Source organism: Methylophilus sp. DMC16 (assembly GCF_056314045.1).
Map to the genome: position 1 here is coordinate 1380300 of NZ_JBQUZC010000001.1, position 57671 is coordinate 1437970.

The 57671-nt window shown below is 52.3% G+C and carries 53 protein-coding genes (1 of these 53 only partly in view); 20 read left to right on the top strand and 33 right to left on the bottom strand.

The features are described 5' to 3' along the window. Positions 1-148: 148 nt before the first annotated feature. From glmM to rlmE, 4 genes are all read right to left on the bottom strand, one after another. Complete coding sequence (glmM, locus tag ACT53D_RS06505) at positions 149-1501, bottom strand: phosphoglucosamine mutase (RefSeq protein ID WP_476155172.1); 1353 nt, start codon at positions 1499-1501, stop codon at positions 149-151. A gap of 48 nt (positions 1502-1549) precedes the next feature. Further along, complete coding sequence (folP, locus tag ACT53D_RS06510; RefSeq protein WP_476155174.1) at positions 1550-2374, bottom strand: dihydropteroate synthase; 825 nt, start codon at positions 2372-2374, stop codon at positions 1550-1552. Between the two features lie 114 nt (positions 2375-2488). Further along, positions 2489-4393 (bottom strand): ATP-dependent zinc metalloprotease FtsH, encoded by a 1905-nt coding sequence (ftsH, locus tag ACT53D_RS06515; RefSeq protein ID WP_194747119.1) that lies wholly within the window; start codon positions 4391-4393, stop codon positions 2489-2491. Positions 4394-4540: 147 nt separating this feature from the next. Beyond that, positions 4541-5161 (bottom strand): 23S rRNA (uridine(2552)-2'-O)-methyltransferase RlmE, encoded by a 621-nt coding sequence (gene rlmE, locus ACT53D_RS06520; RefSeq protein WP_476155176.1) that lies wholly within the window; start codon positions 5159-5161, stop codon positions 4541-4543. 55 nt (positions 5162-5216) lie between these two features. Here rlmE and yhbY point away from each other — a divergent pair, with 55 nt between their 5' ends. Further along, entirely contained in the window at positions 5217-5525 is a 309-nt protein-coding gene (gene yhbY, locus ACT53D_RS06525) for a ribosome assembly RNA-binding protein YhbY (RefSeq protein WP_194747121.1), read from the top strand. Between the two features lie 63 nt (positions 5526-5588). On the opposite strand, the gene ACT53D_RS06530 is transcribed toward yhbY, so the two are convergent. The 6 genes from ACT53D_RS06530 to ACT53D_RS06555 all read right to left on the bottom strand — a co-directional run bounded on the left by ACT53D_RS06530 (position 5589) and on the right by ACT53D_RS06555 (position 14449). After that, positions 5589-6044, bottom strand: a complete 456-nt coding sequence (locus tag ACT53D_RS06530; protein WP_194747122.1) for a DUF4149 domain-containing protein — start codon at positions 6042-6044, stop codon at positions 5589-5591. 58 nt (positions 6045-6102) lie between these two features. Continuing rightward, the gene (gene greA, locus ACT53D_RS06535; protein WP_194747123.1) at positions 6103-6585 is read right to left on the bottom strand and encodes a transcription elongation factor GreA; all 483 of its coding nucleotides are present in this window, start codon (positions 6583-6585) and stop codon (positions 6103-6105) included. 92 nt (positions 6586-6677) lie between these two features. Beyond that, positions 6678-9893 (bottom strand): carbamoyl-phosphate synthase large subunit, encoded by a 3216-nt coding sequence (carB, locus tag ACT53D_RS06540; protein ID WP_194747124.1) that lies wholly within the window; start codon positions 9891-9893, stop codon positions 6678-6680. Continuing rightward, positions 9893-11032, bottom strand: coding sequence for a glutamine-hydrolyzing carbamoyl-phosphate synthase small subunit (gene carA, locus ACT53D_RS06545; RefSeq protein ID WP_338657139.1), 1140 nt, complete (start codon positions 11030-11032; stop codon positions 9893-9895). Before carA ends, carB begins: the two co-directional genes overlap by 1 nt. Positions 11033-11260: 228 nt before the next feature. Then, positions 11261-12067: a 4-hydroxy-tetrahydrodipicolinate reductase gene (gene dapB / locus ACT53D_RS06550; protein ID WP_476155179.1), complete on the bottom strand. Its 807-nt coding sequence runs from the start codon at positions 12065-12067 to the stop codon at positions 11261-11263. 45 nt (positions 12068-12112) lie between these two features. Further along, on the bottom strand, positions 12113-14449 hold the full coding sequence (locus ACT53D_RS06555; RefSeq protein ID WP_379077570.1) for a L,D-transpeptidase Cds6 family protein: 2337 nt from the start codon (positions 14447-14449) through the stop codon (positions 12113-12115). Positions 14450-14621: 172 nt separating this feature from the next. On the opposite strand from ACT53D_RS06555, the gene fur reads away from it, so the two are divergent. Both fur and ACT53D_RS06565 read left to right on the top strand, forming a co-directional pair. Further along, positions 14622-15044, top strand: a complete 423-nt coding sequence (fur, locus tag ACT53D_RS06560) for a ferric iron uptake transcriptional regulator (protein ID WP_194747128.1) — start codon at positions 14622-14624, stop codon at positions 15042-15044. 92 nt (positions 15045-15136) lie between these two features. Beyond that, positions 15137-15673: a DNA-deoxyinosine glycosylase gene (locus ACT53D_RS06565; protein ID WP_476155181.1), complete on the top strand. Its 537-nt coding sequence runs from the start codon at positions 15137-15139 to the stop codon at positions 15671-15673. Here the strand turns inward: ACT53D_RS06565 and recN are convergent. Beyond that, positions 15621-17279 (bottom strand): DNA repair protein RecN, encoded by a 1659-nt coding sequence (gene recN, locus ACT53D_RS06570; protein WP_476155183.1) that lies wholly within the window; start codon positions 17277-17279, stop codon positions 15621-15623. The genes ACT53D_RS06565 and recN overlap by 53 nt on opposite strands. A gap of 19 nt (positions 17280-17298) precedes the next feature. Continuing rightward, entirely contained in the window at positions 17299-18168 is an 870-nt protein-coding gene (locus ACT53D_RS06575; RefSeq protein WP_476155185.1) for an NAD(+) kinase, read from the bottom strand. An 87-nt stretch (positions 18169-18255) separates the two neighbouring features. On the opposite strand from ACT53D_RS06575, the gene hrcA reads away from it, so the two are divergent. The 12 genes from hrcA to ACT53D_RS06635 all read left to right on the top strand — a co-directional run bounded on the left by hrcA (position 18256) and on the right by ACT53D_RS06635 (position 30391). After that, positions 18256-19284 carry a heat-inducible transcriptional repressor HrcA gene (gene hrcA, locus ACT53D_RS06580; protein ID WP_194747132.1) on the top strand — a complete coding sequence of 343 codons (1029 nt, stop codon included), beginning with the start codon at positions 18256-18258 and terminating at the stop codon, positions 19282-19284. Positions 19285-19444: 160 nt separating this feature from the next. Further along, the gene (locus tag ACT53D_RS06585; RefSeq protein ID WP_275356931.1) at positions 19445-19927 is read left to right on the top strand and encodes an FxDxF family PEP-CTERM protein; all 483 of its coding nucleotides are present in this window, start codon (positions 19445-19447) and stop codon (positions 19925-19927) included. 199 nt (positions 19928-20126) lie between these two features. After that, positions 20127-20360 carry a glycine zipper 2TM domain-containing protein gene (locus tag ACT53D_RS06590; protein WP_275356932.1) on the top strand — a complete coding sequence of 78 codons (234 nt, stop codon included), beginning with the start codon at positions 20127-20129 and terminating at the stop codon, positions 20358-20360. Positions 20361-20494: 134 nt separating this feature from the next. Continuing rightward, positions 20495-21601: a ferrochelatase gene (hemH, locus tag ACT53D_RS06595; RefSeq protein ID WP_476155188.1), complete on the top strand. Its 1107-nt coding sequence runs from the start codon at positions 20495-20497 to the stop codon at positions 21599-21601. Between the two features lie 366 nt (positions 21602-21967). Next, positions 21968-22957 carry an ADP-glyceromanno-heptose 6-epimerase gene (rfaD, locus tag ACT53D_RS06600; protein WP_476155190.1) on the top strand — a complete coding sequence of 330 codons (990 nt, stop codon included), beginning with the start codon at positions 21968-21970 and terminating at the stop codon, positions 22955-22957. 35 nt (positions 22958-22992) lie between these two features. Then, positions 22993-23553 carry an SIS domain-containing protein gene (locus tag ACT53D_RS06605; protein ID WP_476155192.1) on the top strand — a complete coding sequence of 187 codons (561 nt, stop codon included), beginning with the start codon at positions 22993-22995 and terminating at the stop codon, positions 23551-23553. A 5-nt stretch (positions 23554-23558) separates the two neighbouring features. Continuing rightward, on the top strand, positions 23559-25016 hold the full coding sequence (gene hldE, locus ACT53D_RS06610; RefSeq protein ID WP_476155194.1) for a bifunctional D-glycero-beta-D-manno-heptose-7-phosphate kinase/D-glycero-beta-D-manno-heptose 1-phosphate adenylyltransferase HldE: 1458 nt from the start codon (positions 23559-23561) through the stop codon (positions 25014-25016). Next, positions 25013-26044 (top strand): lipopolysaccharide heptosyltransferase II, encoded by a 1032-nt coding sequence (waaF, locus tag ACT53D_RS06615; protein ID WP_476155196.1) that lies wholly within the window; start codon positions 25013-25015, stop codon positions 26042-26044. The genes hldE and waaF overlap by 4 nt, the downstream gene beginning before the upstream one ends. Continuing rightward, positions 26041-27576, top strand: coding sequence for a hypothetical protein (locus ACT53D_RS06620; RefSeq protein ID WP_476155198.1), 1536 nt, complete (start codon positions 26041-26043; stop codon positions 27574-27576). The genes waaF and ACT53D_RS06620 overlap by 4 nt, the downstream gene beginning before the upstream one ends. Before the next feature lie 52 nt (positions 27577-27628). After that, complete coding sequence (locus ACT53D_RS06625) at positions 27629-28759, top strand: hypothetical protein (RefSeq protein WP_275356938.1); 1131 nt, start codon at positions 27629-27631, stop codon at positions 28757-28759. Between the two features lie 10 nt (positions 28760-28769). Beyond that, positions 28770-29720, top strand: coding sequence for a hypothetical protein (locus ACT53D_RS06630; protein WP_476155200.1), 951 nt, complete (start codon positions 28770-28772; stop codon positions 29718-29720). A gap of 8 nt (positions 29721-29728) precedes the next feature. Then, positions 29729-30391: a cytidylyltransferase domain-containing protein gene (locus ACT53D_RS06635; protein ID WP_476155202.1), complete on the top strand. Its 663-nt coding sequence runs from the start codon at positions 29729-29731 to the stop codon at positions 30389-30391. A gap of 27 nt (positions 30392-30418) precedes the next feature. Here ACT53D_RS06635 and rfaP read toward each other — a convergent pair whose 3' ends face one another. The 9 genes from rfaP to ACT53D_RS06680 form a co-directional block, all read right to left on the bottom strand. Continuing rightward, positions 30419-31243: a lipopolysaccharide core heptose(I) kinase RfaP gene (gene rfaP, locus ACT53D_RS06640; protein ID WP_476155204.1), complete on the bottom strand. Its 825-nt coding sequence runs from the start codon at positions 31241-31243 to the stop codon at positions 30419-30421. Further along, positions 31240-33117 (bottom strand): sulfatase-like hydrolase/transferase, encoded by a 1878-nt coding sequence (locus ACT53D_RS06645; RefSeq protein ID WP_476155206.1) that lies wholly within the window; start codon positions 33115-33117, stop codon positions 31240-31242. The genes rfaP and ACT53D_RS06645 overlap by 4 nt, the downstream gene beginning before the upstream one ends. A gap of 33 nt (positions 33118-33150) precedes the next feature. Continuing rightward, positions 33151-33837: an HAD family hydrolase gene (locus ACT53D_RS06650; protein ID WP_275356942.1), complete on the bottom strand. Its 687-nt coding sequence runs from the start codon at positions 33835-33837 to the stop codon at positions 33151-33153. A 78-nt stretch (positions 33838-33915) separates the two neighbouring features. Next, complete coding sequence (gene eda / locus ACT53D_RS06655) at positions 33916-34545, bottom strand: bifunctional 4-hydroxy-2-oxoglutarate aldolase/2-dehydro-3-deoxy-phosphogluconate aldolase (protein WP_194747147.1); 630 nt, start codon at positions 34543-34545, stop codon at positions 33916-33918. A gap of 155 nt (positions 34546-34700) precedes the next feature. Beyond that, positions 34701-36515, bottom strand: a complete 1815-nt coding sequence (edd, locus tag ACT53D_RS06660) for a phosphogluconate dehydratase (protein ID WP_194747148.1) — start codon at positions 36513-36515, stop codon at positions 34701-34703. Between the two features lie 255 nt (positions 36516-36770). Next, positions 36771-38492, bottom strand: a complete 1722-nt coding sequence (locus ACT53D_RS06665) for a carbamoyltransferase family protein (RefSeq protein WP_476155209.1) — start codon at positions 38490-38492, stop codon at positions 36771-36773. A gap of 37 nt (positions 38493-38529) precedes the next feature. Next, a complete protein-coding gene (locus tag ACT53D_RS06670) occupies positions 38530-39978 on the bottom strand; it encodes a lipopolysaccharide kinase InaA family protein (RefSeq protein ID WP_476155211.1) in 1449 nt (482 codons plus the stop codon). Further along, positions 39975-40940, bottom strand: coding sequence for a glycosyltransferase family 9 protein (locus ACT53D_RS06675; RefSeq protein ID WP_476146282.1), 966 nt, complete (start codon positions 40938-40940; stop codon positions 39975-39977). Before ACT53D_RS06675 ends, ACT53D_RS06670 begins: the two co-directional genes overlap by 4 nt. A 6-nt stretch (positions 40941-40946) precedes the next feature. Next, positions 40947-41732, bottom strand: coding sequence for a lipopolysaccharide kinase InaA family protein (locus ACT53D_RS06680; RefSeq protein ID WP_476146284.1), 786 nt, complete (start codon positions 41730-41732; stop codon positions 40947-40949). Positions 41733-41848: 116 nt separating this feature from the next. Between ACT53D_RS06680 and ACT53D_RS06685 the strand changes: the two genes are divergently transcribed. Next, positions 41849-42724, top strand: coding sequence for a lysophospholipid acyltransferase family protein (locus ACT53D_RS06685; protein WP_476155213.1), 876 nt, complete (start codon positions 41849-41851; stop codon positions 42722-42724). Between the two features lie 21 nt (positions 42725-42745). On the opposite strand, the gene ACT53D_RS06690 is transcribed toward ACT53D_RS06685, so the two are convergent. Beyond that, a complete protein-coding gene (locus ACT53D_RS06690) occupies positions 42746-43450 on the bottom strand; it encodes a type 1 glutamine amidotransferase (protein WP_338657091.1) in 705 nt (234 codons plus the stop codon). Further along, positions 43447-43998 carry a pseudouridine synthase gene (locus tag ACT53D_RS06695; RefSeq protein ID WP_194747155.1) on the bottom strand — a complete coding sequence of 184 codons (552 nt, stop codon included), beginning with the start codon at positions 43996-43998 and terminating at the stop codon, positions 43447-43449. Before ACT53D_RS06695 ends, ACT53D_RS06690 begins: the two co-directional genes overlap by 4 nt. Positions 43999-44008: 10 nt before the next feature. Between ACT53D_RS06695 and icd the strand changes: the two genes are divergently transcribed. Continuing rightward, the gene (gene icd, locus ACT53D_RS06700; protein WP_476155215.1) at positions 44009-45247 is read left to right on the top strand and encodes an NADP-dependent isocitrate dehydrogenase; all 1239 of its coding nucleotides are present in this window, start codon (positions 44009-44011) and stop codon (positions 45245-45247) included. A 78-nt stretch (positions 45248-45325) separates the two neighbouring features. On the opposite strand, the gene ACT53D_RS06705 is transcribed toward icd, so the two are convergent. Continuing rightward, positions 45326-45529, bottom strand: a complete 204-nt coding sequence (locus tag ACT53D_RS06705; RefSeq protein WP_013441419.1) for a cold-shock protein — start codon at positions 45527-45529, stop codon at positions 45326-45328. Between the two features lie 347 nt (positions 45530-45876). Between ACT53D_RS06705 and pilB the strand changes: the two genes are divergently transcribed. Both pilB and ACT53D_RS06715 read left to right on the top strand, forming a co-directional pair. Continuing rightward, positions 45877-47598: a type IV-A pilus assembly ATPase PilB gene (gene pilB / locus ACT53D_RS06710; RefSeq protein ID WP_194747157.1), complete on the top strand. Its 1722-nt coding sequence runs from the start codon at positions 45877-45879 to the stop codon at positions 47596-47598. Between the two features lie 33 nt (positions 47599-47631). Continuing rightward, positions 47632-48855 (top strand): type II secretion system F family protein, encoded by a 1224-nt coding sequence (locus tag ACT53D_RS06715; RefSeq protein WP_275356951.1) that lies wholly within the window; start codon positions 47632-47634, stop codon positions 48853-48855. A 96-nt stretch (positions 48856-48951) separates the two neighbouring features. On the opposite strand, the gene ACT53D_RS06720 is transcribed toward ACT53D_RS06715, so the two are convergent. The 6 genes from ACT53D_RS06720 to ACT53D_RS06745 form a co-directional block, all read right to left on the bottom strand. Continuing rightward, a complete protein-coding gene (locus tag ACT53D_RS06720) occupies positions 48952-49632 on the bottom strand; it encodes a DsbC family protein (protein WP_379077697.1) in 681 nt (226 codons plus the stop codon). Positions 49633-49725: 93 nt separating this feature from the next. Beyond that, on the bottom strand, positions 49726-50934 hold the full coding sequence (locus tag ACT53D_RS06725; protein WP_476155218.1) for an FAD-dependent monooxygenase: 1209 nt from the start codon (positions 50932-50934) through the stop codon (positions 49726-49728). Then, positions 50924-52093 (bottom strand): FAD-dependent monooxygenase, encoded by a 1170-nt coding sequence (locus tag ACT53D_RS06730; RefSeq protein ID WP_476155220.1) that lies wholly within the window; start codon positions 52091-52093, stop codon positions 50924-50926. Before ACT53D_RS06730 ends, ACT53D_RS06725 begins: the two co-directional genes overlap by 11 nt. Positions 52094-52182: 89 nt before the next feature. Continuing rightward, a complete protein-coding gene (gene pepP / locus ACT53D_RS06735) occupies positions 52183-53481 on the bottom strand; it encodes a Xaa-Pro aminopeptidase (protein ID WP_476155222.1) in 1299 nt (432 codons plus the stop codon). 97 nt (positions 53482-53578) lie between these two features. Further along, positions 53579-54355, bottom strand: a complete 777-nt coding sequence (locus tag ACT53D_RS06740) for a DUF2927 domain-containing protein (RefSeq protein WP_476155224.1) — start codon at positions 54353-54355, stop codon at positions 53579-53581. Next, positions 54342-54572 (bottom strand): DUF3820 family protein, encoded by a 231-nt coding sequence (locus ACT53D_RS06745; RefSeq protein ID WP_476146300.1) that lies wholly within the window; start codon positions 54570-54572, stop codon positions 54342-54344. The genes ACT53D_RS06740 and ACT53D_RS06745 overlap by 14 nt, the downstream gene beginning before the upstream one ends. A gap of 179 nt (positions 54573-54751) precedes the next feature. Here ACT53D_RS06745 and ACT53D_RS06750 point away from each other — a divergent pair, with 179 nt between their 5' ends. Next, positions 54752-55780 (top strand): diguanylate cyclase domain-containing protein, encoded by a 1029-nt coding sequence (locus ACT53D_RS06750; RefSeq protein ID WP_476155226.1) that lies wholly within the window; start codon positions 54752-54754, stop codon positions 55778-55780. A 29-nt stretch (positions 55781-55809) separates the two neighbouring features. Here ACT53D_RS06750 and ACT53D_RS06755 read toward each other — a convergent pair whose 3' ends face one another. The 3 genes in view from ACT53D_RS06755 to ACT53D_RS06765 are tightly spaced (at most 22 nt apart) and all read right to left on the bottom strand, a layout consistent with a single transcriptional unit that may run on beyond the window. Then, positions 55810-56238, bottom strand: a complete 429-nt coding sequence (locus ACT53D_RS06755; RefSeq protein ID WP_194747166.1) for a phosphate-starvation-inducible protein PsiE — start codon at positions 56236-56238, stop codon at positions 55810-55812. A gap of 22 nt (positions 56239-56260) precedes the next feature. Next, on the bottom strand, positions 56261-56926 hold the full coding sequence (gene murU, locus ACT53D_RS06760; RefSeq protein WP_476155606.1) for an N-acetylmuramate alpha-1-phosphate uridylyltransferase MurU: 666 nt from the start codon (positions 56924-56926) through the stop codon (positions 56261-56263). 2 nt (positions 56927-56928) lie between these two features. After that, positions 56929-57671, bottom strand: the 3' portion of a protein-coding gene (locus tag ACT53D_RS06765) for an aminoglycoside phosphotransferase family protein (RefSeq protein WP_476155228.1). The gene runs 226 nt beyond the window's last position; the window shows 743 of its 969 coding nt (coding positions 227-969); its start codon lies off the right edge, out of view; it ends in the stop codon at positions 56929-56931.

The following is a 57671-nucleotide window of genomic DNA, read 5'->3' on the forward strand; positions in this document are numbered from 1 at the left end:
AGACAACCTCAAGAGAATACCTGATACACTCGACCACAAAATATGCAAGCCGAAAGGCTGAAGGTAGCTGATAAATTCAGATATCACAGACCCATCCAGCAAACTGAGGCATTTGTGAAAATAGAAAATTCGTCTATATGTTGTTTGCTCAATTAGTCAGTTGACGGATCACTTGTGCTAAATGCTCGGCCTGGGCTTGCACCAAACTCTGGTTCAACCCTTCGACCATCACGCGGATTTTGGGCTCAGTGCCAGAAGCGCGTAACAAGACCCTGCCCTCACCTTTGAGCGCAGCCTCAGCTTGTTGCACAGCAGTTTGCACGGCCGCCTGGTTCAAGTCCAGCTTTTGTTTGGTAGTTACATTAATCAACACCTGCGGATATAGCGTCAGGTCAGCACCTAGCTGTTGCAAGGACTTGCCGCTTTCACGCAAGGACTGCAACACCTGCAGGGCCGCAATAATCGCATCACCACTCGAGTGTTTATCCAGCGTGAGGATATGGCCAGAATTCTCCCCGCCCAGTTTCCAGTTTTTTTCCTGCAACAGCTCCAACACATAGCGGTCGCCGACATTGGCACGGCCAAACGGAATCTGATGCTTTTGCAAGGCGTGTTCCAGGGCCAGATTCGTCATGAGGGTACCGGCCACGCCGCCCTTGAGTTTGCCTTTGGCATACAGGCCCATGGCAATAATATAAAGTAACTGGTCACCATCCAGCAGCTTACCTGCACCATCGACCATCATGACACGGTCGCCATCACCATCAAAGGCAATGCCTAAATCTGCCTGATGTTCCACCACGGCTTTTTGCAGGGCTTGCGGGTGAGTGGAACCCACCTGCTCGTTAATATTGAGGCCATCAGGATGATTGCCTATAGCGATGACGTCTGCCCCCAACTCATGGAACACCGGCGGCGCGACATGGTAGGTGGCGCCATGCGCACAATCGAGCACAATTTTGAGGCCACGCAGATCAAGGTGATTGGGAAACGTGCTTTTACAGAATTCGACATAGCGGCCCGCTGCGTCATCGACACGCTTGGCTTTGCCCAGTTGCGCTGAATCCATGACCTGCATGGGCTGGGCCAGCGCAGCCTCAATCGCATACTCAATCTCGTCCGGCAACTTGGTGCCCTGCGCAGAGAAAAACTTGATCCCGTTATCATAGTAAGGGTTGTGTGAAGCAGAAATCACAATACCGGCCTGCGCACGCAAGGCGCGGGTGAGATAAGCCACGGCAGGCGTCGGCATGGGGCCAGTCAGCAGCACATCCACCCCAGCGGCTGACAAACCGGCCTCCAGAGACGCTTCCAGCATATAGCCAGAAATCCGCGTATCTTTGCCTATTAATACCGTGGGGCGTTTACCCGCAGGCAAGTGTTCATGGCTGGCCAGTACACGTCCGGCTGCATAGCCCAAGCGCATGACAAACTCTGGCGTAATCACCGACTCTCCGACGCGTCCGCGAATGCCATCTGTACCGAAATATTGCTTACCCATGTGTGTATCCTTTAATCGTTATGCTTGTATATGGTCATGCTGAGCTGGCTATTTAAGTGCAGCAACCACCTTGAGGGCTTCAACCGTTGCCTTGACATCGTGCACGCGTAACAGATGTGCCCCTTGCATGGCACTAATTACGGCAGCAGCTACACTGGCGTGCAATCTGGCTTCGACATCGTTGCCCGTCATTTGTCCCAATACCGATTTACGCGACAGGCCAACCAGCAATGGGCAGCCCAGTTCGCTAAATTCAGGCAAAGCCTTGGCAAGGGCAATATTGTGCGCGCGCGTTTTACCAAAGCCAAAGCCTGGATCCAGCATAATCCGGTCTTGGGCGATGCCTTCCGCCAGACACATATCACGCTGGGTCTGCAAAAACAGTTTGACCTCCGCCACCACATCCTCATAGTGAGGATCCAGCTGCATGGTTTGCGGCATCCCTTGCATATGCATGATGCAAACACCAGCATCGCTCTTTGCAACCACCTCAAGCGCGCCAGGTTCCTGCAAGCCTCTTACATCATTGACGATGCTGGCGCCAGCCTCAATCGCGGCCTGCATCACGGCAGGCTTATAAGTATCAATGGAGATCGGAACGGGAATATCGCGTGCGACCAGGGCTTCTATTACCGGCACCACGCGTTGTAATTCTTCGGTCAGGGAGACAGGTGTCGCATTAGGCCGCGTAGACTCACCACCGATATCGAGCACCGCGGCGCCTTGTTCGATCAATGTCAACGCATGATGCACCGCGGCATCCACCTGCTGGAATTGACCGCCATCGGAAAAGGAGTCCGGGGTGACATTGACGATACCCATGACTTGGGGCTGGTCAAAATTGAGACGAAAACGTCCACAATGAAAGAGCATAGGTCATTGATTTCCAAAAAAACAAAGGCTGGCAAAAGCCAGCCTTGTTATTTTAACTGAAAGCAAGGTTGTCACAAACCTGTGGCCAACCTGAACCTCAATCTTGGTTAGGCTTTAGGTCTCAGTATCATCGCCTTTTGCCGTTGGTTGCGGTGCCGGGTTTACCATGGTGCCTGAACCACTGCCACCAGAACTAATGGTAGGTCCATTTTTCTGCTTGGGTGGACGCACTGGCAAACCAGCCATAATGTCATTGACCTGATCAGCATCAATGGTTTCGAACTCCATCAAGGCTTTAGTCATCGCCTCCACTTTGTCGCGGTTATCTTCAAGCAATTTGCGCGCAATCGCATATTGCTCATCCAGGATACGGCGAATTTCAGCATCGACTTTTTGCTGCGTGGCTTCTGAGACGGTCCGTGAAGACATACTGCCCATCCAGGAATCCTGCTCGCTACCTGCATAGACCATGGTCCCCAGCGAATCGGACATCCCGAACTTGGTCACCATGTCACGCGCCATTTTTGTCGCACGCTCAAAGTCATTCGAAGCGCCGGTAGACATCTGATGCATGAAAATTTCTTCAGCAATCCGACCACCAAACAGAATCGAGATATCTTCCAGCATTTTGTCCTTGTAATTGCTGATACGGTCATGCTCAGGCAACTGCCAGGTCAAGCCCAGCGCCCAGCCACGCGGCATAATGGTGACCTTGTGCACAGGATCCGCTTTCGGTAGCAACTTGGCGACCACCGCATGCCCGGACTCATGATAGGCCGTATTCAAACGCTCCTCTTCACGCATCACCATAGACTTGCGCTCTGGCCCCATGAAGATTTTGTCTTTGGCATCCTCAAAATCTTGCATATCTACCGTGCGTTTATTACGACGTGCAGCGAACAATGCCGCTTCGTTGACCAGGTTAGCAAGATCAGCACCACTAAAGCCTGGTGTACCACGGGCAAGAATATCCGCTCTCACATCTGGATCAATCGGCACTTTACGCATATGCACATTGAGGATTTGCTCACGACCTTTGATGTCTGGCAAGCCGACCATGACCTGACGGTCAAAACGGCCAGGACGCAATAATGCTTTATCCAGGACATCGGCACGGTTAGTTGCCGCAATCACGATCACACCGGAATTGGCCTCAAAACCATCCATCTCAACCAACATCTGGTTCAACGTTTGCTCGCGCTCATCGTTACCGCCACCCGTACCGGCACCGCGGTGACGACCGACCGCATCAATCTCATCGATAAATACGATACAAGGGGAGTTCTTTTTGGCGGTTTCAAACATGTCACGCACACGCGCAGCACCCACACCAACAAACATTTCCACAAAGTCAGAGCCAGAGATACTGAAGAACGGGACTTTGGCTTCACCGGCAATCGCACGGGCCAGCAAGGTCTTACCGGTCCCAGGCGGGCCTACCATCAATACGCCACGCGGGATGCGGCCACCCAGTTTCTGAAACTTGCTTGGGTCCTTCAAGAACTCAACCAACTCAGCCACTTCTTCTTTGGCTTCATCGCAACCGGCAACATCAGCAAATGTGGTGCTGTTGTTGGATTCATCCAGTTGACGTGCCTTGCTCTTGCCGAACGAGAATGGGCCACCACCCTTGCCTCCACCTTGCATCTGGCGCATGAAGAAAATCCATACACCGATTAATAAGATCATGGGGAACCAGGAGACAAAAATGCTCATAAGCATGGACTCATGCTCTTCTGGCTTAGCTTCTACGATAACGTTATTTTTAAGCAGGTCTGATACCAACCATGGATCGGAAGGCGAGAATGTCTCATAGTTTTTGCCCTCGTTGGTAGTCACATGCAAGGAGCGACCATCAATCTGCACCTTGGCTACGCGGCCATCCTTGACCTCTTGCATGAACTGAGAGTAAACCACCTGGCCACTGCTTCTGCCCGTGCCGCTAAATTGATTAAATACCGTCATCAGCAACAAGGCAATTGCTACCCAAATCGCGATATTCTTCAGTAGATTATTCAAAGTGGTTCCTTAACTTTAAAAACGAAAGGCAGGGAGAATCCCTAAGAAAACAATGGAGGCAAAGCCCATAATTTCAAGCCTTCAATGGCATTGTATACCCATTTTTTTGCTTGTGCGATCAAACTAAACGCAAAAAAGCATTGCAATTCAAGCTTTTCGCTGCAAGCCCAGCAGATACACTTCACTGCTACGATCACGCGAGGCTTTAGGTTTACGTGTGACGACTTTGGCAAACTGGCCTCGCATTTGTTTCACAATTTCCTCAAAGCCACTGCCGATAAAGACTTTGACCAGAAAGTTGCCGCCCGGTTTCAACCAATACTGACAAAAATCCAGGGCGAGTTCCGTCAAATAAGTCGCCCCTGCCTGATCAACATCTTTGAGTCCGCTCATGTTAGGCGCCATGTCGGCAATCACCAGATCGACCAGCTTGCCATTCAGCGAGGCCTCCAATTGCTGCAGCACCGTTTCTTCGCGAAAATCACCGCAAATAAATTCCACACCGGGAATCGGATGCATCTCCAGAATATCCAGTGCAATCACGCGGCCCTGGCCTTTGATGCGCTGGACCGCGACCTGTGACCAGCTGCCAGGTGTAGACCCCAGATCCACTACGGTCATGCCAGGCTTGATCAATTTATCTTTATCGTCAATTTCGAGCAGCTTATAAGCAGCGCGGGCACGGTAGCCGTCTTTTTGCGCACGCTTGACGAATTCGTCATTGAGATGCTCTTGCATCCAGGCTTTACTGGTTTTGGAGGGTTTCATAGGGGGAATTCCTGCTTCATGCTAAAATGCGGTCTGTTTTCAAGGAATATTTTGCATGCAATTAAACAGCAAACAAATCGCTTATTTACGTGGTCTGGCACACAATTTAAATCCGGTAGTCATGATAGGCAACAATGGCCTGACAGACGCGGTACTCAAGGAAATCGAGGTTAGCCTCAATGCCCACGAGCTTATCAAAGTGCAAGTGGCGGGCGATGACCGCGATTTGCGTAAATCATTATTCGAAGAGATCGCCGATAAAGCCGGCGCCATCGCCGTGCACCATATCGGCAAACAACTGGTGTTTTATCGCGCCAGCGAGACCGTGAAAGCCTCAGCGAAGATCGTGATCCCCAAGCTGTAATCAAGCTCACAAACACGCCTGATACAAAAAACGCGCATTCCTTTGCGCGTTTTTTTATTGGCCTCAGTTCGACTTGACCACCAACCAGACGCCTAACAAACACTCAATCATGTAAGCAATACTCGCAACACCATGCCAGGTTTTAAAGCGGCTGGCGAACACACTTTGCATCACATCGTTTGGCAGAGCACTGGCTTTGAGCTGAGCCAATAATGGCTGGATGCCAAACTCGCCAATCAGGACCAGTATCCACATGATGAGGATCACCCAGAACAGGCCTTGCTTGAATGCGGAAAAACCGTCACTCGCCAGGCGCTGGATCAACAACCACAAGCCGCTGACAAGCCCAATGTAGCTGACAATGGTAAACAACTTTCCTGCGACGTTTCCGGCCAGCATATGGTCAGGAATGGTTTTGAACAGCACACTGGCGGTGATGGCGGTCATCCACAAAGCCCCCACCCACAGCGTAAGTAAGACCGGGTTTAACCATCCGGTGAGTCCTGATTGCTTGGCCATCGCTGCTACGCTCCTATTTTCTGCTATTCACGCATCCCAGATGATTCAATCGCAAGGACTAAACGTAGAGTACCTCAATGATTTCGTACTCTTTCACGCCGCCTGGAGACTGGATTTCAACGACTTCACCCTCAGACTTGCCAATCAGGCCACGTGCAATTGGCGAACTGACCGAGATTTTGCCATTTTTGATATCGGCTTCGTCCTCACCCACGATCTGGTAGGTTTTGGCATCGCCAGAATCCAGGTCTTCAAATCTCACGGTCGCGCCAAACACCACACGACCCTCTGCATTGAGCATGGTTGGATCAATAATCTGCAGGTTGGACAATTTCGCCTCAAGCTCGGCAATCCGGCCTTCGATAAAGCTCTGCCGCTCTTTGGCTGACTCATACTCTGCGTTCTCAGACAAGTCGCCTTGTGCCCGCGCTTCAGCGATCGCCTGGATAATATTGGGTCTATCCACCGCGCGCAAACGTTGTAATTCTTCTTTGAGCAATTCTGCACCTTTCACGGTGACAGGAATCTGATTGACTGCCATGATGAAAATACCTTCAAAAAATGAGTATAAAAAAAATAAACCACACCCGAATGAGCGTGGCTTATTTAAATATCAACTAAGCCTAGTGTATGTTAACCAAGGCGTTTGTGCAAGTCCTGCACCGAGTAGACATCCATATCCTTGCTTTGTGCCATGCCGATACAAGCGGCACGCGCACCCGCCAGGGTTGTGTAATAAGTCACCTTGTTCTGAAGCGCGCTGCGGCGAATCTCATACGAGTCAGTAATCGCCTTTTTGTCTTCTGTGACATTGACAATCAAACTGATCTCATCGTTCTTGATCATGTCGACAATATGCGGACGACCTTCAGCGACCTTGTTCACCGGTGTCACCTCCAGACCTTGCTCGGCCAGTGCACGCGCTGTGCCTTTGGTCGCCACTAGCGTGAAACCGAGTTTAACCAAGTCCTGTGCAATGTCGATCACTTTTTTGTGATCTTCGTTACGTACGCTGATAAAAGCTCTACCACCAGTAGGCATCTTCACAGAGGCCCCCAATTGTGACTTCACAAAAGCCTCGGCAAAGGTGTTCCCTACGCCCATCACTTCACCGGTCGATTTCATTTCTGGGCCAAGGATGGTATCCACGCCCGGAAACTTGATGAAGGGGAACACAGCTTCTTTCACCGAGTAATAAGGCGGAATCACTTCTTTGGTCACGCCTTGAGATTTCAGCGTCTGACCTGCCATGCAACGTGCCGCAATTTTGGCTAGCTGCAAGCCACAGGCTTTGGACACAAACGGCACGGTACGGGATGCGCGCGGGTTAACTTCGAGCACATATACCACATCGCCCTGCCCACTGTTCTGCACGGCAAACTGTACGTTCATCAGGCCTTTCACGCCCAGCGCTTTGGCCATTTGCACGGTTTGTCTGCGCAACTCATCTTGCAGGTCGTCGCTCAGGCTGTAAGGCGGCAGTGAGCAGGCAGAGTCACCAGAGTGCACACCGGCTTGTTCCACGTGCTGCATGATGCCGCCGATCAACACATCTTCACCGTCGCTCAAAGCATCCACGTCTACTTCAATCGCATCGTTCAGGAAGCGGTCCAGCAGAACTGGGGACTCATTAGATACCTTAACCGCTTCACGCATGTAGCGCTCCAACTGGCTTTGCTCATGCACGATTTCCATCGCGCGGCCACCCAGCACATAAGAAGGTCGCACCACTAACGGGTAGCCGATTTCAGTCGCCAGGCGAATCGCCTCTTCTGGCGCACGCGCTGTGCGGTTTGGCGGCTGCTTCAGGTTCAGGCTATGCAGCATTTGCTGGAAGCGTTCACGGTCTTCTGCACGGTCAATCGCATCTGGCGTGGTCCCAATGATAGGCACGCCAGCTTTTTCGAGGTCACGCGCCAGCTTGAGCGGGGTTTGGCCGCCATACTGCACAATCACGCCCACCGGTTTTTCGATGTTGACGATTTCGAGTACGTCTTCCAGTGTCACCGGCTCAAAGTAGAGACGGTCAGAGGTGTCGTAATCGGTAGAGACGGTTTCGGGGTTACAGTTGACCATAATGGTTTCGTAACCATCTTCACGCATGGCAAACGCCGCGTGCACACAGCAATAGTCAAACTCGATGCCCTGACCAATGCGGTTAGGACCACCGCCCAACACCATGATTTTTTTCTTGTCCGACGGATTGGACTCGCACTCTTCCTCATAGGTCGAGTACATATAAGCCGTGTTGGTGGCAAACTCAGCCGCACAGGTATCTACGCGCTTATAGACCGGACGCACATTAAGCGCCTGACGGAAAGCACGCACTGCATGCTGGTCTGTGCTCAACAGCTTGGCCAGTCTACGGTCAGAGAAGCCTTTACGCTTGAGGCGGAACAGCGTCTCTTTGGTCAAATCCCCCAGCGACTTGCCTGACAATGACAATTCGAGTTTGATGATTTCTTCAATCTGCACCAGGAACCAGCGGTCGATTTTGGTGATATCAAACACTTCATCCACACTCATGCCCAAACGGAAGGCGTCCGCCACGTACCAGATACGCTCAGGACCGGGCTCACCCATTTCCTTGACAATACGGTCTTTGTCATCGGTGACCGAATCCAGACCATCCACACCGACTTCCAGACCGCGTAACGCTTTCTGGAAAGACTCCTGGAAGCTACGACCCATGGCCATGACTTCACCCACAGATTTCATCTGTGTCGTCAAGCGGCTATCCGCCTGCGGAAATTTCTCAAATGCAAAACGTGGCACTTTAGTGACCACGTAGTCAATCGATGGCTCAAATGAAGCCGGAGTCTGACCGCCGGTAATTTCATTACGCAACTCATCCAGCGTAAAACCCACCGCCAGTTTGGCCGCGACTTTGGCAATCGGAAAGCCTGTTGCTTTGGAGGCCAGCGCAGATGAGCGTGACACCCGCGGGTTCATCTCAATCACAATCATGCGGCCATCGTTCGGGTTGATGGCAAACTGCACGTTAGAACCACCGGTATCGACCCCGATCTCACGCAATACGGCCAATGAGGCATTACGCATGATCTGGTATTCTTTGTCGGTCAGGGTTTGTGCTGGCGCAACAGTAATACTGTCACCGGTATGCACGCCCATAGGATCCAGGTTTTCAATCGAACAGATAATGATGCAGTTGTCCGCTTTGTCGCGTACCACTTCCATCTCGTATTCTTTCCAGCCCAGCAGCGACTCTTCGATCAGCAACTCGTTGGTTGGGGAGGCATCCAGGCCGCGCTCGCAAATGGCGATAAATTCTTCACGATTGTAGGCGATGCCACCACCACTGCCGCCCATGGTGAACGAAGGGCGAATAATCGCTGGATAACCAATCGTGGCCTGCACTTGCAAAGCTTCTTCGAGGCTGTGTGCAATGGCTGAACGTGCAGAACCCAGGCCAATTTTGGTCATGGCTTCTTTAAACTTCTGACGGTCTTCGGCTTTATCAATGGCCTCTTTAGTCGCGCCGATCAGTTCCACATTGTATTTCTGCAAGACGCCGTGCTTGTCCAGATCGAGGGCACAGTTCAATGCCGTTTGCCCACCCATGGTTGGCAGCAAGGCATCAGGACGTTCTTTTTCAATAATTTTTTCGACGATTTGCCAGGTAATGGGCTCGATGTAAGTCGCATCTGCCATTTCCGGGTCAGTCATGATGGTGGCTGGATTGGAGTTGACCAAAATGACCCGATAACCCTCTTCACGCAAGGCTTTACAGGCTTGTGCGCCAGAGTAATCAAACTCACAGGCTTGACCAATGACAATCGGACCTGCACCGATAATCAGAATACTTTTAATGTCGGTTCTTTTTGCCATTAGATGGACTTTCTTTCTTGCATTAACTGGATAAAGCGGTCAAACAACACGCTCATTTCTTGCGGGCCAGGGCTGGCTTCCGGGTGTCCCTGGAAGCTGAAGGCGGGCTTGTCTGTACGCGCGATCCCTTGCAGGCTGCCATCAAATAATGACACATGCGTCACCTTGACATTGGCAGGCAGCGTCGCCGGGTCAGCCGCAAAACCATGGTTCTGGCTGGTGATATACACACGCTTGCTTTCCACATCCTGTACCGGATGGTTGGCACCGTGATGACCAAATTTCATTTTCAGGGTTTTTGCACCACTGGCCAATGCCAGCAACTGGTGGCCCAGACAAATCCCAAAAGTGGGGATGCCTGAATCCACCAAGGTTTTGATCGCTTTAATTGCGTAATCACAAGGCTCAGGATCACCAGGGCCGTTAGACAGGAAAATGCCATCTGGCTGATAGGCCAAGGCTTGTTCGGCGGTTGCCTGGGCCGGCAAAACGGTGACTTTACAGCCACGTGAAACCAGCATGCGCAGAATGTTGCGTTTCACACCATAGTCAAATGCCACTACATGAAACTGTTGCTCTGCCGCTTTGCTAAAGCCCGCGCCTAGTTGCCATTCCTGCTCGGTAAACTCATAGGCTTGTGTACAGCTCACCACTTTAGCCAAGTCCATCCCGGCAAGCCCAGGGAAGCCCTGTGCATGGGCCAATGCCTGTGCCTCATCCACATGCTCACCCGCCATAATACAGCCGGCTTGCGCACCCTTCTCACGCAAAATACGGGTCAACTTGCGCGTATCGATATCAGCAATCGCCACTACATTGTTGGTCTTGAGATAATCGGAAAGATTTTGTTCACTGCGGAAATTGCTTTCCAATAAGGGCAGGTCACGAATAATCAGACCCGCAGCATAGACTTTGCCAGATTCCACATCTTCGCTATTGGTACCATAGTTACCAATATGCGGATAAGTCAATGTGACAATTTGTTCGGTATAGGAAGGATCGGTAAGAATTTCCTGATAACCGGTGATGGAAGTATTGAACACCACCTCACCGACTGTATGACCGGAAGCGCCAATGCTCATGCCCTTAAAAACAGTTCCATCTGCTAACACTAAAATCGCTGGAATTGTTTTTGACACCTTTAGCTCCTTAAGTTTGAATCGAAACACATCTTTTGAAGGTCGCAACATGCCTGCGAGGGCCCTATGCAGCGGTGAGTAGATGTGCAAAACGGGAAAAGTTTTTTGGACTCTTCCCGTTCAGAATTGCGGCATTATAGCCTAGATTAAAGCCTCACTCAAGGGCGAGGTATTGTCAGAGGATGTTAAAGCATGATGATTGCCCGCGTGAAATCAGCGGCTTAACCATCAATTCTTGTCAAAGCCAAGCACATCTCGCATATCAAACAAACCGGCCTGTTGGGTTGCCAGAAACTTGGCAGCGCGCAACGCGCCCTGAGCAAAGGTCGCCCGGCTGGAGGCCTTGTGCGTTAACTCTACACGCTCACCCACTCCAGCCAGAACCACCGTATGATCGCCCACCACATCGCCACCGCGCAGGGTTGCGAAGCCTATGGTGCCCGCTTCACGCTCACCAGTGACACCTTCACGCGCATACACGGCACAATCCTTCAGCGCCTTGTCTATGCCTTTGGCTGCGGCTTCACCCAAGCGCAGTGCCGTGCCGGACGGCGCATCGACTTTATGGCGATGGTGCATTTCGACGACTTCGATATCGTAGCCTTGGTTCAATACACGCGCGGCTTGTTCAACCAAGTTAATCAGCAAGGTTACACCCACGCTCATATTGGGCGCAAACACAATCCCGATATTTTTGGCAGCCGCTTCGATGCTAGCTTTCTCAGTTTCGCTAAACCCTGTGGTGCCAATCACCAGCTTCACCTGCGCCTGCTGACACGCTTGCAAATATTGCATACTGGCTTCAGGACGGGTAAAGTCCACCAGCACATCAGCCCCCTTCAATGCAGATTCAACATCAGAAGTAATCTTGACGCCACTCAACTTGCCAAACTGCTCACCAGCATCTCGACCAATCATGGCACTTTCAGCACGATCCAAGGCCGCATGCAGTTGCAAGCCAGGATCAGAAAAAACGCCTTCAAGCAGGGCATGCCCCATACGGCCAGACACGCCTGCAATCACTACTTTCAACATAACTCGCTCAACTTACTGTTTTATATACTATTTTAGACAAATGGATTAAAAACCGATTTGCTCCAACACGCCATCCAGATGCTCTGCGCTACCTTCTGGCGCCGTCACCTGTTGCTTGGTGGCTGGCAGTTCTGCACCATTGCCAGCACTTTCACGCACGATCAACCAGCGCTTGCTAGCGTTATCCAGCTTGAGTTGCAGACGTTTGACCATTTCGTCGCGATAGGCTTTAGAAGCATACTTCTGATTGAAGGTGACCACTGCACTATCCCCTTCCCGTGCCACGCTCACATCACTGATTTCGAGCGTGATTTTACCTTGCTGTGGAGACAGGCGTTTTTTACGTTGCGCCTCCCAAGCTCCGCGACTAGGCAACCCGTCTGGCACAAACTCAGGCGAGTAAGCAGCAAAATAAGCATTCACATTTTTGTTTCGCCAAGCCTGCGCCCAGGCATCCACCGCCGCCTCTACACTGACTTCAGGGGTAGCGGCTGGAGGTTGTGTTGCCACTTCAGCCTGGTCCATGGCAGGGGCAACCGTCGGCGTTTCGGCCAACATCACCTTGGGCGTTGCTGCTACTGCAGCCACGGCTGGAATCGTTGCCGTACGCTCACGCGTAATTAACCAGCGTTTTTGGCTAGGCTCATAACGCATTTCAAGCGTCTTATTCAACACATCCTTGTAAGCCTTGGCCGCATATTTTTGTTCAAACTGCACCACCGCAGAGGCACCATCGCGCTGCACCACAATATTATTCAAGACCAGTGTGATTGGGCCCTGGCTAGGAGAAAGGCGCTGCTTGCGTTGTGCCTCCCATGCCGCTTTACTGGGCAAGTTTTCTGGCACAAAGTCAGGTGCGTAGGCGGCCAGATAGGTTTTAATATTCTTACTACGCCAGGCCTGCGCCCAATTGGCCACTGCCTGATTAATCTCGGCATCACCAACAGCGGCAGAAGGCTCAGCAGCATTTTCTGCCACGGTCGCTACAGTAGGCTCGGCTGGCTTGGCAAGCACAGCTTCTGGTGGTAATACAGGCGTGACAGGTGCAGCCGCCAGACTTTCAGACTGAGGAGAGGCAGCGGGCTCAGCAACAACAGGCGCCACTGCAAGCGCGGCGGCAGGGCTGCTTGGCGTCACAGACTCTTTAGCTGTAGGCACTTGCGCAACCGCTTCTTTGACAGCTGGTTTTGAAACTGACGGTGGAGGTGGAGGCGGCAGCTCCGGTTCGGGTTCAGGTTCTGGCAACTGCTCCGCAATAAATGTAGGTGCTGGCTCGCTGGCTGCTTCTGCTTTTGGGGCAACGCCTTTTTCAGTCACTTGATGCGCTTGTGCATCCGTCGCAGGCTGATTGGCTTCAGCCATATTGCCCTTGATCATTTCCTGTTCGGTTGGGATGACAGGCGCGACATATTCACCCTCAGGAATATAAGGGATCACCTCGTCATCTTCAGTCATGTTGACTGTAGCCGATGGTGAAGCTGGCTTAGCCACCGGCGCAACAGGCAAGGGCTTGGTCTGCGGTTTAGGTGCGATTGATTTTTTGCTGTTTTTTGACTTAGGGGCAGCCTCAGCAACAGCAACGGTAGCGGCCGTCGCGGCGACCGCGGCCGATGGACTTACGCCAGATGCATTTGCAGCTGAGGCAGCACTCGCGGTGGAAGCCGCGCTTGCTGCAGTATTTGATTCAGCCGCAGGTGCTACCACAACAGGCGGCGCAGCATCCTGTTCAAAGACAGGCGGCGGCTCAACGGTGTCTGCAATTTGGGCAGCCATGGTTTTTTCATTCATGGCCTGTGTGCTGGCAGCCAAAGCCGGAGTACTCGCCTCTGCCGGATTCGCTTTCACCATTTCTTGCGGCGCAGGGGCTGCCTTATATTCCCCCTCAGGGATATGCGGCACAATTTCTTCATCGGCCATCTGCTGCGCAGTGACAGCTGGTTGAGCTGGTGCAGGAGGGGTTGCAGTGACCGCTTTATTGACTGAGTCCGCTTTGGCTGGCTTAGCGTCCTTCGCTTGAGCATCACCCTCCCAGAATTTCAGCTTGTCCGCCCAGGACTCCTCTTTCGGCGCTTCAGCTTTTTTAACCGGAGCTTCTACAATGGTTTTGATGTCCGGGTTCTCTGCCGAAGGAATCACATCGCCACGCACAGCCACCAGGCTGTCCTTATCAAAATCCAGAATGACCCGACGTTTTTCAACAATTTGGCCTTGCTGGCGTAACTCGTAAAAATAGTCCCAGCGATTATCACTGAAACTATCTACGATGAGCGGTGTCCCCATAATGTAGCGGACTTGCGAACGGTTCATACCCGGCCGCAGTTGCATTAACATTTTTGAAGTCACCACATTGCCCTGCTGGATGTCCATCTTGAATGGTTTCATTGATGGAAGCTTGGCGCCGCACCCACTCTCCAGAGATGCGACAACCAACACAAATAAGATAGAATTACGCATTGGATTCACTTTATAATCGGTATATTCATTACATACATTAATATACCACGTAGTTTCGCGAATCAAGTACGCCATACTACTTAACCCTCGGACAAAAATTATGCATGATCCTAAAGACCTCAAAAATGCAGGCCTGAAAGCAACACTGCCCCGTTTAAAAATTCTGGAGCTATTTGAAAACAGCGAGCAGCGCCACCTGTCCGCGGAGGATATCTACAAGATCATGATCACCAACGGCGAAGACGTGGGCTTGGCAACGGTCTACCGCGTCTTAACGCAATTTGAGCAGGCGGGCTTGCTGGTACGGCATCACTTTGAGAGTGGCAAAGCAGTGTTTGAAATGAATGAAGGCACTCACCATGATCATATTGTCTGCATCAAATGTGGCCGGGTAGAAGAGTTTTATGATGAAGAGATCGAAAAGAGACAGAAAGCTGCCGCCGAAAAATATGGCTTTAGCATGCAAGACCACTCTTTAACTATTTATGGGACATGTACAAAAACATCTTGTAACGAATCCTGATATTCAACCATCAACTATTCAGGTCTTAACACCGACCTGGATACGCTTGATTGTCAGCCTCGATCAGAGGCATGTTAAGTCCACAGATTCACATGCATAGTGCTGCTGGTTTTCCACCTATCGCCAGCGCCGGCGCCCGCATCCTGATTCTGGGTTCTCTGCCTGGAGTGACCTCCCTGCGGCAACATCAATATTATGCGCACCCGCAAAACGCGTTCTGGCACATCATGGAAACATTATTCGGGATTCCAAAACAAACGGCTTATGCGCAACGCTGTGACCAGTTGCAATCAATTAAATTGGCGGTATGGGATGTGTGTCACTCGGCCAGCCGACCTGGCAGCCTCGATAGTGCGATTGTCGCGAAGTCTGTGATTGCAAATGATATTCCAGGCTTACTCAAACACATTCCAACCATAGAATGTATTGCCTTTAATGGTCAAGCAGCGGCAAAGCTCTTTAAAAAGCATGTTGTTTTAGAGACCACGATCCCGCAGATCACCCTGCCGTCAACAAGCCCGGCCCACGCCAGCCTGAGTGTTGCGCAAAAGCTTGCACAATGGCAAACGCTACAAGTCAGGCTGTCACACCCAGCATTTCTTTCGCATGCTGGCGAGTCGCCTCTGTAATCTGCAAACCGCCCAGCATACGCGCGATTTCTTCAATCCGTTCATGCGCATTGAGTGCATGAATCCGGCTCAAGGTCACGCCTTGCTGTTCAGACTTGCTGACTTGCAAATGTTGTTGCGCCTGCGAGGCCACTTGCGCCAAGTGGGTGATGACCAGCACCTGTCTGTGTTGACCCAGTTCACGCAACAAACGGCCCACCACTTCGGCCACTCCGCCACCAATGCCCACATCCACTTCATCAAAAATCATGCAGGGTACGGTGCCTAATGATGCGGTGGTCACTTGCAAGGCCAGGCTGATCCGCGACAACTCGCCGCCTGACGCGACTTTATTGAGCGGCCGCGGCTCGACCCCGGCATGACCGGCCACCATAAACTCCACTTGTTCAAGGCCATAGGCAGCCGGTTCGCCCGGCGTCAGACTCACCGCAAAACGCCCCCCTTTGAGTGACAGTGCCTGCATTTGTCCGGTGATGGTCTCGGATAAGGCTTGCGCCGCCTGGTGTCTGATAGCAGACAGTGCGGCGGCTTGTTGCTGATAAGTCTGCCAAGCTGCCTTTACCTGTTTTGCCAAGGCTCCGTCATCGGCAAACGTTTCCAGCTCAGCCATCCGGCTTTGCTGCTGTTGCAACAGTGCTGGCAACTCATCTGGCTTGACCCGATACTTGCGGGCCGCGGTGTGGATCGTCTGAATACGTGACTCCACCTCAGCCAAACGCTCAGGATCAAGTTCACTTTTTTGCAAATGCCGATTGAGTGCACGACTCGCTTCTTCGAGCTGAATCACCGCCGAATCGACCGTTTCTGCAATCGGTTGCAATCCGGCATCGATGACTTGCAATTCAGCGAGCTTGCTTTGCACTTGCGACAACAAATCCAGCGCATTGACCTCCTCGCCTTCACTCATCATCTGCAAGCTCGCCTCCATGCCAGTCAGCAGACTGGCACCATGACTGAGCCTGACATGCTCTTGCTGCAAGGCGAGCCATTCTTCTGCTATAAAGCCGAGTTGTGATAACTCGCGGGTGCTGTCACGCAACAGCGCCAATTCCTCTGCATACTCACTGGCATTTTTCTCGAATGCCGACTGTTGCTGATGCAACTGAAACCAGGCTTTATAACTTTTAGCCACGTCTTTAGCCAAAGGCACCGCCTGCGCATAAGCATCCAGAATTTCACGCTGGGTGGCAATCTTTAACAAGGAGTGATGTGCATTCTGGCTGTAGATATCAATCAGCGTCTCCCCGATTTCACGCAACTGCCCGACGGTTGCAGAAACACCGTTAATAAAGGCACGGCTGCGGCCGTCGGCATAAATCACGCGCCGCAGAATCAGGCTGTCATCAACGGCCATTTCTTGTGCACGCAACCAGTCTGCAGCCGCCTGGTTACCCGAAATATCAAACGTGGTGGCAATCTCGGCTTTGTCACAGCCCTTGCGCGTCACATCGCCTTCGTTCCTGGCGCCCAGACTCAGCGACAGCGCATCAATCAAAATCGATTTGCCTGCACCGGTCTCGCCGGTGAGTGCCGTGTAGCCTGCCGAGAACTCCAGTTCCAGCACATCAACAATGACAAAATCTCGAATAGATAGGGCTTGTAACATAGATGGTTAAACGGGCGCGTTAGCCCCAGTTGAGTTTGTTGCGTAACATATCAAAATAGCAGTAGTCTTGAGGGTGCACGAGCCGAATCGACTGCTCAGCACGCGCAATACGCACATGGTCTCCGGCGGCCAAAGGGAATTGGCCTTGGCCATCATAACTTATCTGAGCGTCGGCCGCGCTGACCACAATCACCTCAATCACACTGTCCGCAGGCACGGTGATCGGCCGATAACTGAGGGTGTGCGGACTGATAGGCACGATCGAAATCGCCTCCAGATCGGGATGCATAATCGGCCCCCCGGCGGATAAACCATATGCGGTTGTCCCGGTCGGCGTGGTCAAAATCAGGCCATCCGAACGCTGTCGAGACACAAACTGACCATCCACATGCACCTCAAGCTCAATCAGGCGAAAGGCGCTTTTAATCACCACATCGTTTAAGGCAACCACAGGCAAAATCTGGCTGCCCGATCTGGTCACCACTGAATGCAGTAACATGCGTGACTCAAGCTGAAAATGACCCTGTAAAATCTCGTCAATCTCATCCAGCATCTGGTCCGTTTGCAAGTCAGTCAAAAAGCCGAGTCGCCCGCGATTAATGCCAATCAAGGGCACGCCGGTTTCACGCAAAGCACGGCCGACGCTCAGCATGGTTCCATCGCCGCCCATGACAATCACCAGATCGGCTTTGCTACCTATCTGTTCCAGCGAGGCCTGCTCAAAACCTTCTTGTTCCACATAGGCTGCGGTATTGGCTTCCACACAGACATGCAGCCCCTTGGCTAACAAGTGATGTGCCAAGCGGGTCAAATCACTTTGCATTTGCTGCAAGGCAGCAGTGTCCATATACTTGCCGACAATGGCAACTGAGCGGAATGTAGATTGCATGCCGCATTAAAGCATAGAAGCCCTGAACTGAAAAGCTAAAGGGGCTGTTATCCCAGGCGCAAATGATGCAAAATCTAACTCATTCTAATGAGATCGTCTAAAGTGGATAAACGCGCGCAAATTTTGCTTAAAACCTTGGTAGAGCATTACATCAGTGAAGGGCAACCCATAGGCTCCCGCACCCTGCTCCAGCATTCTGGTCTGGATGTCAGCCCTGCGACAATACGTAACGTCATGAGTGACCTCGAACAATTGGGGTTTATTGCCAGTCCACATACCTCTGCGGGCAGGGTGCCCACCAAAAAAGGCTACCGCCTGTTTGTGGACTCGCTGATGACGGTACAGCCGCTTGATCAACGCGCCCTCGCCCAGCTTAAAACCGGACTATCCTCGCCCGACCCGCAAGCACTCATTAACAATGCGGCCGATATGCTCTCGCAACTGACCCAGTTTGCAGGCCTGGTGATGACGCCCAAGCGTAGCCGCAACGTGCTTAAACACCTTGAGTTTTTACATATCAATGACAAAAAAATACTCGTGATTCTGGTGACCGATGACGGCCAGGTACAAAACCGGATTGTCCTGACCGACCGCGCATTTAGTGCCAGTGAGCTCACCACCGCCAGCAATTATGTCAACAGCCACTGTCAGGGGCTCACCCTGGAAGAAGTACAGATCAAGCTCAAGCAGGAGCTGCAACAAATGCAGGCAGACATCAATCACCTCATGTCTGCTGCGCTGGATGCTGCCAGCCAACCCGAGCCTTCAGAAAAAGAGGCGGTGGTGATTGCGGGCGAACGCAAACTGCTAGAAGTGAATGAGCTCTCAACCAACGTCGGCAGCTTACGCAAACTGTTTGAGATTTTTGAACGCCGCACGGCGCTCATGCAACTGCTTGATCAAAGTCAACGCGCCGATGGCGTGCAAATCTTTATCGGTGGCGAAAGTGGCTATCTGGCACTGGATGAATGCAGCCTGGTCACTGCGCCCTATGAAGTCGATGGTCAGGTCGTGGGGACGCTGGGCGTGATCGGCCCGACCCGAATGGCCTATGAGCGGATTATCCCGATTGTCGATATCACGGCCAAGCTGTTATCTAGCGCGCTCTCAAACTAAATACTGCCTGACCATATCAGGCTAATAATTCCGACACCGAGATCAGCCACGGGCGGATAAATCTTTTACTGCTGTTTTTTCACAATCCTGATCTACATGCTTGTCTATGTTGCGCAAAGCGCTCGACACAAGCTCTTTTTTTATCACTCAGGAGTTTGTTATGAAAAAATCCGCTTTAACAGTTGCACTGTGCCTAAGTACTTTAATCATTAATCCCACGTATGCTGCAACCTACGATGCGACCCGAGCTGGTGGCGGTTATGTTTTCAGCAATGTTTTTAGTGGCAATACAAGTTTCAATGACTACATTTCGTTTAGCACTGATGGCTTACAACAAGTCCTCACCAGTATTTCTGGTACAGGAACCACCTTTCAGTTCAAGGAATTTAACTTACTGGATGAAAACAAAAATCTGGTCATGAATGGTACGGTATTCAATTCCGGCCCCAATCTTTCTTTTGGATTTACAAATAGCATTCAACAAGGTAGCTACTATCTGCAAGTCGTTGGAGAAAGTACAGGTACAAATGCCAGCTACGCAGGGACCATTACCTTAGCGAACGCAGTCCCAGAACCTGAGTCCGCAGCGCTGATATTGGCGGGATTAGGCCTCTTAGGATTGAAACGCAGAAGACAAGCTTAAACATGATTCAGCCTCCCTTGTTAGAGCAACGTTATGCTCTGGCAAGGGCTATTTTGTCTACGCAACAATTTGATTTTCTTTTATAAGAAATATTCACCCGTCAGATTCCTCTGACACACTAATCAGCTTGGATTGACTGCCTGCGCTCTGCTCACTTACTTAAAATACCCACATGTTTAATCCCTTTGGAGAGGAAATCATGAAAAAACCATCCCCTGTCTCACTTCAGAAATCCCTGGTTTGGACTGCCCTGCTGGTCCTGACCCTGAGCACTTCTGCCTGTGGCTCTATGAGCACGCGTGGTAAAAACACTGCCATTGGCGCGGGTGTAGGCGCAGTCGCAGGCGCAGTCTTAACTGGTGGCAGCTCCATCGGAACGGTCGGTGGTGCGGCGGTTGGTGGCGTGATTGGTAACCAGATTCATAAGAAATAACCTAGATCTAACCAAAGATTCTGGTCGCAAATCCGCCGCATGATTTGCGCCCAGATTAACTATCGCAACAACAAACATCGGCACTTTTCAAAACAAGGTGAGTCATAAGGGCACTTTTCACTTAAAATGCGCTCATGACTTACTACCAGCCAGAACCTGCTTACACCCACGGCAGTCAACCAAAAGTGGGTATCCTGTTAGCTAACCTGGGCACGCCTGACGCCCCCACGGCGAAAGCCTTGCGGCCTTACCTGCAGCAGTTTTTGATGGATAGACGCGTGGTCGAAATCCCGCGCTTTATGTGGTGCTGGATTCTGCATTGCATCATCCTGGTGATTCGCCCGAAAAAATCGGCAGAAAAATATGCCAGCGTGTGGACAGACCAAGGTTCACCGCTCATGGTCTATGCCCAGCAACAGAAAACCTTATTGCAACAGAGTCTGGCTAAACACATTAACAGCCCGTTTGCCGTCGAACTCGGCATGACCTATGGTAACCCCAGTATGAAAAGCGCCATTGAATCTCTCAAGGCACAAGGCTGCGACCGCATTCTGGTATTCCCGCTCTACCCCCAATATGCCGCCAGCAGCACTGCTGCCGCGCTGGATGCCGTGTGGCGCGTACTACTTAAAATGCGCAATGTGCCCGCCATCCGCACCATCAAGCACTACCATGATCATCCGCTGTATATTCAAGCACTCGCCAGCCACATCAAAACCTACTGGCAACAACATGGCCAGCCAGAAAAACTCGTGATGAGCTTTCACGGCGTGCCTAAATTCCACCTGATGAAAGGCGACCCCTACCATTGCGAATGCCACAAAACCGGACGCTTGCTAGCTGAGGCCTTAGGCTTAAGCAAAGACCAATACCAAATCGCCTTCCAGTCCCGTTTCGGTCGTCAGGAATGGTTGCAACCTTACCTCGCCAACACGCTAGACGCCTTGGGTAAACAACAAATCAAACGCATAGATGTCGTTTGTCCCGGCTTTAGCAGCGACTGCCTGGAAACCCTGGAAGAAATTGCTATGGAAGGTAAACACTTGTTCCAGTCAGTGGGCGGTGGGGATTATCACTATATCCCTGCACTCAATAGCGAAGCCGTCTGGATTGAAGCGATGCGCGATATTGCGCTGGAGCATTTGCAGGGTTGGGTGAGTAATGAGTTTGACTCAGCAAAAGCAGCAGCTGAAGCACAAGCGAGTAAACAACACGCTTTGGCAATGGGCGCTGAAAAATAACGCTGCGGCTCGAACATCACATTTTTTAAACATTTAAAAGCCCTCATGACTGACATGTCATTTTCCAGCATCTAACTTGGCTGCACGTCAAAAGGATGAAAACACTGGCCAAAGCTTCGCTATCTAGATAGCCAGTGTTGGTGGAGAGAGCGCCGTGATGTTGAGTCAAAAAATTAGTATCAGCACTTATCTGCTTGAGAACCGTGCACAAAGATAGCAAATCTATCTCCTGCATTTTGCATCAAGCATAAAAACTCATTTCAGCGTCCATTCGCATTGGTCTTGCTTGCAGCGCTCGCCTATTCCACTGCCAGCCCTCCCCAATTACGCGTTATAATCGCGTTTTAACGTTTTTATCGTTCCCCTATGATCATTATCACCGGTGGTGCAGGCATGATTGGTTCTATCATGGCCTGGCATTTAAACAACAAACTGGGTCGGCAAGACCTGGTGATTGTTGACCGTATCACGCATGAAAACCAGTGGCAAAACCTGGTACACAGACACTATGCCGAATACCTGGATAAAGACCAGCTGTTTGAGTTTCTCGAAGAGAATGATGAGATCACAGCAGTGATTCATATGGGGGCGATCAGCGCGACCACCGAGCGTGACTTTAACAAGCTGGTGGCGGATAACATGCATTATTCGCAGGACTTGTGGTCCTGGTGTGCCGAGTATGAGGTGCCGTTTTTCTACGCCAGCTCTGCGGCCACGTATGGCGGTGGTGAGCAAGGCTATGACGATGCCAGCATTGAGAACTTGCGGCCATTAAACGGCTATGGCTACTCCAAACACTTTTTTGACCAGTGGGTGTTGCAGCAAGTCGCACAAAAGCAACCTACCCCGCCTGCATGGGCTGGATTCAAGTTTTTTAACGTCTACGGGCCGAATGAATATCACAAAGAGCGCATGGCCAGTGTGGCGTATCACACGTTTAACCAGTTTAGCGAAACAGGGACCATGCGCCTGTTTAAAGGCACGAAAGAAGGCATAGAAGATGGCATGCAGTTGCGTGACTTTGTCTATGTCAAAGACGTGGCGAATGTGATGGGATTCTTCCTCGAAGCGGCATTAAAAAACAAACCGGTTACTAGCGCGATTTACAACATAGGCACCGGTCAGGCGCGCAGCTTTAAAGACCTGGCAACCAATGTGATGACCAGCATGGGCCGTGAACCCAACATCACGTATATTGATATGCCGCAAGACCTGCAGGGCAAATATCAGTACTTTACCCAGGCGGAGATGAAGAAGCTGCGCGATGCGGGATATAAAAAGCCGTTTACCTCGCTGGAGGAAGGCGTCAAAGACTATGTGCAAAACTATTTGATGCAAGACGACCCTTACGCATAAGTCATCAAACAATTGAGCGATAGATTGTGAGCGATATGAACCATATTGAATACCTCAAAGGTGAACACGCCGCCCATATGGCGATGTTTCAGGCGCTGGAGCCCTTATTTCCACTCATCAGCGATGTCGGCAACTTGCTGCGTGACTGTATTGCGCGCGGGGGCAAGATTCTGCTGTGCGGTAATGGCGGCAGTGCGGCAGATAGCCAGCATATTGCAGCAGAGATTGTCGGCCGCTTTAAAAAAGAGCGCAAAGGTCTGCCCTCGATTGCACTGACAACAGACACCTCCATCCTGACCTCAGTAGGCAACGATTATGGCTATGACTATATATTCGCACGTCAGGTAGAAGCCCTTTGCCGCCCGGAGGATGTGCTGATCGGCCTCACCACCAGTGGCAATAGCGCCAATGTGGTCCGCGCCATTCAAACCGCCAATGAAATTGGGGCCACCACCATAGGCATGACTGGCGGCACAGGTGGCAAGTTAAATGCCCTGTGCAAGCACAACATTGTGGTGCCATCCAGCGTGACTGCACGCATCCAGGAGGCGCACATCTTTATCGGCCACAGTTTGTGCGAGATTCTGGAGTCTTAATTCTGATGAATCCTGCATTCAGTAAAGTTGTGCAGCAGTTTGGTGAACAGGGTGCCCATGCCCTGGTGATTGGGGACGTGATGCTAGACCGCTACCTGCTCGGCGAGGTCAACCGCATTTCACCTGAAGCACCGGTCCCGGTTGTGCTGATCAAATCCGAACAACAGCGCGTAGGCGGTGCCGCCAATGTAGCAGCCAACCTGGCATTATTGGGTATCTCAACCAAGATGATTGGCTTGATGGGCAATGATAGTGAAGGCCAGACCTTACTCAAAGCCATGCAGTCACATGGGATTACGACCGAGGCCATGCTCACCAGCCAGCATCGTCCAACCATTGCCAAAACCCGTATTCTGGGCGGACACCAGCAAATGCTCCGTCTGGATCAGGAAGATACCCAGAGTTTGAACGAGCGAGAACAAGCTGAAATCCTCGCCAATATTGACACTGCACTGGCAGCGCAGCCTGCCCTGGTGATTTTGTCAGACTACGCCAAAGGCTTGCTCACCGAAACCGTCTGTCAGCAGGTGATCCAGCGTTGCCGCGCACGGCAGATACCGGTATTGGTAGATCCTAAAGGCCGCGATTACAGCAAATATCGTGGGGCAACTGCACTCACGCCGAATAAAAAAGAAACCGCCGAAGCCTGCGACAGCAGCCAGCAAGATCCGGCGCTAATCGCCAAAGCAACGGCGCTCAAGCAACGCTTGCAACTGGATTTTCTAGCCGTCACCAGAGGCGAAGAAGGCATTACGCTGATTGATGACAGCATCCACCATCTGAACGCCACCGCCAAGCAAGTATTTGATGTCTCAGGCGCAGGGGATACCGTGATTGCCACCCTGGCTGCCGGGCTGATGCACGGGCTGTCGGCACTGGATAGCTTGTCATTGGCCAATATTGCCGCTGGCGTGGTGGTCGGCAAAGTCGGCACCGTGCCAATTACCAAGGCAGAATTACTTGATGCGCTGATGACGGCACAAGGCAATGAACAGGCGCACAAAATCTGCGCACTGGAAGAGCTCAAGCAAAAGGTCAGCCGATGGAAACAGCAAGGCCAAAAAATCGTTTTTACCAATGGCTGCTTTGATTTATTGCATGCAGGCCATGTCACTTACCTTGAAGCGGCCAAAAAGCGGGGCGACAAACTGGTGCTGGGACTCAACACCGATCGTTCAGTATCTGCGCTCAAAGGCCCGACCCGACCCGTGGTGAATGAAAATGATCGTGCGCGCGTGCTGGCCGCCCTGGAGTCTGTGGACGCGGTCATTTTGTTTGATGAAGACACGCCTTTGAACCTGATCATGGCAGTTCAACCTGATGTCATTGCCAAGGGCAGCGACTACACCGCAGCCCAAGTGGTCGGCGGCAAAGAGGTGCTCTCTTGGGGCGGTGAAATTGCATTGATTGACTTGGTGGAAGGCCGAAGTACCACCAACCTGATTAAAAAAATGCATGCATGAGTAGTGCTGACAAGATTCTGGTCATCGGCCCGTCGTGGGTAGGCGACATGGTTCTCGCGCAAAGCTTGTTCAAGCAACTCAAGTCGGACCGTCCCGCTTGCCAGATTGATGTCGCCGCACCTTTGTGGACACTGCCATTGCTGGCGCGTATGCCAGAAATCACCCAAGCCATCGCCCTGCCCTTCAAACACGGGCAATTATCTTTAGGCGCGCGCTGGTGCTTTGGCCGTGGCCTGAGGGTTCAGGGTTACAGACAAGCCATCTTACTCACCAACAGTCTGAAATCAGCCATCTTGCCCTGGGCTGCCGGCATTCCATTACGGACCGGTTTTAAAGGAGAGATGCGTTACGGCTTGGTCAATGACATGCGCCCGCTGGATAAAACCCGTCTCAAAAAAACCGTCGAGCGCTTTGTGACGCTGGGTTTAAGCCCGCAAACTGTGCTCCCTAGCGCCTTGCCACAACCTGCATTGGTCGCGGATGCAGCCAATGCTGACCGATTACTGCACGCTTTCAAGCTCGATGCCTCCAAACCGATGCTGGGTCTCTGCCCAGGGGCCGAATATGGCGAAGCGAAACGCTGGCCAGCCGAGTATTACGCGCAAGTCGCCAATCATGCGCTAGATGCAGGCTGGCAAGTGATGCTGTTTGGTTCCGATAAAGATGCCCCGGTGACGGCCTCGATCCAACAGCTCACGCAGCAGCGATGCCTGGACCTGGCGGGAAAAACCAGCCTGGGCGATGCAATTGACCTGATGTCGTTGTGCCAACGCGTGGTCAGTAACGACTCGGGGCTGATGCATGTGGCTGCCGCACTGGATAAGCCATTGGTAGCGATTTATGGCTCTTCTGACCCGAAACATACGCCACCGATGCACCCGGATGCAGTGATCCAATATCTGGGGCTGGCATGTAGCCCGTGTTTCAAGCGTGTATGCCCGCTCGGTCATTTGAATTGTTTGCGACAATTGTCCCCTGAACAAGTCTTACCCACACTCGCACTCACGCGCGTGGAGTTTGCGTCATGAAACGCTTTTCTTACCTGCAAAAAATCACGCAAGCCCAGTGGTTAACCCTGTATTTGCTGGCCGCCTTTTTGATCGGCGGCAAAATTATGTATAACCAGCATGGCTGGGTAAACAACGACTCACTGTTGTATTTTGAGCAGGCCAGACTCCTGGCTGCCGGACAATGGCAGCAGGCGTATCGCCTGTTCTCGTGGCCGTTCTACCCAAGCCTGCTCGCACTGATACACCGCAGTACCGGTCTGGAGATACACAGCGCGGCCATCGGCCTGAATCTAGTGTGCTTTGTGCTGTTTGTCGCAGGCTTTCAACAATTGCTGCTAGAAGCGGGCGCCAAGTTGCGCACGCTGCACTGGGGGCATGGCCTGCTGTTCTCCACGCAATATATAGTCGGCAGTGTATTAGGCATGTTGCTGCGCGACGAGGGCTTTTGGGCAGCCTATACCTGGGGCCTGGTATATTGGCTACGCAGCCTTAAAACGCAACGCTGGCAGGACCTGCTGGCTTTTCAGGCCGCCATGGTCATCGCCACCTTATTCCGGATTGAAGCGGCGGTTTATTTGCTCGCCCTGCCCTTCTGCGCGCTTGCCTATACCGGCTTAAGCGCCTCAGCGCGACTCAAGCTTTGGCTGCGCGCCAATAGCCTCAGCCTACTCACGGTATTGATGTTAGGTATCGCCTTATTCGCTGGCGTATTGCGACTGGATCAATTAGGCAGGTTGCAAGAAATCGTCACTCAGGTCACGCGCCTGTTTGGGGAACGCATCGATTTTATTCAACAAAAAGCCGCCATTATCAACCAGCAGGTATTAGGTGAAGATCTGGATGAATACGGCCTGTTCAGCCTCTGGGTGACCTTGATCCTGATTGCCATCAGCAAAACATTAAAAACGGCCGGCCTGCCAGCATTAATTGCCATCTGCTGGCCCAAACAGAGCTGGTGGTCGCGCTTACCGGCACCCGCCCGGCATCTGGCGCTGGCAACACTCAGCGTCAGCTTTGTCGTCAGCCTGGTGATCTTGTTGAATGTGTTTGTCCTCTCCAGCCGCTATGTCATTGCCAGTGGCATCCTATTTATTTTCCTTGCCGCGTTTGCCATGACTGAATGGCAAAGCCGCTGGCCCAAGCTCAGTAGCAGAGGGGTTGCCTGCTTGCTGGTTGCCATGCTCGCCTACTCTTTATGGGATAGAAATCCGATTGATCTTGATCGGCAGGCGGTGGATTACATCCAGACCATCAATCCACAACAGCAACCGGTGTTTTATGACACCGAAAATGCGCGGTTTTATGCCCACCAACCATATCAGGATAGAGTACTGGGTCATACACTGTTTCCCGAACTGGTCAAGCAACAGGCGATCTCGAAGTATGACTACTATATGATCACTATCAGCAAGGATGCAGTGGATGTGGCTTATGAACAGCTCGCTGTGCAAACCTTGCAAAAAGCCAATTTCAAGCTGGTCAAAACCTTTTACGGTTGGCGCGGTAAATCTAAAGTCATGATTTTTAGCAAACAGGCCGTGATACCCTGATGCAATACGTTAAAATTCATAAAAATAATTCACTATTCGTTCAGGCCTCCTAATGATTCATTCGCTGACCCAAAAATTTCCCATTCTTAACCTCTGGCAACCACCGTTCAAACATTTACTGCGCTTAAGCATTCTTTGGGTGATTCTGGTGGCGTGTACCGCAAACGTCTGCAACAGCTTTTTCATTAAATGGGGTTTCCGCGACGACTCCCGCTATGCGTCGCTAGTAGGGGTGATTGATGGCACGGCTTACCAGCCCTATGTTTACCGCTCAACGGTCCCGCGTCTGGCTGACCTGGCCGTGCAGCAGATTCCGGAAAAGAAACAAGAAAAGCTGTTTGAGCGCATCATCTCGTCCGACAAACTGAAAAACCATTTCTTTCACGATGTACCTGCCGAGGAATGGACGCCTCGCGTGGCGCTGGACTACCACCTGATGTATGGCCTGACTTTGCTCAGTTTTCTGCTGACGCTGATTTACCTGCGCAAGATTTTTCTGCACTTTTCTGACAACTACTCGGCCTCTATCCTTGCCGTGGTGCTGTTTAGCCTGATCTATCCGCTGACCTTCAAGCGTGGCGGCTATTTTTATGATTTCTTTGAACTGCTTGGTATCACGGTCAGCACTTATTACTTTCTGACTGACCGCAAGTTTCTGGCGTCCATCTTGCTCATGCTCACGGCATTTAACAAAGAAACCGCCTTCGTTGCCGCATTCGGTTTTTTCTTCTTACATGCCAAAGACTATCCCATGCAAAAGCGCGTGGCTTATTTTGCACTACAATTCATTGCCTGCTTCCTGATCCGGCAATGGATCATCGCACCCTATACCGGGAACACGGATTCTGCGCTGCATTTTCACTTGCTTGATAACGCAAAATTCTGGCTCAATCCGGTCAATTACTTCAAATTGAGTGATTTTTATACACTGGGATTATTCTCGCCCACGTTGCAGCACGTCTTGCTGTTTCCATGGCTGGCCTACTGGATACGCGCTGGCTGGCAACAAATGGATGACATGCTCAAACGGTATACATTGGGGATTTTTATTCCTAACCTGCTGCTGTTCCTGAACTTCACCACCAAGGATGAGTTCAGAAACTTCTCGCTGAGCATGATCGCCTTGTACATCATCCTGATTCATGGGTTTTCAAACTTCAGGCAGTGGCTGGACCAGAAGTGATTACGCACGCATGAGATTCGTAGATAAATTGCGCATGGGTTACCGGCGCTGGCAATTGGGTGACGCCTTCAAGCATCAATACAACTGCCACCCGGACTTTGACCTGCAGCGCGGGGAACACAGCTGCACCGTCCTCTGGAAAAAGCAGCCAATAGCCACCATCCCTTTTGCACATACGCTGAGCCAACAAAAACGGGGACCATGCTGGATCGTCGCTTCCGGCCCTTCGCTGGCCGAGATTGATCTGCAGCAAATCGCCGCGTATCCGACTATCAGCCTCAATTGCGCTATTAAAAAATTTAGCGCGGCCAAGCTCCATCCGACCGACTGCGTGATTGTGGATCACCGCGTATTTGAGCGCCAGTGGGATTGTGTCGTCGAATCTGTGCATTCGGGCGCGCGCTGTTTCTTCAACTTTGAAGGGCTGAGTATTATTGCTGAACGTGCGCCGGAACTGCTGAAGCAAGGCAATCTCTACCTGATTGAGTCGGTGAGTCGCAAATATGGGGTGGCCAGAGGCAGCGCCGAGCAATACTTGCAGGCTTTTACGCAATCGCCTGAGATTCTGCTGGCCCCGGATTTATTGCCCTTCTGCCGCTCAATTGGCTTTAGCCACAATTTAAAACAAGGCGTGTTTGCCGGGAAAACGGTGGCCACCTGGGCAGTTCAACTGGCGTTTGCCCTGGGCTATGAGGCGATTTATATTCTGGGCATGGATTTGGGCGGCACCGGTAAAGCCCATTTTTATGCCGACCAGCACAATCCTTCACCAGATTTTCTGCGCTATTACGAACCGCATATTCGCGGCTGCTTTGAGCTGGCGCGTCTGGCCAGTGAAAAAACAGGGGTTAAGCTATATAATCTGTCGCTACAGAGCGCCTTGCCTGCCGAGATTATTCCAAAAATGTCGTTTGCCGAGGCTTTGCAACAAATTACCGAGACGGCATCCGTCAAGAAATGATTTAAGTTATGAAAATTATTATCCCGCTGCAAACCTGCTCCACGCGTATTCCGCATAAAAACATTCGCCCTTTTTATCAGGACGATTCGCTGTTCGACATCAAGGCCAAGCAAATCCTGACCTTTGAAGCGCCAGAAAATGTCTATGTGTCATCGGAAAGCGTGGAACTGGTCAAACCGTTATGTGACAAGTATGGCTTTCACTTTATGCAGCGCGATGCCTCCCTGACCGGCAACAAGATTTATCAGCCTGACCTGGTCAAAGCGCTAACCGACCCGCTGCCTGGTGGCGATGACATTATGTGGATTCAGGTCACCTCGCCCTTATTTAATCAGTTCAAGGAAGCTTTGGCGGTCTGGAAAGACGTCCGCAACGATTATGATTCGCTGGTTGCCGTCAAACCGTTCAAAGGGCATTTGCTGGATGGCAAAGGCAATCCGGTCAACTATGGGTTTGGTTACTGGCACAAGGTCTCACAAGACTTGCCCAAGTTATATTCGGTGTTGTGGAGCCTGTTTATTCTCAAACGCGAGACGGTCAACCGCTTTCACTACCATATCGGCGTCAATCCCTACCTGTTTGAAACCAACCATATGGTGGTCGATATTGACTACCATGAGGACTTCGAGCTGGCAGGCATGATTTACACCAAGCTACACGGTACGATTTAATTCACCGCCAAATCATTCACGCCGCGCTTACATGGCTACGCCAGCGCGGCGTTTACGCTGGTACTTGGCGTAAAGCTTGTCCGCACGCTGCGCAATGGCACGGTAAAATGCCGAATCCCCACGCAGTAACTGACGGTCGTCACCAACATAATGCCGTAGAAATGTGAGCAGATCTCCGCGGGTCAATTGAACATCCATGGCTGAAAAATACAGCGCAGCCAGATCTTTCATTTGCATACGTTGCGAAGGCTGTGCGCGGATTTCTGCTCTATGCAAATCCAGCACATGCAATCGTGGCGGCAGCAGCGTCAATTCAGCCGCTTTAAAGCAGAAATGGCAGATATAAAAGTCACGATGGTAGAGCGGATACGCATGCATCTGACGTGCAATCTCCGCCACCCGGCGGATCAGCGCACGCTTGAACCGCAGTGTGGGCGGTGTGATTTTCCACTGTAGCGCCAAATCCTCCAGCGTGACAATCTCGGCCAAATCCTCGGTGATCACAAATGAGCGCTGAGTGGCGGGCAGCCAGCCCTGGATGCCATGCCCCACATAAGGCGTGGTGGGAATATGCAAGCGGTGCAAGGCGGCGATGGCCGCCACCTCATTCTGCGCATTCACCACCGGGCGTTTAAAGCTGAGCCAGTTTTTGAACAACTCGCCCCACCCCACACCAAAATGCCGTTTAATAAAAAAATGCTGGCCGGCCAGCGCAATCCGCAAGGTCTCGCGTTCGGCAACCTTGCGGAAACTTTTGCCTGGCAACTGCATAAAAAAATCAAACACATCCGGTCGTTGCCGAATCTCTGCAGGCAGCGGATTTTCTGCTTTAAATTGCACCGTGGTACTCATGACGCCTTGTCTTTGTGCAAGGCCAAAAAGCGGCTGCAATTCTGGATCGCCTGCAATAACAATGGTTGATATTTGGCCATGAGGCTGTCTTGCGCGCTGGCAGATAACGATTCATCGTGCGGCCCGGTCGGCACAAAATGATCCACGCCATGATGCAAATATGGAATACGGTACTTCATATCCGTTGTTTGCACGCCAATAGAGTGCCAGTCACTGACCACAACAAATGGGCGTGACTGCGTGGTCAGCAACGACAGGCCCAGCGAATAGCTGCTACTATCTTCAGGCGCACCCAGGGCCTGTAATAACGTTGGTGAAATATCCAGATGGCTGGTCATGCGCTCAATCTCGGCATGCGCGTGCTGCGGCATCCACACCACCATAGGCGTATGTGTCTGCTCCTCAACAAAACTCGAGTTATGTCCCCAGAAGCCCTTTTCCAGAAACTCTTCTCCATGATCGCCAGTGATGATGACAATGGTATTGTCTAATGCGCCCTGCGCACGCAGTTCATCAAGCACCCGCCCCATTTGTTGATCGACCCAATGGGCAGCATTGGTATAGCGGTTTTTGAACTCGCCGATCTTGGGCTTGAGCGACTCGCGGCTCATGCCCCAGTAATTCACATCCTTTAAATATGGGGAGGCAATCACGGCTTGCTCTGGGAAGTCATAACGCGCATGCGTAGACTCAAAGAAGAAAAAGCTCATGAATGGCCGCTGCTTGTCCCGTGTACGCAAAAAGGCGATTTGCTCAGAGGCATTTTGTTGGTCACGCTGCCAGGGGGTTAACTTCTCCTCCGCCTCGTGCAGCTGTGCAAGCGGTACGCTGGCGAATAAGGTTTTATTAAATTCGGGATAAGAAAACAGTGCGCTGGTACGCAGGTCGAGTTGGTAGTTCAAGGCCTGCACCCGCTGCATGAGCAAAGGCGGTTGTTGTGCATGTAAAAAGCTGGACCAGTAAGAGCCATATAGTCCATAAAACATGCCGAACAGGCCTTCACGCGTACCGTTGCCACTGGAATAGTGGTTTTTAAAATACAATCCTTGCTGCGCAAATTGCCAGACATGAGGCATGATCTCAGGCGTTAAACGATCCCAGCGCAGAGACTCTGCCACCAGAATGACAATATTGGGCGGCTGTTGGACGGCGCTAAACGTCACCGGCGATAAAGGATACTGAATTCTGGAAGTATCCACATTGAGATGGTTACTGCTATGACGCACCGTTTGCACGCCCATTTTTTCTGCCCAGCTGCGGAAGGTAATCCGTTTATAGAAGGGATAGACGGTCGCCGAATCAAGAATCGCCCCGTTATTTTTGACATCACTGATGCCATACAGGACGGCTTGCGCGACAAAGGCCAGCAGCACAATCAGGTACAAAGGCCGTGTCAGCAATAACGCGGGCTTGAATGACTGCATGCGCGTACTCAACCACCAGGCGAACAGCTGAATCAGGATGACAATTGCGACCGATATGCCGATCGCCACATAGGTCTCGTCGCTAGTACCCAGCGAGGCCAGGCCGCCTTTGGTGGTAACCAGATTCCAGATAAAGCCGTTGAAATGAAAGTTATACAGGTCATAAATCATTAAATCCGATCTGACCAGTAAAATGCCTATCACAGAAAACGTGAGTGCCAATAGCGCGGTGTAACGGTTGATGGTGCGTGCCAGCAGTGATTGCAGCCAGGCCGGGATCAGGGTCACGACGGCATAGGCAAAACTGTAAAACAGCCAGGCACAGACATGAAACCAGAAGGCCGCGCCCGTGGTGGCTTGCGCACCAATGCTGAAAAATCCCCAGCAGGTGGCTAGCATGTGAAGTGTAGTCAGGCCTAAAAACAGTTTGAGTGGTGAAATTTTCTTCATGGCGGCATTCATCTTTAAGCAGTCAGGCGACGGTTAGGGCGCACAGAAAGCCGTTACAGGCGACAATTCAAGCTGATGACAAACGGTCACCCCATGCGTCTGGCAGTAGGCTTGCCAGTCCGGCATATCGGTCCAGTCTGCGACAAAAATGAAATCCAGCCCGGCGCCAGTCGAAGCCTGATGATCAAAGCGGCTATCGCCAATAAACAAGGCCGGGAACTGGATGGTCCCATCGGCAATCATGCTGGCCAGGTGCTCATTCTTTTTAGTCGGTCCACCATAAATGCCCAGTTCAAACAGCGTATCCAGGCCACGGCGAGGGAAAATTTGCCGCAATTCTGTTTGATCTCCGCCAGACAGCAGCATCCACTTGGCGTTTGCGGTTTCTTTTTTCAAATCCATCAGTGCAGGCGCAACCTCACACTGCATCAGGGTTTCATCCAGAATCTCGGTAAACGTATCCATAAAGGCCTGAAAACGCTCAGGCGTTAAAGGCTGTTTGATAATCTCGGTGATGTAATAACGGATTTTGTCATTGCGCGGGATGCTGCCCAACTGGATATGATAGTCCACAAAGGCCTGCGCCTGCGCCTCCGTCCCCCCCATACGCTTGGCGGTGTTGTAATAGGCATCCACCTTGGTCTGGTTGCTATTGAGGACAACGCCATCGCAATCGAGCACAATGGTTTTATACAGGGAGAGGTCTGGTCTTTGGGACATAACGGAGTGGGCTTGGCAAATAAAAAAGGCTTGTATCACTACAAGCCTTCATTATAGACGATTTGTCTAACGCTATACTTATTTGGCCGCCACGATCGCAGAAGCCTCTTTCGCCAGCTTGGTGATCTGTGCCCAGTCCTTATTGGCTACGGCATCGGCAGGTGTCAACCAAGTACCACCGCACACAACCACGTTAGGCAATGCCAGGAATTGTGGGGCGCTTTCAACGCTGACACCACCGGTCGGGCAGAATTTCACGTCTGCAAATGGGCCGGCAAAGCCTTTGAGCAGGTTAATGCCCCCCACCGCCACCGCTGGGAACAATTTCAGGAAGTAGTAATCATCGGCATTCGCCATCATGATTTCTGAGCCGGTAGACACGCCTGGCAACAGTGGCAAGCCGATTTCACGGGCATATTTGCCTAACTCGCTGGTGTAGCCTGGGCTGACCGCAAACTGGCAACCTACATCCTTGGAGTTTTTCGCATCTTTCAGGTTACGCACGGTCCCGGAACCCAAGATCGCGTCAGGCACATGCTTGGCAATTTCTTCCATGGCTTGCAGTGCAACCGGGGAACGCAATGTGACTTCCAGCACCTTAATGCCGCCTTCCAGCAACGCTTCGGCCATCGGCACCGCATCTTCCACTTTGTTAATGACAATCACCGGAATCACCGGGCCATGATTTGCTAACTCTAATGTGCTCATGTTTTGAATATTGACCTAATAAATAAAAAAATTGTTTTTTTAATCGTTTGCTTTATGTAAATGAAGATTGCTAAGCAAGACTAGGCGCAGGCGCGTAGACAGTACGAATAGTACGGCAAGCAAACTGCAACGACGTATTGCGACGCAATGTGCATTTACAACCAGGTAACGGCGCCTTCTTCTGCAGACAGCACATTCCTGCGCATGCCACCAAACAACTCACGGCCCAAGCCATGGGCGTTGTAATGCCGTTTGGCATCGCTCAGCTCTTCAGCCTCGCGCTCAGCCCAGGTGTCTTCATCCACCAGCACATTCAACTGACCGACGGTCCCATTGAGGCGGATGATGTCACCATTGCGGATTTTGGCAATCGGACCACCCGCGCTGGCTTCGGGACTCAAGTGAATTGCAGCAGGAATCTTGCCTGAAGCACCACTCATGCGGCCGTCAGTCACAATCGCCACCCGGAAGCCCTTGTTTTGCAATACAGCAAGTGGTGGTGTCAGTTTATGCAACTCTGGCATGCCATTGGCTTTAGGGCCCTGGAAGCGCACGACAGCAATGAAGTCACGCTCCAGTTCGCCGCGGTCAAACGCGGCCAGCAATTCTTCTTGCGCATCAAACACAATGGCTGGTGCTTCGATAATGTGGCGGTCTTCAGGGACGGCAGAAATCTTGATCACGCTGCGGCCAAGGTTACCCTTGAGCAGACGCAGGCCGCCAGACTCGTTAAACGGATGCGAGGCTGTGCGCACGATGGTTTCATCGCCGCTTTCGGCCGGGTAGTCTTTCCACACCAGCTTGTCCGCTTCTTTTTCCGGCTTTTTACCGTAATCGCGCATGCCGCCACCACTCACGGTGTAGACATCCGGATACATATAACCGCCTTCGATCAGTTCGCGGATCACAAAACCTGGCCCACCAGCTGCTTGGAATTCGTTGACGTCGGCCTTACCGTTTGGATAAACACTGGCCAGCAGTGGCGTCCCTTTAGCCAGATAATGGAAGTCGGTCCAGTCAATAATAATGCCTGCGGCACGCGCAACCGCTACCCAGTGAATCAAATGGTTGGTGGAACCGCCAGTAGCCAGCAAAGCCACCATCGCGTTCACGATCACATGCTCATCGACTAAACGGCCAATCGGCACAAATTTATCTTTTTTAGCGTTTTGCACTACCAGACGCACCGCTTCACGCGTCAAGTCTTCACGCATGCCATCATGCGGGTGGATAAAAGCCGCCCCTGGCACGTGCAAGCCCATGGCTTCCAGCAACATCTGGTTACTGTTAGCCGTACCGTAGAAGGTACAGGTGCCGGCACCGTGGTAGGCCGCAGATTCGCTGGCCAGCAGCTCATCACGGTCACACAGGCCTTGTGCATATTTTTCACGCACTTTGGATTTCGAGGTGTTATCAATGCCGGTGCTCATCGGGCCCGCTGGCACAAATACACAGGGCAAATGCCCAAAATGCAGGGCGCCGATCAACAGGCCGGGCACGATCTTGTCACAGACACCCAGCAGTAATGCTGCATCAAACACGTCATGAGACAAGGCAATGGCCGTACTCATGGCAATGGTATCGCGGCTGAACAGGCTCAGCTCCATGCCAGGCTCGCCTTGGGTAATCCCATCACACATGGCAGGCACGCCACCGGCCACCTGCACGGTTGCGCCATGCTTGCGTGCTTCATCACGAATAATATCCGGATAGTTCACATACGGCTGATGCGCGGATAACATTTCGTTGTAAGCAGTGACGATGCCGACGTGTGTCGGCTTCTCGGCGTAAATCTTGAATTTGTCGTTTTGTGGCATGGCCGCAAACGCGTGTGCCACGTTGGCACAGCCCAAGCGGTCCGGGCCTTTTTCACGGTTCAGGTAATCATCAATGCGCTGCAAATACGCCTTGCGGGTCGGACGGCTACGCTCGATGATGCGTTCTGTTACTTCAATGTGAGATTGTTTCATTGACTATCGCTCAACTGTGTTTTAACTACCTGATGAACTATCCTGGTGAACTGCTTTGAACTTGCTATTGCGTCACAGTATAGGGTGAAGATATATGAATCCAAACAGGCTCCCTACCCCCGATTATCTCCAAACTGCTGCACTACGTCAAATTGAATTACCCGAATCCAACATTTTTTCAGAGGATTCAATGACTTAAAACAATATGCCTCTTTTTCGCGTAGTGCATTGACACTCATGGAATGTAGCCAGACATCAAGCAGATTTGGTCACCAGAATATCTTCCAGCATCAGATATTCCAGATCACAGCCATAAAACATATTCAGGGCATCAGTCGGGCTACAAATCATCGGTTCGCCGCGTCTGTTGAGCGAGGTATTGAGCACTACGCCATTGCCGCGCAACTGCTCCAAATGCTCAATCAATGCGTAATAACGTGGATTGGTTTCCTTGGTGACGATCTGCGCACGCGCCGTCCCGTCTTCATGTACCACTTCTGGAATACGTGCTTTCCAGGCCGGGTTTACATCAAAGGTGAAAGTCATGTAAGGCGCAGGATGGTCGGTTTGCAAAATATCTTCTGCCACGCGGTCCAGCATGCTGGGGCAGAATGGCCGCCAGCGTTCACGGTATTTGATCTGCGCATTGATACGGTCAGCCACCCCAGGGAAACTGGGGTCGCCAAGGATACTACGGCAACCCAGCGCACGCGGGCCAAACTCCATGCGCCCCTGGAACCAGGCGAGTGGATTCCCCGCGGCCAGTAATTCTGCCGCTTTACGTGGGCCATCTTCTACACGGGTAAAAACAGGCTTGGACGGATGCGCTTCACAGGCGGCAATACATTCTTCATTGGTGTAAGAAGGCCCGAGGTAAGCGTGTTCCATTTTATGGATACTTTCGCCCGCCAGATGTGCAGCGTAAGTGGCCGCGCCCAGACTGGTACCGTTATCGCCAGAAGCAGGCTGTACAAATAATTCTTTCACGTGTGGCAAGGCGATAATGCGCTGATTCAGCTTGACGTTGAGCGCAACGCCGCCTGCCATCACAATCTTGCCGGTCTCGCGCAGAATATCACCCAGATAATATTCAATCATCTGCAAAGCCAGGTCTTCCAGCAGCTTCTGTACACTGGCAGCGTAATGAATATACGGGTCGTCAATCTCGTCGCCCTCACGCTTGGGGCCTAGCCATTCAATCAGTTTGGGCGTGAAGTAGTAGCCTTTGCCATTTTCTTTGTAACGGCGCAAACCGACCACGTTGACGTATTCGGTGTTGATGATGAGCTCACCGTTTTCAAACTTGGCCAGGCGGCTCAAATCATATTTGTTCGGGTCGCCATACGGCGCCATACCCATGACTTTAAATTCACCATCAAGCATCTCAAATCCAAGAAACTCGGTGATCGCGCCATACAGGCCACCCAGTGAATCCGGGTCATAGAATTCCTTGATTTTGTGAATCTTGCCATGTTCCCCATAGCCAAAAAACGTGGTGGCATATTCCCCTTTGCCGTCAATGCCGACAATGGCGGTTTTTTCCTTGAAGCCACTCAGATGATAAGCACTGGAAGCATGCGCCAGATGGTGTTCAACCGGCACATATTTGGCTTTGCTCAACCCAAGCTCTTCCATCAATTTGAGTGATTTGTCGCGGTTGCGACGGAAACGGCGGTTGCCATTAAAAATGGCGTCCAGTGCACGGTCTGGTGCGTACCAGTAGCGCCTAGCGTAATGCCAGCGCGCAGCCGAAGTCAGCGGAATTTCACCATAAGGGAAAGCCACGATATCGACTTGTTCAGGGGAAATGCCCGCCTGTTTCAGGCAAAACTTGGCCGCTTCGTAAGGCCAGTGATTTTTGGCGTGCTTGTCGCGGATAAAGCGCTCTTCTTCTGCCGCAGCGACAATTTTGCCATCTACCAGAATGGCAGCCGAAGCATCATGCCCCAAGGCACCGGATAAACCTAACACAATCATGCAGAAACTCGCGTAACGATCAAATCAATCGAATGGATTAAATGGAAATGCCCGCCAGGGTGAGTGGCGTATGGTCTGGATAAACCGTTTTAAATCTATCCACCAGCGCATTATACAGTGAACTATCCGGTTTCCAATTTTGCAGCAGCCGCCGCAGGTCGCGTGCATGTGCGCGCAAGGCCATTTGCGCACAGTGATGCTGGCGCATGCTGTCGAGATCAATCACCACGATCTGGCCTTGATCGGTGACCTGCAAATTGCTGCCTTTGAGGTCGCCATGCGATATTTTGAGCAGATACCACTGATAACAAAGCATGACCAATTGCTCCACCACCTGCGCCTCAAGCGCAGGATCGCGAGACTGCTGAAAAAAGGTCAGCACATCGGGCCAAGGGCTAAATGCAGAGACAAAATACGCGCGGCCACGCAGCCCGCAGTAACGGCGTTCGTACATCAACATGGGTTGCGGGGTCAGCATGCCGTAGTATTGCAGGCGGTGTGCATTTTGCCACGAGGCGGCCGCCCGGCTGGGCCGCCAGGCCCGGCTCACGGCATGCAGCCAGTGCTTGATGTTATAGCGCTTGATCACGACAGGCTGATCTTGCAACTGGGTATGTCCTACGGTGCAGGTGTTGCCCGCCTTCAGGGTTTGTCCCACATGCATGGCCACTTCCAGCGCAGGCAAGTCCGTGGGATGCAATCCGCCAGCGGTACTGACCGCCTGCACACTTTGAGCCGTCTGTTGCCAGGTCACATCGCTACAGGTGCGGAAAATTTTACGCGTGACATAGTGTTCCACCTCACGCGTCTTCATCTGTTGCCCCCAGGCCAATACTTGTGCAGCGGTGAGGCTGCGCGGCCAGCCGCGTGCATGCAAATAGACATCCAGTAGCCGTTGCGTCCACTGCATCTGATCCAGTACCTGCAACTTCGAAATCAACTCAGCGAGTTGCAGGTGCGCCTGTTTGCGGCTCAGTGTTCGCTGACGGATCCCATCACCATCAATGGCCCAGACCACGCCTTCTGCCAATAAAAAATTCTTTAAATGCAAATCGGTTTGGCACAATCCTGCGACATGCTGTGCTGCCAAAGCCTCTACCAGCAGCGCCAACAAAGCATATCTGCCCTCTGCAGGGCCTGCGGAATAAGCTTCTGCGGCATTGACCGCATTGGGAACAGCGGCATAAATCAATGCGGCTAGCGGCTGGGTGCCGTCATGCAGCGTGCCTTGCCATAACAAGGCTGGCGTACGGATGCCCGCAGCCAGCATGCGGCGCGCGCCGTCCGCATCCCGCCCGGCGTAACGTGCCGCTTCTTTGCCCGCAAATAGCTTGGCATAGATCGCCTGGCCATCCCAAGTCCCCCGCAACACCCAGCGCCGCTCCTTGAGCACGCGAACCAGCGTGTCCAATTGCAAGGGCGGCTGGGCATCCATGGCAAACCCAAGGCGGATGGGCCCCGGCGAAGTGAACTGGTGCAGGGTCATGCTTGCGCAGGTCGTCCTAACAGCAAGAGCGCCTGCTGCAATACTTCTTGCGGACGAATGTCCGCCATGCTGTCTTTTTTAATCAATTGCCGGTTGGCGCGGTTCGGATAAGGTCCGGTCAACAAGTGATTGGTCGGGCCAAACAGCCCCAGCATCGGCACTTGGGCGGCAGCCGCGACGTGAAATACACCACAATCATGTGAGATAAACAAATTGGAGCGCTCCATCAGCTGGCGCAAGTCTGCCACCGTGGTTTTGCCTGCAAGGTTAATACTGTTAGGCACCGCCTTGACGAATTTCTTTGCCAGAAAGGCTTCATTGCTGGTGCCGGTAATCACCAGCCGTACGCCCGGGATGGCTTGGACCAGCAATTGTCCCAATTCAATATAGGCATCAATCGACCACAGTTTTTTATCATCGGCACGCCTGGCGTAAAAAAACTTCCAGCCATGCAATAGCGTGGTGCCACAGCCCAGGTGAATATTGATCACGGTGTCTGCAGGCTGCACCTCAAAGCGTGACAACAAGCTCACCTGACCGGGCGCGCTGTAGATTGCATAGCAACGGTCTTCATCGGTGATTTCAATCTGGCGCTGTAGCTGCTGACTCAACCATTGCTGACAAAAGCCTAGCAGCTGTTCGGCATAATGCACATCGGTTTTATCGATGGTCGCCAGTTGCAGGCGCGGATCATTAAAAGGCAGCTTTTTGAGCGCATTTTTATTAAACGCCAGTACCGCGTCATAGTCTTGCGCGAGCTTATTGACGCGGCGGAGACTACTGGTCACCCACAGATTGTTGATGGCCGGGTTGTGTTCAAACACCTGTGCGCTCAGGGCATTCAGCGCGACTACATCAATGCGTGCCTGTGGCAGATGCTTGCGCAAAAACCGGATAGCCGGCGTACAGAAGATATTGTTGCCCGTGCTACTCGATGTCAGTATTAACAGTGAATTAACCATGTTTCATTATCTCTTGTTTAAACGCTTCAATCCCCAGCGCAGCCACCACCAGCCGCAGCGTTGGTAACACTGGCCATACTCGCTTGCATAGGCTTGATACAGCTGATACAACAGGCTGTCCGGCCAATCCTGCAAACGGCTCATGAATTGCCGCAAATCCCGCAAGCGTTGCCAGGCTGGCAGCCACATATGCTTGGCTTTTTCGAGATCAATAAATGCAATCTCATAAGCGCCAGACGTTTTGTGCTCAGGCAGCGCGCGGACAAACAGGTGCTTGGGGTATAGCGCCCGATGCTGTATGCCCGCAGCGTGCAATGTTTTTAACGCCTGTGCGACAGCGATCAGCAACGGCGGATTGGCAGTCATATTGGCCGCCGTACAATACGGAGTGAGCTCCTCATAGCCTTGCAGTGCCTGCGTAGCCAGGATGGCCTGACGGCCCGCTGGCACATCGCGCACGCCCGCGTAAACCACCTCGGGCACCCTCACCCCCTGCGCCCGTAAATACTTGAGCATGTCATATTCAACCATAAAGGTCGGCAAGCCACGCCAGGGATAGCGCCAGCTAAAGCGGGTATGGTTCTGCTGGCGTTTCACATAGAGTTCAACCAGTTGATGATCAGCACATGGCAATTGCCAGCGCCCGACCCCACTCCAACCGCCTCTTTCCAGATTGGGTGGCTCCAGCCAGGCAATCGCCAGTTGCCACCAGGCATCAAAGTGGTCCATGCGCTGCGCAATCAGGGCATCGCGGACACGGCCCTCTTCGGTTTGAATCTCACTTATTTTCAAAATTAATCAGCGAATAGACGGGTTAGCAAACGACGATTTGTTAATATGGCAGGATTAGGGGGTGGATTTTAACAGAATGCACCCTGAGTGCGATTTTCCACGAGGCAGATTTTTTGATGTTGGTGTTTTTTTGCAAATGGCTTTCAAAGTTACCCTTAAGCTGCGTCCACCGTCTGGGCGCGGTGATTGGTCGATTAAGCTGGCATCTTGATCAAAAAAGTACCGGCATCGCTATCGAGAATATTCACCAAAGTCGTCTATGCAAAGACAAGGCAGCTGTTCAGCAACTGGCCAAAGATAGCCGGATAGAAGCAGGTAAATCCCTGATGGAATCCCTGTTTATCTGGGGCGCCCCACAATCCGGCTTGCTGCCACTGGTAAAAGCGACGACTGGCTGGCACTTGGTTGAAGCAGCACAACGTGCGGGCAAAGGCCTGATTTTTCTCACACCACATCTGGGTTGCTTTGAGATCACCTCTATTTATTATGGTAGCCAGCACCCGATCACCGTGCTCTACCGCCCCCCAAAACTGACCTGGCTGGAAGGCCTGCTACAAGAAGGCAGGCAAAAAGGCCAGGTTGCGCTGGCGCCCGCCAACGCCGCCGGGGTCAAAAAACTGCTGCAAGCGCTCAAACGTGGGGAAGCCATTGGCATTTTACCTGACCAGATTCCGCGAAATGGTGAAGGCGAATGGGCCGATTTTTTTGGCAAACCGGCTTATACCATGGGGCTAGCCAGCAAACTGGCCGTGAAATCAGGCGCAACGGTCATTATGGCGTTTGGTGAACGCCTGCCCGCTGGCGAAGGCTTTCATATCCATCTGTCCAAGGTCGAAGACATACAGACGCCCGCACTGCTGAACCAGGCGATTGAGCGGCAGGTATCCCAATGCCCGGTGCAATACCTGTGGCAATACAACCGTTACAAACAAAGGCGTTATGCCATGCAAAAACTGCAGCCTAAACAGAGCGGAATGGAGGACGAGCACTAACTCGCCCATGCGAAGATGGCGCTAGACCAGGCCCTGAATCCAGCGGCTATACACCTTGTCGGCGACAGCGTGCAAGACGTCGCAATCCTCGCTCACTTTTGCCAGCATGGTCTCTGCAGACTGGACCGCTGGGCTGGCGGCCGACGTGGCAATATCGTTTTTCCATTGCTCCGTCCACATTTTGACCATGTCGGGTGTCATTTCAATATGGCATTGCAAACCGATATGTTTGCCCATGACATAAGCCTGGTTGACGCAATACGGGCTGGATAACACATGCGTTGCCCCTTGCGGCACCGAAAACGTTTCGCCATGCCAGTGAAAGCTGTTAAACACTTGCAAGTCACCAAACCAGTCTCGTGCGGCAGGATCGTCTGCCACCTGCACTTGTCCCCAGCCTATTTCTTTGACCGGGTTTTTACTCACCACACCGCCCAACGCCTTGCTGATTAACTGCCCTCCCAGGCAGTGCCCAAGCAAAGGGACATCTTTTTCTACTGCCTGGCGAATCAATTGGAGTAAAGGCGGAATCCAGGGCAGGTCATCGTTGACACTCATGGGGCCGCCCATCAACACAATGCCACTATATGCCTCGACTGAGTTAGGCACTGGCTCGCCTTTATCAATGCGCACCTCGCACCAAGGAATGGCATGCTGCGCTAAAAAAGTGCCCAAATAACCAGCACCCTCGCAGCAAGCGTGCCTGAATACCACCACCTGTTTCATGACATTACCTTCTTATAACTGACTTCCTGATATTGCCCAAGCAAGATTCCGTCCAATGTGTAAGGCCCAATCGCATAACGGATCAGGCGCAGGGTCGGAAAGCCGACGTGCGCGGTCATGCGGCGTACCTGGCGGTTTTTGCCCTCACTGATTTTAATCTCCAGCCAGGTGGTCGGGATCTGTTTGCGCGCCCGAATAGGCGGGTCACGCTGCCATAAATGGTCAGGTTCATCGATGATTCTGACCTGCGCCGGCTGCGTGACAAAATCGCCCAAATCGACGCCGCGCAGCAATGGCATCAAATCTGCTTGTGTAGGAGCGCCTTCCACTTGCGCCCAATAGGTTTTGACCTGTTTGTGCTTGGGATGGCTCAAACGATGTTGTAATGCGCCGTCATCGGTTAGAATAAGCAATCCCTCAGAATCGGTATCTAACCGCCCGGCGGCATAAACGTTGGGAATCGGAATATAGTCCTTGAGCGTCGGGTGTTTTTCATGCGCAGTAAACTGGCATACGACGTTAAAGGGTTTGTTAAACAGTAATAACATGGAAAGTGCTATGTCTAAAATCAAGGTGCCCGCCACTGGCAGCAAAATCACCGTCAATGCTGATAATACCCTAAATGTTCCTGACCAACCTATTATCCCGTTTATCGAGGGCGATGGCATCGGCGTTGACATCACGCCCCCCATGATCAAAGTTGTGGATACTGCGGTTGAAAAAGCCTATGGCGGCAAACGCAGGATTTCATGGATGGAAGTCTATGCCGGTGAAAAATCCACCACGCTGTATGACAAAGACACCTGGTTGTCTGACGAAACCATGGCCGCACTCAAAGACTATGTGATTTCAATCAAAGGGCCGCTGACGACTCCGGTTGGTGGCGGCATCCGTTCACTCAATGTGACTTTGCGCCAAGAGCTAGACTTGTACGTGTGTCTGCGCCCTATCCAGTATTTCACAGGCGTGCCTAGTCCGGTCAAACACCCTGAAAAAACCGACATGGTGATTTTCCGTGAAAATACCGAAGACATTTATGCCGGCATCGAATGGGCGGCTGGTACCGAAGAAGTGAAAAAAGTCATCAATTTCTTGAGCGACATGGGCGTACGCAAGAAAATCCGTTTCCCGGAGGCGTCTTCCATCGGCATCAAGCCAGTCTCTATCGACGGCAGCAAACGCCTGATCCGCAAAGCCATTCAATACGCGATTGATAACAACCGCAAATCAGTCACGATCACCCACAAGGGCAACATCATGAAGTTCACCGAAGGTGGCTTCCGTGACTGGGGCTACCAGCTGGCCAAAGAAGAGTTTGGCGCAGAACTGATTGATGGTGGCCCATGGTGCAAACTGCCGAACGGCATCGTCATCAAAGACTGTATCGCCGACGCCTTCCTGCAAGAGATTCTGTTGCATCCTGAAGATTACGATGTTGTCGCTGCACTGAACCTGAACGGTGACTACATGAGTGATGCGCTGGCAGCCCAAGTCGGCGGCATTGGCATTGCCCCAGGCGCGAACTTGAGCGACACCGTTGCCATGTTTGAAGCTACACATGGTACCGCGCCTAAAATCGCCGGTAAAAACCTGGCCAACCCGAGCTCCCTGATCTTGTCAGCCGAAATGATGCTGCGCCACATGGGCTGGGTGGAAGCTGCGGACCTGGTGTTAAACGGTGTGGCCAAGGCCATTGGCAGCAAACGCGTGACCGGCGACTTCAGCAGCCAGATGGAAGGCGCGACGCAAGTGGGCACCGCTGAGTTTGGTGACGAGATTATCAAACAGATGGCGTAAGCAGACACGCAAGGCCCAGCATAAAAAAACGGCTCGCTATGGCGAGCCGTTTTGTATTTTTTACCCCTAAAACAAAAATTATGCTTTTTGTATATTGGAGGCCTGCTTCCCTTTTGGACCTTCAGTCACATCAAAGGATACGCGCTGACCTTCTTTCAAGCTTTTGTAACCAGATTCAACGATTGCGGAGAAGTGCGCGAACAAATCGTCACCACCATCATCCGGAGTAATGAATCCAAAGCCCTTAGAGTCGTTAAACCACTTTACGGTACCTGTTGCCATTTTACTTCCTTACTTTTTTACTTAACAGGGAGGCGCCCCCAAAAGTTTGTCTCAAGTACTCCAGTCGCAATAAACAAGCTTTGCTTTACTTAAAGACGGCCACAAAAAACCTGAACCCAAACGCCTTAAGGATTTATAAGTGAGCATAATTTAAAAGTCAAGCCTATTTTTGTATCTTTTGAGTTAAGTCAAGAAAACTCCCTAAAATTTGCACAAAAGCTGCATCAGAACGCGTCTTTTCTGCGATTTGAATCCCGCCTGGACCCCATATACTGAGGTAGAAAGTATTGTTATATCAGTCGATTAAACGGCGTATTTAAGGATTCGGAAAACAGACTCAGAACGCTATGGCCACACTGGAAAGCACAAAAAAACTGGGCGGCATGGCCCGCATGCTGGTGCAATCTTCTCTGATGAGTGAAGAAGAAGCGGCCACCCTGCAAGAAAAATGTCAGAGCCAAAAAGCCAGCTTCCTCGCCGCGACGCTGGCACAAAAGAAAATCTCGCCCAAAGAAATCGCGCTCTCTGCCTCACAAGCGTTTGGTTTTCCTTTTTTTGACCTGGATGCGCTTGAACAGAATCTGCTGCCTGACAAAGGCATTGATATCAAACTGATGCAGTCGCATCGTGTGCTGCTGCTGCAACAAAAGGGCAATGTAGCCTATATTGCCCTGTCTGACCCGACCAATCTGCATGCGCTGGACACCATCCAGTTTCAAATGGGTGCGACCTTGTTCCCGATTGTGGTGGAAGATGACAAATTGGGCAAATGGATAGACAAAATTGTCGAATCCAAAGACACCAGCATGTCTGCACTCAATGCCGGCGGGGATGATTTTGATCTTGGCCTGGAGGAAAGCAGCGAAGAGCCAGAAGCGGATATCATGCAGGAAGTCGATGATGCCCCTGTGGTCAAGTTCCTGCAAAAAATCTTGATGGACGCCATTAATATGGGCGCGTCTGACTTGCACTTTGAGCCTTATGAAAAATTTTACCGTATCCGCTTTCGCGTCGATGGCGTGTTAAGGGATATGTCGCAGCCCCCGCTGGCCATCAAGGAAAAGCTGGCTTCACGCATCAAAGTGATTTCTAACCTGGACATCTCGGAAAAAAGAATTCCGCAAGATGGCCGCATGAAGCTGATCCTGTCGAAAACACGCGCAATTGATTTCCGTGTCAGCACCTTGCCACTGATCCATGGCGAAAAAATTGTCATGCGGATTCTGGATCCCTCCAGTGCCACGCTGGGCATTGAGGCACTGGGCTACGAGGCACCACAACAGGAGGCGCTACTCAAGGCCATTCACCGCCCATACGGTCTGGTACTGGTCACCGGGCCCACCGGTTCGGGTAAAACCGTCTCGCTGTACACCTGCCTGAATTTGCTCAATGACCCAGGCGTCAATATCTCTACCGCAGAAGATCCGGCCGAAATTCCGCTGGCGGGCATTAATCAGGTCAACGTCAATGACAAACAGGGGCTGACCTTCGCTGCAGCCCTTAAATCCTTTTTGCGTCAGGACCCGGACATCATCATGATTGGTGAGATCCGCGACCTGGAAACTGCAGATATGGCCATCAAGGCCGCATCGACCGGGCATATGGTGCTGTCCACCCTGCATACCAACGATGCGCCTACTACCCTCTCCCGTTTGTTAAATATGGGAGTCGCCCCCTTCAATATTGCCTCTGCCGTGACGTTAATTACTGCACAGCGCCTTGCAAGACGGTTGTGCAAGCATTGCAAAGTGCCGCTGAATGTCCCCAAGGAAGCACTATTGAAAGTGGGCTTTACTGAAGCTGATCTGGATGGCAGCTGGCAGTTATACGGTGCCAAACCAGGGGGCTGCGAACATTGTAACAATGGCTACAAGGGACGGGTGGGGATTTATCAGGTGATGCCGATCACCGAGGAAATCGCGCGCATCATCATGTCTCATGGCAACGCCATGGACATTGCCGCGCAGGCCAAACGCGAAGGTGTGAAAGATCTGCGCGAGTCTGGCTTGCTCAAGGTTAAACAGGGACTCACCTCGATTGAGGAAGTCGAAGCAGTCACCAACGAGTAACACGGGTAGGCATTCACTTTTTAAGAAGACATTATGGCGACTGGCAACATCAAACAATCTGTATATTTGTGGGAAGGTAAAGACCGCAAAGGCAAGCTGATCAAGGGCGAGATGCGCGCCAACGGCGAGGCCGTCGTCAATGCGACCTTACGCCGCCAGGGCATCAGTGTCAGCAAAGTGAAAAAGCAGAGCTCGCTGGCGACCAAAGGCAAGGTGTCAGAAAAAGATGTCACGCTGTTCACCCGCCAGTTGGCGACCATGATGAAAGCCGGCGTGCCTTTGCTGCAGGCGTTTGACATTGTCGGCAAGGGCCACCACAACCCTGCGGTCTCCAAACTGCTGGGCGACATCAAGGCCGATGTTGAAACAGGCAGCAGCCTGAGCGCGGCCTTCCGAAAATACCCGCTGCATTTTGACCAGTTATTTTGCAATCTGGTGGGCGCTGGCGAGCAGGCCGGGATTCTGGATGCCTTATTGGAACGCCTGGCAACCTACAAGGAAAAAATCCTCGCCATCAAAAGCAAGATCAAATCAGCGCTGGTATACCCGACTTCGATTATCGTGGTGGCGTTTGTCATTACCGCCGTCATCATGATTTTTGTGGTGCCCTCGTTCAAAGAGCTGTTCAGCAGCTTTGGCGCAGACTTGCCTGGCCCGACAGTGGTGGTGATTAACCTGTCAGACTTTTTTGTAAAATGGTGGTGGGCCATTTTTGGTAGTCTGGGTGGCGGCCTGTGGTTCTTTTTCTATACCTGGAAACGCTCGGCAAAACTACAGGCGACCATGGATCGGCTAATGCTACGCCTGCCTATTTTTGGTGAACTCATCCGCAAAGCTACCATTGCCCGCTTTGCGCGTACGCTCTCAACCATGTTCGCCGCTGGCGTGCCGCTGGTAGAAGCGCTGGACTCTGTGGCAGGGGCCTCTGGCAATCAAGTGTATTTTGATGCCACCAAAAAAATTCAAAGCGAGGTCAGTACCGGGACCAGTCTCACCGTAGCCATGCAAAACACCAATGTCTTCCCGAATATGGTGATCCAGATGACCGCGATTGGTGAAGAGTCTGGCTCATTGGACAGCATGCTGACCAAAGTGGCCGACTTTTATGAGGGCGAAGTCGATGATGCGGTCGCAGCGATTTCCAGCCTGATGGAACCGGTGATCATGGTGGTGCTCGGCGTGCTGATTGGCGGGCTGGTGGTGGCCATGTACATGCCCATCTTCAAAATGGGTAAAGTGGTCAGTGGTGGCGGCTAGGCAAATACACGCGCCTGCGTGATAAAACAACCGGGTAAAAAACAAGGGGCTTTACGCCCCTTGTTTGTTTTTAACGCAAATGAATATACACCGTGCTTACATGGCTTTTTTGCTAGCAGCCTGCAAGGACTTTTCAATCTCATCATAAGGCTGCGCACCCAGCATGCGTTTACCGTTTTCAAAGAACATGGTCGGCGTGCTGTTGACCCCGACTTTATGCGCCAGTTCGCCGACTTTTTCCAGCGGCACATCGCACTTGGCAGTAGTGGTCGGCAGCTTGTTGTTCATGATCCAGTCTTGCCAGGCTTTTACACGGTTGCTGGCACACCAGATGCTACGCGATTTGTTGGCCGCATCCGGGTGCAGCTGTTCAATCGGATACAAAAAGGTGTAAATGGTGACATCGTTAATGTTGGTGAGCTCTTTTTGCTCAAGACGCTTGCAGAATGGGCAATCCACATCCGAGAACACCACCAGCTTGCGACTGCCATTGCCTTTGACCACCTTGATGGCCTGATCCAGAGGCAGCGTATTAAAATCAATTTTAGTGAGCTCATCCATACGCTCACCGGTCAGGTCTTTTTTGGTTTTCGGATCTACCAGGCGGCCTTCAGCTATCAAAAAACTGAATTTATCATCGGTATAGATGATCTGGCCACCCATGTACACTTCGTACAATCCGGCGTAAGGGGTTTTGGTCACGCTATCCACCTTGAATTTTGGATAGGCACTCTCTATCTGTTTCTTCAGACTGGCTTCATCTGCCACGCTGCCCATAGACCACAGCAGACAGAGGGCCCCCAAGGCCTTGATGACAGCCGTTGCGTTGTATTTTTTCATACCAACTCTTTCTCGAACGTGCACCGGGCGCTACGCTTGCGTCGCGGTGCGAATTAAAAAACGTTTCAGCATAGCACTGTTTTCAACGCCGCGTAAGCCAAGCAAGGCGGCATGCGTCCACAGTGCCTGTGGACGCGCAAACAGAAAATCCAGTCCTCGCGTCAGGGCATGCATGCTTCGGATATCGCGTTGACGGCCACGCATGACATGCCGCAGCACGTTAACATCCCCCAAGGGCTTAATGCCCGGCAAGCGTGCGACTTCCGCACATAAGGCTTGCACATCTTCGAAGCCCAAATTGACCCCCTGCCCGGCCATAGGATGCACCTGGTGTGCGGCATCACCGAGCAACAGGATATTGGGCAACGCCATGGTTTCAGCTGTATTCTGCCTGAGGGGAAACGCCACCACAGCACCATTAGGCGTCAGTGGGCCCAAGACCTGACCACAGCGGTGTTCAACTGCGACTGCCAGCTCACCGGCAGACAGCGCCTGCATGCGGGCGGCCTCGGCGTGGGGTAAGGCCCAGACCAATGACACCTGCTGCTCAGGCATCGGCAGCAAGGCCAGCGTTTCATGGGCACCAAACCACTGCCTTGCCACGTGTTGATGCGCTTGTGTGGCAACATAATTGGTGACCAGCGCCGTCTGCGCAAAGTCCACTTGCTCCACGCCGATGCCACACTGCGAGCGCACCCATGAACTCGCGCCGTCTGCGCCTATCAATAATTGTGCTTCTATCGTTTGCTGCGGCAATGCTACACGGATTTGATGACCAAATTGTTGCAAGGATTGCGCCGGTGCGTCGGTGATCACCGTTACGTCGGCGTCTGCCAACACAGTCCAGCACGCCTGCATCAAGGCCTGACTCTCGACAATGCAGCCCATTTGGGCCAGATGCGCTTCCTTGGCTGTCAGGCTCAGGCTGGGCTGGACATGATGCTGCGTCGGTGACCATAAATGCATGGCGTTGACCGGGTTCACGCGCTGCGCAGGCACATGCTGCCAGACGCCAATCTCAGCTAACCAGTCCATGGTTTGATTGGTCAGCGCATAGATCCGGCTGTCCCAGTCTAACTGATCGTCGGCCCAGCCTGCTGGCAGCTCAAACGGTGGCTTGGCATCCGTCAGGACCACCTGCTTGCCCAGACGGGACAAGGCGATGGCAGCGGTCAGCCCCACCAACCCAGCACCGACAATCACTACATCTGTCTGCATCAAGTGCTTTTCAGCGTCCATAACTCATTTTTTCCACCAGAAAACGCCGGGCCATCGGTAACATGCTGAGCATCCCCAGCCCCGCGCCACGCAACACGCCCACGCCGATCAAATCATTTGAAAATACATTGACCAGAAAATCGGTAAACTGCAAGCCACGCCCGGTATCACGCTGTCTGGACGCCTGGTAGGCGAGCAAGCGGTGGTCCGCACCCCACTCATGCGATGCCGTAGACGCCACATTCTCGGCCAGCGCCACCGCATCGCGGATGCCGACATTAAAGCCCTGGCCGGCGACCGGATGCATGGTTTGCGCCGCATTGCCGATGACCACGCAATGCGCCGCAAACGTCTGTTCCAGCTTGCTTAATTTAAGCGGGAACCTGAAGCGTTTTCCGGCATGCAGAAAGCGGCCGACGCGGTCACCAAAGGCGGCATGCAGGGCGTGCAAAAAGGCGGCATCATCAAGCGCAGCAATCTCGTCGATATACGCCTGCTCGCCCGTCCACACCAGTGAAAACTGGTCACCATTCGGTAGCAGCGCCATCGGGCCGCGTGGCGTAAAGCGCTCGTAGGCAATCTGCCGGTGCGGCAGTTCAGTTTGCACCAGGCCTACCAGTGCATCATGCCCATAATGCTTGGTGTCGCGCTGCAAGCCCGGAATAGCCTCCAGACTCCGGCCGCCATCGGCCACCACCGCTAACGGCGTAGACAGTGAGTACCGTTGCCCATCGGCTGCCGTATATACAATATCGGCGGCACTGGCATGCACCTGTAAGTCCGTCACCGGAGCTTCGTAATACAGCTTAATGCCAGTGGTCAATTGCGCCAGGCGCGCATCCAGCGCCCGCATCAACACGCCATAAGACACCACATAGCCCAGCGCCGGTAGCTGATGCTCTTGTGCTTTGAGCACGGTGCGGCCCAAACCTTTTTGCTGTGACACATGAATGGTTTCAATGGCAGTGACCGCATCGGCCAACATGGACCATACTTGCAATTGCTCCAACACCTGGCGCGTGCCAAAAGACAAGGCCAGGGCACGGCCATCGCCATACATGGCGCCTGGCGCCTGCGCTTCAAGCACGGTGACCGGCACACCAGCCTGCTGCAAAGACAAGGCCAGCACCAACCCGACCGGGCCACCGCCAATCACGACAGGATGTTCAATCAATTGCATGCTGCATCCATTTGTATGACAAAAATACACTCAAAAAATACATTTTTTAAAAGAGTCTTTTAGACCTAGCCGAAATCCGTTGCAAAAGATCAGCGTTGCGCCATCAGCGCTTCGATATCCGCGACGGTTTTGACCGCAGCGGCCGTCAACACTTCATGGCCGCGCTCGGTGACCAGCACATCATCCTCGATACGGATACCGATATTCCAGAAATGCGGCGGCACATTGTCTGCAGGACGCACATAGCACCCTGGCTCTACGGTCAACACATGACCAGGCTGTAACATAACCCATGCACCGTCGGCTGTTTTGTACTCGCCGGCATCGTGCACATCCAGGCCCAGCCAGTGCCCGGTGCGGTGCATGTAAAACTGGCGGTAGCTACCAGTTTCGAGCACCGCGTCGCGGCTGCCCTGACACAAGCCATAGTGAATGAAGCCATCCACCAACACTTCGAGCGCAGCTTCATGCGGCGCATTCCAGTGCTGCTGCGTATTCACTTTACCCAAGGCGGCTGCCTGGGCTGCCAGCACTAATTCATACAAGTCCTTTTGTGGGCCACTGAAGCGGCCATTGACCGGGAAGGTACGCGTGATGTCCGAGGCGTAACCATCCAGTTCACAGCCAGCATCAATCAACAGCAAATCCCCGTCTTTGAGCTGGGCATTGTTAAAGTTGTAATGCAGGGTGCAGGCATTGGCGCCACCAGCCACAATGCTGGTATAAGCAGGCGCTTGCGCACCATGGCGATAAAACGTGTGTAAAAACTCCGCTTCGACCTCATACTCCCATTGCCCGGGACGGGTGTGCTGCATGGCACGGTTATGCGCGGTGGCAGCAATCTGTGCTGACTGGCGCATTAGGTCCATCTCCTCGGGCGATTTAAGCAGACGCATGACATCCAGCGCTTGACGCACATCAAGCAGTTGGGCGGGTGCTTGCATGCCAGAGCGGGTTTGTGCTTTGACCGCATTCAACCAAGCAGTGACTTTGCTGTCCCAGGCGCTGTCTGCGCCCAGGCTGAAATGTAAGGCAGGCTGATTCGCCATCAGTTTGGGTAGTTCGGTGTCCAGCTGCGTGATCGAGTAAGCCTCATCAAAGCCAAACACTGTTTTGGCAGCTTCAGGGCCATAGCGAAAACCATCCCAGATTTCGCGATCCAGGTCTTTGTCACGGCAAAACAAAATACTTTTGGGCTGGGGTCCGGCCATCAGCACCAACACCGCTTCCGGCTCTTTAAAGCCGGTCAGGTAATAAAAATAGCTGTCAAAGCGATAGGGATAGTGACTGTCGCGGTTGCGTGTCACTTCGGGCGCGGTAGGAATGATCGCAATACCGGCCTGCATGTGGTTGATCAACTGCTGGCGGCGGCGAGAAAACTCTTGCATGGAAACACTCAAAGCAAATCCTGGATGGTTGGGCATTGTAGCGTATTTGGTCGGCGATTGCTGGATTGGTTCCCCCCTGCCTGCCAGGCACCCACAATCAAAATCCCATCATCTCATACAGTGGTGATCGCCTGACCGATTGCTCAGCTTGTTCTATGGTGCCATCTTGTTGCCATTGTTGCAGTTGACGTGCCAGGATGGGTCGCACCTGGGCGGCATGCATGCCGGGCTTGATGGCGGGTAAATACAGCATTTTGAGCAACAAGGCATCTAGACCCGTCAGCAAGGCCTCGGGCGTTTTATCGTTAAAAACCGAAGGAAACACGCGCTCGGAATCATTGGGCAAGCCCATGGCCTGGGTGATTTCTTCGACGATGCAGGAGACCAGTGACCGATGCGCTTGCGCATGATCTACCGGAATCACCACCCAAGCCCGCTTGAGCGCCTGCCCGGCATCAGCGGTAGACCCAAACATACAGACCGCATCGTCTGGCGGCTGCATGTTTGGATTGCCACTCACCGTTCTCAAATCCTGCTGCCATTGTGCCGCCTCGCTAAAAATCACGATCATATTGGCGTCAGCCGCACTGCTGGCAAAACCCACAGCATGCCCGGTAATTTGCGCCAGATGCTGAAGGTGGTAGCGCGTCAGTGTAGTATGCTTTTCCTGTTCGTCGGCATGGTGAACCAGCCATACCTTGACCGGCTTTAACCACTTGCGCACCCCAAACTCCCCCGGCCGGTATTCGTTGTGTAACGCGACCTCTACAAAGGCAAGCTGCAGGTACTCCGGCGACTGCCAAGCCTCTTCGGCTTTGCTGGCCTGCACAGACAATAGCGCAATCAGCAAAACAATCCCTTTAAACATCGTCATGCCTGTGCGTTTCGCGTAAGGGGTTGAGTAATGGCGACAAACCATTGTGGTCGATCTCTTGCATCAATTGCAGCAACCGCCCCAACTCACCGCGTGGAAAGCCTTCACGGGCAAACCAGTTTAAATAGTGGCCGGGCAAATCGGCAATCAAGCGTCCCTGATACTTGCCATAAGGCATTTTGACGCTGACCAGTTGTAATAAATCTTCGTTTTTCATGGGCTACTTGATGCGGGATCAACTTGGAATCATCGTGGCTATTCTACTAAAAAAACTGTCGGCCCTCGCAGGCAAAGGGCCTGGCCTCAAGAATTCTGTGCAGCTGCCGATATGTTATCCAGTATGCCCTAATCACAAATAAAGAATACCTAGTGTTGAACTGAACATCGCGGAAAACCATGATGCAATACGAAGTCACCAAAGAAAAAAGTGCAGAGCACCTGCGGCAAGCCATCCACCATATGTCGATGCAGGATGCCGCCTTTCATCCAGTCAGCTATGCGGTCTGGTATGAATACTCGTCCGGCGAACACGCGCGCCTGATTGATGAGGTCAACGCACTGATTGAAAAAGAAAAAAAACTGAATGAAAAAAGCACGGCCCATGTCTTTAACAAGCATATTGCCGGCATTGATACCGATCATGCAAAAAAACTGGTAGAACGTTTCAGCCAAGTCGTCACCGAAATGCGCAGCTCGACCGAAAAAACCGGGCTGCAAACAAGCGAATACACTAAAACCCTGGATGCCTGGTCTAACGAGATCCAGCAACAGGAACCGCAACTGGCTTTGCAACTGGACTCATTGCTGTCAGAAACGCTGATGATGACCAATAGCCTCAACCATTTGCAAGGCAAATTGAGCTCAAGCCTGGAAGAGGTGGACGCGCTCAAAAACGAAATGATCAAGGCCAGACAAGAAGCCTTGCAAGACGGGCTGACTGGCCTCATGAACCGCAAAAGCTTTGACGTGGCGCTGCACGATTGCCTGCAACAGCACATCGTCGATACCAGCCTGATTATTGCGGATATTGATTACTTCAAAAAGGTGAATGACAGCTATGGCCACTTGTTTGGCGACAAGGTGATCCAGGCAGTTGCCAGCATTTTTAAAACCGTTGCCGGCAACAGCTACACGGCGGCGCGCTATGGCGGTGAAGAGTTTGTGTTGCTGCTACCGAATACGCAGCTGGAAACCGCGCGTGAAATCGCCGAGCAAATCCGGCATAAAGTTGCAGCGATCAATATCAAAAACACCATCACGCAGCATATGATTTCCAACATCACCATCTCATTGGGCGTGGCCGCCTACCAGCCTGGCGAACAGCCAGAGGACCTGTTCAGCCGTGCCGATCAGGCCCTGTATACGGCAAAAGCCAATGGCCGCAACCGGGTCACCCTGTCCAGCGAAGCCCTTGTTGCTGCCTGAGCCGTGCCGCTGAGGACCTCAGCGGCCAATTACAACAAATCCCGTTTTTGCTGGGGAATATCCTCATAAGGATAGCGGGCATGGCCAAAACGCATCACCAAGACCGAAACGGCCAGAATCAGAATCGCGGCAGACACTGCCAGCATATGCGTCTCTGTCATTTCTTTCATATCCAGCAACAAATACCGCGCCAGGGCCACCATGGCAATATAAATCGGGTAGCGCATCGGCAATTTGCCAGAGCCAAAATAACTGTTGATCATGGAAAAGACTTCCAGATACAGGAACAGCTGCAACAAATCGCCCAGGCCGACCATGCCGGCGTTCCACATACGCGACAGTTCATGCGCCAGTGAAAAGAAGGTGGCCAGTGTCACCAGCCCCAACCCTAAACGCTCTATCCACATCAAGGCCTGATGCGCCAGCTTGTCTGTTTTATGCTCGTACGGTGGTTTCATGATGCTCCCTTTTTGCTGCTTGTTATGATCTGCTTAACCATTCATCCAGTTGTTTTAATCGTTCTGGCGTCCCAATGTCATGCCAGACCCCCGCATGGTGCTGCCCGCTGACTTGTTGCTGCCGCATGGCGGCTTTTAATAACGGCGCCAGTTTGGCTGGCTGCCCGCGCGTCACCGTTACAAACAAGTCTGGATGATAAACCCCCACACCTGAGAACGTCAGTTTATGGCTGGCGTCTTCTTGCAGCAGGCCATTGACCAGGCCAAAATCTCCGGCCGGATGTTGTGGCGGATTATCCACCATGACCAGATGCGCCAGTTTACCGGCGGGGAGCGCCAGGCGTGCATAGTCAATATCGGTATAGACATCGCCATTCACCACCAGAAATGGTTGCGTCCCTAATAGCGGCAAGGCATAGGCAATCCCCCCCGCAGTTTCCAGCGCCGTACTTTCTGCACTGTAACGGATATTCACCTGCCAGCGGTCACCATCGCCCAGCGCGGCTTCAATCTGCGCCCCCAGATGCGCATGATTAATGACAATCTCAGTGATTCCTGCTTGCGCCAAGCGCTCAATATGCCAGACGATCAAGGGCTTGCCGCCCACTGCCAGCAAGGGTTTGGGCGTGTGGTCGGTCAGCGGCCGCATGCGCTCACCGCGACCAGCGGCCAGAATCATGGCGCGCATCTTCATGCCGCCTCTAGCGTCTTCAGCAACTTAAAGAAAGGACGCAACTCGACATAGCGCTCGCAAGCGGCTTGCAGATATTGCATCACCAGCGGCATATCCTTGAGGTAGCCCGCCTTGCCATCCCGATGATACAGCCGCGCAAAAATCCCCAGCACCTTGATATGCCGCTGAACGCCCATCCATTCAAAATCACGATAAAACTCACCAAAATCAGTATTCACGGGCAATCCCGCCTGCTTGGCAGACTGCCAATAACGGACCACCCAATCCATCATGATTTCTTCATCCCAGTGGATATAGGCATCCTTGAACAGCGAAACCAGGTCATAAGTAATCGCCCCGATCACGGCATCCTGAAAATCAAGTACGCCGGGATTATGCTCGGCGGTAACCATCAAGTTGCGCGCGTGATAGTCTCTATGCACGGTCACTTGTGGCTGCTGCAAAATATTGTCGACCAGCAAGGCAAATGTCTTGTCCATCACCGCTTGCTGCTCCGGGGTCAGCGTTTTGCCCAAATGCTTGCCCACATACCATTCGGGGAACAACTGTAACTCACGCATGAGCAACGCACTGTCATAAGGCGGCAAAGCGGCGGGCTGGGTCGCCAGTTGCATCTTGATCAAGGCCTGGCATGCATCACCATAAAAGGCTTTGGCATTACCGGCATTGAGCTGCGACAAATAGGTGTCATTGCCCAGATCACTGAGCAGCAAAAACCCTTGTTCCAGGTCTTGCGCGA

Excerpts from the sequence above, each read along its gene's own strand:
- folP (WP_476155174.1), bottom strand. The coding sequence starts at position 2,374 with ATGCTCTTTCATTGTGGACGTTTTCGTCTCAATTTTGACCAGCCCCAA.
- ACT53D_RS06745 (WP_476146300.1), bottom strand. The coding sequence starts at position 54,572 with ATGAAAAACGAAGATTTATTACAACTGGTCAGCGTCAAAATGCCTTAT.
- hrcA (WP_194747132.1), top strand. The coding sequence starts at position 18,256 with ATGAGATCGTCTAAAGTGGATAAACGCGCGCAAATTTTGCTTAAAACC.
- ACT53D_RS06750 (WP_476155226.1), top strand. The coding sequence starts at position 54,752 with ATGATGCAATACGAAGTCACCAAAGAAAAAAGTGCAGAGCACCTGCGG.
- ACT53D_RS06755 (WP_194747166.1), bottom strand. The coding sequence starts at position 56,238 with ATGAAACCACCGTACGAGCATAAAACAGACAAGCTGGCGCATCAGGCC.
- ACT53D_RS06675 (WP_476146282.1), bottom strand. The coding sequence starts at position 40,940 with ATGGTTAATTCACTGTTAATACTGACATCGAGTAGCACGGGCAACAAT.
- ACT53D_RS06530 (WP_194747122.1), bottom strand. The coding sequence starts at position 6,044 with ATGGCCAAGCAATCAGGACTCACCGGATGGTTAAACCCGGTCTTACTT.
- murU (WP_476155606.1), bottom strand. The coding sequence starts at position 56,926 with ATGCGCGCCATGATTCTGGCCGCTGGTCGCGGTGAGCGCATGCGGCCG.
- ACT53D_RS06685 (WP_476155213.1), top strand. The coding sequence starts at position 41,849 with ATGTTGGTGTTTTTTTGCAAATGGCTTTCAAAGTTACCCTTAAGCTGC.
- ACT53D_RS06715 (WP_275356951.1), top strand. The coding sequence starts at position 47,632 with ATGGCGACTGGCAACATCAAACAATCTGTATATTTGTGGGAAGGTAAA.
- icd (WP_476155215.1), top strand. The coding sequence starts at position 44,009 with ATGTCTAAAATCAAGGTGCCCGCCACTGGCAGCAAAATCACCGTCAAT.
- ACT53D_RS06670 (WP_476155211.1), bottom strand. The coding sequence starts at position 39,978 with ATGACCCTGCACCAGTTCACTTCGCCGGGGCCCATCCGCCTTGGGTTT.
- ACT53D_RS06720 (WP_379077697.1), bottom strand. The coding sequence starts at position 49,632 with ATGGGCAGCGTGGCAGATGAAGCCAGTCTGAAGAAACAGATAGAGAGT.
- ACT53D_RS06665 (WP_476155209.1), bottom strand. The coding sequence starts at position 38,492 with ATGATTGTGTTAGGTTTATCCGGTGCCTTGGGGCATGATGCTTCGGCT.
- hemH (WP_476155188.1), top strand. The coding sequence starts at position 20,495 with ATGACTTACTACCAGCCAGAACCTGCTTACACCCACGGCAGTCAACCA.
- ACT53D_RS06565 (WP_476155181.1), top strand. The coding sequence starts at position 15,137 with ATGCATAGTGCTGCTGGTTTTCCACCTATCGCCAGCGCCGGCGCCCGC.
- greA (WP_194747123.1), bottom strand. The coding sequence starts at position 6,585 with ATGGCAGTCAATCAGATTCCTGTCACCGTGAAAGGTGCAGAATTGCTC.
- ACT53D_RS06705 (WP_013441419.1), bottom strand. The coding sequence starts at position 45,529 with ATGGCAACAGGTACCGTAAAGTGGTTTAACGACTCTAAGGGCTTTGGA.
- fur (WP_194747128.1), top strand. The coding sequence starts at position 14,622 with ATGCATGATCCTAAAGACCTCAAAAATGCAGGCCTGAAAGCAACACTG.
- yhbY (WP_194747121.1), top strand. The coding sequence starts at position 5,217 with ATGCAATTAAACAGCAAACAAATCGCTTATTTACGTGGTCTGGCACAC.
- ACT53D_RS06575 (WP_476155185.1), bottom strand. The coding sequence starts at position 18,168 with ATGCAATCTACATTCCGCTCAGTTGCCATTGTCGGCAAGTATATGGAC.
- carB (WP_194747124.1), bottom strand. The coding sequence starts at position 9,893 with ATGGCAAAAAGAACCGACATTAAAAGTATTCTGATTATCGGTGCAGGT.
- waaF (WP_476155196.1), top strand. The coding sequence starts at position 25,013 with ATGAGTAGTGCTGACAAGATTCTGGTCATCGGCCCGTCGTGGGTAGGC.
- ACT53D_RS06635 (WP_476155202.1), top strand. The coding sequence starts at position 29,729 with ATGAAAATTATTATCCCGCTGCAAACCTGCTCCACGCGTATTCCGCAT.
- ACT53D_RS06620 (WP_476155198.1), top strand. The coding sequence starts at position 26,041 with ATGAAACGCTTTTCTTACCTGCAAAAAATCACGCAAGCCCAGTGGTTA.
- ACT53D_RS06585 (WP_275356931.1), top strand. The coding sequence starts at position 19,445 with ATGAAAAAATCCGCTTTAACAGTTGCACTGTGCCTAAGTACTTTAATC.
- ACT53D_RS06690 (WP_338657091.1), bottom strand. The coding sequence starts at position 43,450 with ATGAAACAGGTGGTGGTATTCAGGCACGCTTGCTGCGAGGGTGCTGGT.
- rfaP (WP_476155204.1), bottom strand. The coding sequence starts at position 31,243 with ATGAGTACCACGGTGCAATTTAAAGCAGAAAATCCGCTGCCTGCAGAG.
- pepP (WP_476155222.1), bottom strand. The coding sequence starts at position 53,481 with ATGCAAGAGTTTTCTCGCCGCCGCCAGCAGTTGATCAACCACATGCAG.
- dapB (WP_476155179.1), bottom strand. The coding sequence starts at position 12,067 with ATGTTGAAAGTAGTGATTGCAGGCGTGTCTGGCCGTATGGGGCATGCC.
- ACT53D_RS06555 (WP_379077570.1), bottom strand. The coding sequence starts at position 14,449 with ATGAAACCATTCAAGATGGACATCCAGCAGGGCAATGTGGTGACTTCA.
- ACT53D_RS06625 (WP_275356938.1), top strand. The coding sequence starts at position 27,629 with ATGATTCATTCGCTGACCCAAAAATTTCCCATTCTTAACCTCTGGCAA.
- ACT53D_RS06650 (WP_275356942.1), bottom strand. The coding sequence starts at position 33,837 with ATGTCCCAAAGACCAGACCTCTCCCTGTATAAAACCATTGTGCTCGAT.
- ACT53D_RS06740 (WP_476155224.1), bottom strand. The coding sequence starts at position 54,355 with ATGACGATGTTTAAAGGGATTGTTTTGCTGATTGCGCTATTGTCTGTG.
- hldE (WP_476155194.1), top strand. The coding sequence starts at position 23,559 with ATGAATCCTGCATTCAGTAAAGTTGTGCAGCAGTTTGGTGAACAGGGT.
- eda (WP_194747147.1), bottom strand. The coding sequence starts at position 34,545 with ATGAGCACATTAGAGTTAGCAAATCATGGCCCGGTGATTCCGGTGATT.
- ACT53D_RS06630 (WP_476155200.1), top strand. The coding sequence starts at position 28,770 with ATGAGATTCGTAGATAAATTGCGCATGGGTTACCGGCGCTGGCAATTG.
- recN (WP_476155183.1), bottom strand. The coding sequence starts at position 17,279 with ATGTTACAAGCCCTATCTATTCGAGATTTTGTCATTGTTGATGTGCTG.
- pilB (WP_194747157.1), top strand. The coding sequence starts at position 45,877 with ATGGCCACACTGGAAAGCACAAAAAAACTGGGCGGCATGGCCCGCATG.
- ACT53D_RS06730 (WP_476155220.1), bottom strand. The coding sequence starts at position 52,093 with ATGCAATTGATTGAACATCCTGTCGTGATTGGCGGTGGCCCGGTCGGG.
- rfaD (WP_476155190.1), top strand. The coding sequence starts at position 21,968 with ATGATCATTATCACCGGTGGTGCAGGCATGATTGGTTCTATCATGGCC.
- rlmE (WP_476155176.1), bottom strand. The coding sequence starts at position 5,161 with ATGAAACCCTCCAAAACCAGTAAAGCCTGGATGCAAGAGCATCTCAAT.
- ACT53D_RS06645 (WP_476155206.1), bottom strand. The coding sequence starts at position 33,117 with ATGAAGAAAATTTCACCACTCAAACTGTTTTTAGGCCTGACTACACTT.
- ACT53D_RS06725 (WP_476155218.1), bottom strand. The coding sequence starts at position 50,934 with ATGGACGCTGAAAAGCACTTGATGCAGACAGATGTAGTGATTGTCGGT.
- glmM (WP_476155172.1), bottom strand. The coding sequence starts at position 1,501 with ATGGGTAAGCAATATTTCGGTACAGATGGCATTCGCGGACGCGTCGGA.
- ACT53D_RS06605 (WP_476155192.1), top strand. The coding sequence starts at position 22,993 with ATGAACCATATTGAATACCTCAAAGGTGAACACGCCGCCCATATGGCG.
- edd (WP_194747148.1), bottom strand. The coding sequence starts at position 36,515 with ATGAAACAATCTCACATTGAAGTAACAGAACGCATCATCGAGCGTAGC.
- ACT53D_RS06590 (WP_275356932.1), top strand. The coding sequence starts at position 20,127 with ATGAAAAAACCATCCCCTGTCTCACTTCAGAAATCCCTGGTTTGGACT.
- ACT53D_RS06695 (WP_194747155.1), bottom strand. The coding sequence starts at position 43,998 with ATGTTATTACTGTTTAACAAACCCTTTAACGTCGTATGCCAGTTTACT.